This is a genomic window from Pseudomonas sp. Irchel 3E13 (genome assembly GCF_900187455.1).
GTDB lineage: Bacteria > Pseudomonadota > Gammaproteobacteria > Pseudomonadales > Pseudomonadaceae > Aquipseudomonas.
The window spans coordinates 451,828-509,498 of the sequence record NZ_FYDX01000002.1; the positions used below are offsets into that span (position 1 = coordinate 451,828).

At 63.3% G+C, this 57,671-nt stretch carries 51 protein-coding genes and 2 pseudogenes (2 of these 53 only partly in view); 34 read left to right on the forward strand and 19 right to left on the reverse strand.

Annotated elements, in window-relative coordinates; genetic code table 11:
- A protein-coding gene (locus CKW37_RS04545; RefSeq protein WP_095154250.1) for a hypothetical protein crosses the window boundary here: on the forward strand, positions 1-228 show its end. 1,104 nt of this gene lie to the left of the window's left edge; the window shows 228 of its 1,332 coding nt (coding positions 1,105-1,332); the start codon falls outside the window, past its left edge; the stop codon is at positions 226-228.
- A gap of 93 nt (positions 229-321) precedes the next feature.
- Positions 322-681 carry a DUF6384 family protein gene (locus CKW37_RS04550; protein WP_095154251.1) on the forward strand — a complete coding sequence of 120 codons (360 nt, stop codon included), beginning with the start codon at positions 322-324 and terminating at the stop codon, positions 679-681.
- Between the two features lie 83 nt (positions 682-764).
- On the opposite strand, the gene CKW37_RS04555 is transcribed toward CKW37_RS04550, so the two are convergent.
- Genes CKW37_RS04555 through zwf form a run of 3 tightly spaced genes read right to left on the reverse strand, consistent with a single transcriptional unit; the run spans position 765 to position 3,628 of the window.
- Positions 765-1,442 (reverse strand): bifunctional 4-hydroxy-2-oxoglutarate aldolase/2-dehydro-3-deoxy-phosphogluconate aldolase, encoded by a 678-nt coding sequence (locus tag CKW37_RS04555; protein ID WP_095154252.1) that lies wholly within the window; start codon positions 1,440-1,442, stop codon positions 765-767.
- 16 nt (positions 1,443-1,458) lie between these two features.
- Complete coding sequence (gene pgl, locus CKW37_RS04560; RefSeq protein WP_095154253.1) at positions 1,459-2,172, reverse strand: 6-phosphogluconolactonase; 714 nt, start codon at positions 2,170-2,172, stop codon at positions 1,459-1,461.
- The gene (gene zwf / locus CKW37_RS04565; RefSeq protein WP_095154254.1) at positions 2,159-3,628 is read right to left on the reverse strand and encodes a glucose-6-phosphate dehydrogenase; all 1,470 of its coding nucleotides are present in this window, start codon (positions 3,626-3,628) and stop codon (positions 2,159-2,161) included. Before zwf ends, pgl begins: the two co-directional genes overlap by 14 nt.
- A gap of 209 nt (positions 3,629-3,837) precedes the next feature.
- Between zwf and CKW37_RS04570 the strand changes: the two genes are divergently transcribed.
- The gene (locus CKW37_RS04570) at positions 3,838-4,698 is read left to right on the forward strand and encodes a MurR/RpiR family transcriptional regulator (RefSeq protein ID WP_218241215.1); all 861 of its coding nucleotides are present in this window, start codon (positions 3,838-3,840) and stop codon (positions 4,696-4,698) included.
- 64 nt (positions 4,699-4,762) lie between these two features.
- On the opposite strand, the gene CKW37_RS04575 is transcribed toward CKW37_RS04570, so the two are convergent.
- The 11 genes from CKW37_RS04575 to edd all read right to left on the reverse strand — a co-directional run bounded on the left by CKW37_RS04575 (position 4,763) and on the right by edd (position 16,917).
- Positions 4,763-6,106, reverse strand: a complete 1,344-nt coding sequence (locus tag CKW37_RS04575) for a carbohydrate porin (protein ID WP_095154256.1) — start codon at positions 6,104-6,106, stop codon at positions 4,763-4,765.
- A gap of 54 nt (positions 6,107-6,160) precedes the next feature.
- A complete protein-coding gene (locus tag CKW37_RS04580; RefSeq protein WP_095154257.1) occupies positions 6,161-7,312 on the reverse strand; it encodes an ABC transporter ATP-binding protein in 1,152 nt (383 codons plus the stop codon).
- A gap of 3 nt (positions 7,313-7,315) precedes the next feature.
- A complete protein-coding gene (locus tag CKW37_RS04585; protein ID WP_095154258.1) occupies positions 7,316-8,146 on the reverse strand; it encodes a carbohydrate ABC transporter permease in 831 nt (276 codons plus the stop codon).
- Complete coding sequence (locus CKW37_RS04590) at positions 8,139-9,047, reverse strand: carbohydrate ABC transporter permease (RefSeq protein ID WP_095154259.1); 909 nt, start codon at positions 9,045-9,047, stop codon at positions 8,139-8,141. The genes CKW37_RS04585 and CKW37_RS04590 overlap by 8 nt, the downstream gene beginning before the upstream one ends.
- A gap of 95 nt (positions 9,048-9,142) precedes the next feature.
- Positions 9,143-10,405, reverse strand: a complete 1,263-nt coding sequence (locus CKW37_RS04595) for an ABC transporter substrate-binding protein (RefSeq protein WP_095154260.1) — start codon at positions 10,403-10,405, stop codon at positions 9,143-9,145.
- A gap of 121 nt (positions 10,406-10,526) precedes the next feature.
- Complete coding sequence (locus CKW37_RS04600) at positions 10,527-10,949, reverse strand: MarR family winged helix-turn-helix transcriptional regulator (RefSeq protein ID WP_095154261.1); 423 nt, start codon at positions 10,947-10,949, stop codon at positions 10,527-10,529.
- A complete protein-coding gene (locus CKW37_RS04605; RefSeq protein ID WP_095154262.1) occupies positions 10,949-11,815 on the reverse strand; it encodes an alpha/beta fold hydrolase in 867 nt (288 codons plus the stop codon). The genes CKW37_RS04600 and CKW37_RS04605 overlap by 1 nt, the downstream gene beginning before the upstream one ends.
- A 138-nt stretch (positions 11,816-11,953) precedes the next feature.
- On the reverse strand, positions 11,954-13,372 hold the full coding sequence (locus CKW37_RS04610) for an ATP-binding protein (RefSeq protein WP_177454400.1): 1,419 nt from the start codon (positions 13,370-13,372) through the stop codon (positions 11,954-11,956).
- Positions 13,373-13,391: 19 nt separating this feature from the next.
- On the reverse strand, positions 13,392-14,102 hold the full coding sequence (locus CKW37_RS04615) for a response regulator (protein ID WP_177454398.1): 711 nt from the start codon (positions 14,100-14,102) through the stop codon (positions 13,392-13,394).
- A 35-nt stretch (positions 14,103-14,137) separates the two neighbouring features.
- Positions 14,138-15,094, reverse strand: a complete 957-nt coding sequence (locus CKW37_RS04620; RefSeq protein WP_095154264.1) for a glucokinase — start codon at positions 15,092-15,094, stop codon at positions 14,138-14,140.
- Entirely contained in the window at positions 15,091-16,917 is a 1,827-nt protein-coding gene (edd, locus tag CKW37_RS04625; protein ID WP_095154265.1) for a phosphogluconate dehydratase, read from the reverse strand. Before edd ends, CKW37_RS04620 begins: the two co-directional genes overlap by 4 nt.
- A gap of 220 nt (positions 16,918-17,137) precedes the next feature.
- On the opposite strand from edd, the gene gap reads away from it, so the two are divergent.
- From gap to CKW37_RS04650, 5 genes and pseudogenes are all read left to right on the forward strand, one after another.
- A complete protein-coding gene (gap, locus tag CKW37_RS04630) occupies positions 17,138-18,139 on the forward strand; it encodes a type I glyceraldehyde-3-phosphate dehydrogenase (RefSeq protein ID WP_095154266.1) in 1,002 nt (333 codons plus the stop codon).
- Positions 18,140-18,265: 126 nt separating this feature from the next.
- Entirely contained in the window at positions 18,266-18,784 is a 519-nt protein-coding gene (locus CKW37_RS04635; protein WP_095154366.1) for an RNA polymerase sigma factor, read from the forward strand.
- Between the two features lie 74 nt (positions 18,785-18,858).
- A complete protein-coding gene (locus CKW37_RS04640) occupies positions 18,859-19,821 on the forward strand; it encodes a FecR domain-containing protein (RefSeq protein ID WP_095154267.1) in 963 nt (320 codons plus the stop codon).
- Between the two features lie 260 nt (positions 19,822-20,081).
- Positions 20,082-22,658 (forward strand): TonB-dependent receptor, encoded by a 2,577-nt coding sequence (locus tag CKW37_RS04645; RefSeq protein ID WP_095154268.1) that lies wholly within the window; start codon positions 20,082-20,084, stop codon positions 22,656-22,658.
- A gap of 155 nt (positions 22,659-22,813) precedes the next feature.
- A pseudogene (locus CKW37_RS04650) lies at positions 22,814-23,961 on the forward strand (IS3 family transposase).
- 192 nt (positions 23,962-24,153) lie between these two features.
- On the opposite strand, the gene CKW37_RS32315 reads toward CKW37_RS04650, so the two are convergent.
- Positions 24,154-24,555, reverse strand: a complete 402-nt coding sequence (locus CKW37_RS32315) for a hypothetical protein (RefSeq protein WP_143501883.1) — start codon at positions 24,553-24,555, stop codon at positions 24,154-24,156.
- A 748-nt stretch (positions 24,556-25,303) separates the two neighbouring features.
- On the opposite strand from CKW37_RS32315, the gene CKW37_RS32320 reads away from it, so the two are divergent.
- From CKW37_RS32320 to CKW37_RS04675, 8 genes and pseudogenes are all read left to right on the forward strand, one after another.
- The gene (locus CKW37_RS32320) at positions 25,304-25,390 is read left to right on the forward strand and encodes a hypothetical protein (protein ID WP_256587685.1); all 87 of its coding nucleotides are present in this window, start codon (positions 25,304-25,306) and stop codon (positions 25,388-25,390) included.
- A gap of 205 nt (positions 25,391-25,595) precedes the next feature.
- Positions 25,596-25,877: a hypothetical protein gene (locus tag CKW37_RS04655; RefSeq protein ID WP_095154269.1), complete on the forward strand. Its 282-nt coding sequence runs from the start codon at positions 25,596-25,598 to the stop codon at positions 25,875-25,877.
- Positions 25,878-25,885: 8 nt separating this feature from the next.
- Positions 25,886-26,014, forward strand: coding sequence for a hypothetical protein (locus tag CKW37_RS33140; protein ID WP_256587682.1), 129 nt, complete (start codon positions 25,886-25,888; stop codon positions 26,012-26,014).
- Positions 26,015-26,241: 227 nt separating this feature from the next.
- Complete coding sequence (locus CKW37_RS04660; RefSeq protein ID WP_095154270.1) at positions 26,242-26,850, forward strand: biliverdin-producing heme oxygenase; 609 nt, start codon at positions 26,242-26,244, stop codon at positions 26,848-26,850.
- A 58-nt stretch (positions 26,851-26,908) separates the two neighbouring features.
- Positions 26,909-27,334 (forward strand): YbaN family protein, encoded by a 426-nt coding sequence (locus tag CKW37_RS04665; RefSeq protein ID WP_095154271.1) that lies wholly within the window; start codon positions 26,909-26,911, stop codon positions 27,332-27,334.
- A gap of 236 nt (positions 27,335-27,570) precedes the next feature.
- A pseudogene (locus tag CKW37_RS33505) lies at positions 27,571-28,710 on the forward strand (HAMP domain-containing protein); the annotation flags it as partial.
- A gap of 102 nt (positions 28,711-28,812) precedes the next feature.
- Entirely contained in the window at positions 28,813-29,568 is a 756-nt protein-coding gene (locus CKW37_RS33510) for a methyl-accepting chemotaxis protein (protein ID WP_371864268.1), read from the forward strand.
- Positions 29,569-29,621: 53 nt separating this feature from the next.
- Complete coding sequence (locus CKW37_RS04675) at positions 29,622-30,992, forward strand: CoA transferase (RefSeq protein ID WP_095154273.1); 1,371 nt, start codon at positions 29,622-29,624, stop codon at positions 30,990-30,992.
- 115 nt (positions 30,993-31,107) lie between these two features.
- On the opposite strand, the gene arcD (CKW37_RS04680) is transcribed toward CKW37_RS04675, so the two are convergent.
- Entirely contained in the window at positions 31,108-32,535 is a 1,428-nt protein-coding gene (gene arcD / locus CKW37_RS04680; protein WP_095154274.1) for an arginine-ornithine antiporter, read from the reverse strand.
- Positions 32,536-32,948: 413 nt separating this feature from the next.
- Between arcD (CKW37_RS04680) and arcD (CKW37_RS04685) the strand changes: the two genes are divergently transcribed.
- The 12 genes from arcD (CKW37_RS04685) to CKW37_RS04740 all read left to right on the forward strand — a co-directional run bounded on the left by arcD (CKW37_RS04685) (position 32,949) and on the right by CKW37_RS04740 (position 47,077).
- The gene (gene arcD, locus CKW37_RS04685; RefSeq protein WP_095154275.1) at positions 32,949-34,376 is read left to right on the forward strand and encodes an arginine-ornithine antiporter; all 1,428 of its coding nucleotides are present in this window, start codon (positions 32,949-32,951) and stop codon (positions 34,374-34,376) included.
- A 32-nt stretch (positions 34,377-34,408) separates the two neighbouring features.
- Complete coding sequence (arcA, locus tag CKW37_RS04690; RefSeq protein WP_095154277.1) at positions 34,409-35,665, forward strand: arginine deiminase; 1,257 nt, start codon at positions 34,409-34,411, stop codon at positions 35,663-35,665.
- Between the two features lie 69 nt (positions 35,666-35,734).
- Complete coding sequence (locus tag CKW37_RS04695; protein ID WP_095154279.1) at positions 35,735-36,745, forward strand: ornithine carbamoyltransferase; 1,011 nt, start codon at positions 35,735-35,737, stop codon at positions 36,743-36,745.
- A gap of 103 nt (positions 36,746-36,848) precedes the next feature.
- On the forward strand, positions 36,849-37,778 hold the full coding sequence (gene arcC / locus CKW37_RS04700; protein ID WP_095154281.1) for a carbamate kinase: 930 nt from the start codon (positions 36,849-36,851) through the stop codon (positions 37,776-37,778).
- A 57-nt stretch (positions 37,779-37,835) separates the two neighbouring features.
- Positions 37,836-38,198, forward strand: coding sequence for a DUF5064 family protein (locus CKW37_RS04705; RefSeq protein WP_095154283.1), 363 nt, complete (start codon positions 37,836-37,838; stop codon positions 38,196-38,198).
- A gap of 101 nt (positions 38,199-38,299) precedes the next feature.
- Positions 38,300-39,808 carry a sigma-54-dependent transcriptional regulator gene (locus tag CKW37_RS04710; RefSeq protein ID WP_095154285.1) on the forward strand — a complete coding sequence of 503 codons (1,509 nt, stop codon included), beginning with the start codon at positions 38,300-38,302 and terminating at the stop codon, positions 39,806-39,808.
- A 277-nt stretch (positions 39,809-40,085) separates the two neighbouring features.
- Positions 40,086-40,469 (forward strand): glycine cleavage system protein GcvH, encoded by a 384-nt coding sequence (gcvH, locus tag CKW37_RS04715; RefSeq protein ID WP_095154287.1) that lies wholly within the window; start codon positions 40,086-40,088, stop codon positions 40,467-40,469.
- Positions 40,470-40,480: 11 nt separating this feature from the next.
- Entirely contained in the window at positions 40,481-43,336 is a 2,856-nt protein-coding gene (gene gcvP, locus CKW37_RS04720) for an aminomethyl-transferring glycine dehydrogenase (protein WP_095154289.1), read from the forward strand.
- A 70-nt stretch (positions 43,337-43,406) separates the two neighbouring features.
- Positions 43,407-44,783: an L-serine ammonia-lyase gene (locus tag CKW37_RS04725; RefSeq protein ID WP_095154291.1), complete on the forward strand. Its 1,377-nt coding sequence runs from the start codon at positions 43,407-43,409 to the stop codon at positions 44,781-44,783.
- A gap of 27 nt (positions 44,784-44,810) precedes the next feature.
- Positions 44,811-45,935 (forward strand): glycine cleavage system aminomethyltransferase GcvT, encoded by a 1,125-nt coding sequence (gene gcvT / locus CKW37_RS04730; protein ID WP_095154293.1) that lies wholly within the window; start codon positions 44,811-44,813, stop codon positions 45,933-45,935.
- Between the two features lie 348 nt (positions 45,936-46,283).
- A complete protein-coding gene (locus CKW37_RS04735) occupies positions 46,284-46,496 on the forward strand; it encodes a cold-shock protein (RefSeq protein ID WP_095154295.1) in 213 nt (70 codons plus the stop codon).
- Positions 46,497-46,588: 92 nt separating this feature from the next.
- Positions 46,589-47,077: an RDD family protein gene (locus CKW37_RS04740; RefSeq protein ID WP_095154297.1), complete on the forward strand. Its 489-nt coding sequence runs from the start codon at positions 46,589-46,591 to the stop codon at positions 47,075-47,077.
- Between the two features lie 139 nt (positions 47,078-47,216).
- On the opposite strand, the gene lptG is transcribed toward CKW37_RS04740, so the two are convergent.
- Together lptG and lptF are read right to left on the reverse strand one after the other, a co-directional pair.
- Positions 47,217-48,278, reverse strand: a complete 1,062-nt coding sequence (lptG, locus tag CKW37_RS04745) for an LPS export ABC transporter permease LptG (RefSeq protein ID WP_095154299.1) — start codon at positions 48,276-48,278, stop codon at positions 47,217-47,219.
- Positions 48,271-49,386, reverse strand: a complete 1,116-nt coding sequence (gene lptF, locus CKW37_RS04750) for an LPS export ABC transporter permease LptF (RefSeq protein WP_095154301.1) — start codon at positions 49,384-49,386, stop codon at positions 48,271-48,273. Before lptF ends, lptG begins: the two co-directional genes overlap by 8 nt.
- A 289-nt stretch (positions 49,387-49,675) precedes the next feature.
- On the opposite strand from lptF, the gene CKW37_RS04755 reads away from it, so the two are divergent.
- The 5 genes from CKW37_RS04755 to rlmF all read left to right on the forward strand — a co-directional run bounded on the left by CKW37_RS04755 (position 49,676) and on the right by rlmF (position 56,073).
- On the forward strand, positions 49,676-51,169 hold the full coding sequence (locus tag CKW37_RS04755) for a leucyl aminopeptidase (protein ID WP_095154303.1): 1,494 nt from the start codon (positions 49,676-49,678) through the stop codon (positions 51,167-51,169).
- A 51-nt stretch (positions 51,170-51,220) separates the two neighbouring features.
- Entirely contained in the window at positions 51,221-51,649 is a 429-nt protein-coding gene (locus CKW37_RS04760; RefSeq protein ID WP_095154305.1) for a DNA polymerase III subunit chi, read from the forward strand.
- 5 nt (positions 51,650-51,654) lie between these two features.
- Positions 51,655-52,020: a DNA polymerase III subunit chi gene (locus tag CKW37_RS04765; RefSeq protein WP_095154307.1), complete on the forward strand. Its 366-nt coding sequence runs from the start codon at positions 51,655-51,657 to the stop codon at positions 52,018-52,020.
- 135 nt (positions 52,021-52,155) lie between these two features.
- Complete coding sequence (locus tag CKW37_RS04770) at positions 52,156-55,002, forward strand: valine--tRNA ligase (RefSeq protein WP_095154309.1); 2,847 nt, start codon at positions 52,156-52,158, stop codon at positions 55,000-55,002.
- Between the two features lie 114 nt (positions 55,003-55,116).
- Positions 55,117-56,073: a 23S rRNA (adenine(1618)-N(6))-methyltransferase RlmF gene (gene rlmF / locus CKW37_RS04775; protein WP_095154311.1), complete on the forward strand. Its 957-nt coding sequence runs from the start codon at positions 55,117-55,119 to the stop codon at positions 56,071-56,073.
- A 71-nt stretch (positions 56,074-56,144) separates the two neighbouring features.
- Here rlmF and CKW37_RS04780 read toward each other — a convergent pair whose 3' ends face one another.
- Positions 56,145-56,426, reverse strand: coding sequence for an HU family DNA-binding protein (locus tag CKW37_RS04780; RefSeq protein ID WP_095154313.1), 282 nt, complete (start codon positions 56,424-56,426; stop codon positions 56,145-56,147).
- Positions 56,427-56,835: 409 nt separating this feature from the next.
- On the opposite strand from CKW37_RS04780, the gene yejK reads away from it, so the two are divergent.
- Positions 56,836-57,671, forward strand: the 5' portion of a protein-coding gene (gene yejK, locus CKW37_RS04785) for a nucleoid-associated protein YejK (RefSeq protein ID WP_095154315.1). 172 nt of this gene lie beyond the right edge of the window; the window shows 836 of its 1,008 coding nt (coding positions 1-836); the start codon lies at positions 56,836-56,838; its stop codon lies off the right edge, out of view.

Sequence of the window (57,671 nt, forward strand, 5' to 3'; positions counted from 1 at the left end):
GCCTGCCACACGATGACCCCGACCGCAGGTCCCTGCGCCTGCCTGTATAGCGACGAACGCTTCGAGGACTACCCGCCGTCGCTGGACATTCCACAACTGATCTCAAGCTACATGAAACGCAATCTGGAACAGCATGACCTGATCGATCTGTTCAAGAATCGAAGCCAGCCTTTCGACGATGCCCACACATCAACCTCAGCAGGGATACGCCATGAGCCAATGCCTTGAACATGCCGTCACCGGCTTGCACACCATCGGCCTCAACATGCCCAAGTCCGTCCAGAAAGCGCCGGTGCGGACGCTGCTGACCAAGGCCGGGCAATGAGCGGCGGGCGGCTTGCCGAACAGATGGGGGCCATGGCGCTCGTCGATGACTTGCGCCACCGCCGCATGGAAATCGAGGAGCACCTCGACCTGGCCAAGCGCGAGGCGGAAGTCGCGGAGCGGATTCGGACGTATTACAAGAGCCAAGGCGTCGAATGCAATGACGAGTTGATCGAACAGGGCGTGTCGGAATACTTCAAGCAACGACTGACCTTCGAGTCGCCAACGCTGACTGCGCCCGCGAAGAAACTGGCCTTCATGATCACCAGCTCAACCTTGCACAGATGCCTGGACTGGCTAGCCCTGCTCTTTTTCATAATGTGGATGTACCACTCGCTCAAGAGCTTTTTCCGCTAAGGCGATTGCTGTGCTCCAGCCCCATAAAAAAAAGGGGCGCCGACCAAGCGCCCCAAAAAGCCGTAAAACACACAACGTAATGGTTATTCGTTCAGCAGCGCCATCGCCTCGGCGCTGCACTTCTCCACTGCGGCCCAGTCGCCGTTCTTGATCCAACCGCTGTCGAGCATCCAGGTCCCGCCCACGCACATCACGTTGGACAGGCTCATGTAGCTTTTCAGGTTGTCCGGCTTGACCCCGCCCGTCGGGCAGAAGCGCACGTCGGCGAAGGGGCCGGCATAAGCCTTGATCGCCGCAATGCCGCCGCTGATTTCCGCCGGGAACAGCTTGAAGCGGCGGTAGCCGAGGGCGTAGCCCATCATGATCTCCGAAGGCGTGCTGATGCCCGGCAGCAGCGGGATATCGCTGTCGACGCCGGCCTGGAGAATCTCCGGGGTGATGCCGGGAGTGACCACGAATTGCGCACCCGCCTCTTCGACTGCGGCGAACAGATTGCGGTCCAGCACCGTACCCGCGCCGATGCACAGTTCCGGGCGCTGCTCGCGCAGCAGCTTGATGGCCTTGAGGCCATGCTCGGAGCGCAAGGTCACTTCAAGGGTGCGGATACCACCGGCGGCCAAGGCGTCGGCCAGCGGCAGGATGTCTGCCTCGCGGGCGATGGTGATCACCGGCAGGATGCGCGCCTGGCCGCAGATCGCGTCGATCCGGGCGATTTTCTCGGCCATCGTGAGCAATGGCGTATGGCGTTCGAGCGTGGTCATGACAGGGATCCTTGGCTCATGGGCACCAGTAGATGTCCAGGGGGTCGTGAAGAAAGGCGCGAATCGGCATCTGCACCAGGTCGTCGTCAGCCAGCGCGGCGCGCAGCGTAGCGAGTTTGCCCTCGCCTTGCACGGACAAGGCGGTGAAACCGGCTGTGGCCAATAGTCGCCGGGTCAGGCTCAGGCGCTGGTGCGGCACACTCGGCGCGAGCATCGGCAGGACCCGGCGCTCGCCGTCAACACGCAACCCCTCGGCCAGGTTCGGGCTGTCGGGGAACAGCGACGCGGTGTGGCCGTCATCGCCCATACCGAGCACCAGCACGTCGATCGGCGGCAGCTCGGCCAGGGCCTGGTCGGCTTCCAGCGCGGCGGCGTCGAGGTTGGCGGCGGCGCGGTAGAGCCCAAGGAAACGCGCCTTGGCTACCTCACCCTGAAGCAGATGACGGCGCAGCAGGCCAGCGTTGCTGTCGGCATGTTCCACCGGCACCCAGCGTTCATCGGCGAGGCTGATCAGCACGTTCGACCAGTCCAGCTTCTCGTGCCTCAGCGCTTCGAAGAACGCCACCGGGCTGCGCCCACCGGACACCACCAGGGTCGCCCTGCCCTGCCCGGCGATGGCTGCGCGCAAGCGCTCGGCGACATCCGCCGCCAGCCGTTGCGCAAGCTGCGCCGGACTCTTGAATTCACGGGCGGTGACCGACGCCGGCCACTGCAATTCAGATATCGCCATACCACGACCTCCCATCACGGGTAATCAGCGCGACCGCCGCCATCGGCCCCCAGGTGCCCGCCGCATAAGGCTTGGGCGCATCGCCGGACTGTTTCCAGCCAGCGATCAACTGGTCGCACCATTTCCACGCATATTCGATTTCATCCTTGCGAACAAACAGGTTCTGATTGCCGCGCATCACCTCCAGCAACAGGCGCTCGTAGGCATCGGGGATGCGTGCCGTGCGCCAGGTGTCGGAGAAATTCAGTTGCAGCGGGCCGCTGCGTAATTGCATGCCCTTGTCCAGGCCCTGCTCCTTGGTCATCACCCGCAGCGAGATACCCTCGTCCGGCTGCAGGCGGATGATCAGCTTGTTGCCGATCTGCAAACGCTGTTCCGCGGCGAAGATGTAGTGCTGCGGTTCCTTGAAATGGATGACGATCTGCGACAGCTTCTGCGGCATGCGCTTGCCAGTGCGCAGGTAGAAGGGCACCCCGGCCCAACGCCAGTTGCGGATATCGGCGCGCAGGGCGACGAAGGTCTCGGTGTCGCTGTGGGTGTTGGCGTTGTCTTCTTCCAGATAGCCGGGCACCGCTTTGTCGCCGCTGTGGCCGGCGATGTACTGGCCGCGCACCACGCAGGTGCCGAGGCCCTGGCCGCCGATCGGCGCCAGTGCCTTGAGCACCTTGACCTTCTCGTCGCGGATGCTATCGGCCGACAGGTCGCTGGGCGGGTCCATGGCGATCAGGCAGAGCAGTTGCAGCAAGTGGTTCTGGATCATGTCGCGCAACTGGCCGGCCTTGTCGAAGTAGCCCCAGCGGCCTTCGATGCCGACCTTCTCGGCGACGGTGATCTCCACATGGGAGATGGAATTCTGGTTCCACTGGGTTTCGAACAGGCTGTTGGCAAAGCGCAGGGCGATCAGGTTCTGCACCGTTTCCTTGCCCAGGTAGTGGTCGATCCGGTAGACGCGGTTTTCCGGGAAGAACTGCGCCACGGCATCGTTGACCCGCCGCGACGACTCCAGGTCGTGGCCGATGGGTTTTTCCAGCACCACCCGGGTGCGCTCGCTGAGACCGGCCTTGGCGAGGTTCTCGCAAATACCGCCGTAGACCGCCGCAGGCGTGGCGAAGTAGGCGATCAGCGGCGCGGCGGGATCGACCTGCTCGACCAGCGCCGGGTAGTCCTGGGCCTGCAGAAAGTCCATGTGCAGGTAGCGCAGCCGCCCCAGAAAACGCTGCAGGGCGGCGCTGTCGAGGTCGGCAGGCGCGAGGAATTCATGCAGGTGCGCTTCGATGGCCGCCAGGTGCTGCTGCGCAGTGCCGGCTTCGCGGGCCAGGGCGAGCACGCGAGTCTGGGGATGCAGCAGCTCGGCCCGGTCCAGTTGATAGAGCGCCGGGAACAGCTTGCGCAACGCCAGGTCGCCAAGGGCGCCGAACAGGGCAAAGGTGCAGGGCTCAACGCTGATCGAAGACATAATGTCGGTTCTTTTACCAAGTGGACGTAGAAATACCGTTTTCAGACGTAGGAATCAACAATCAATGTAGTAAAAACAACAACATTTGACCTGTAGGACAGATTGAAGTGGTGCAGTAACGGTGCCATCAGTACGATAAGCCATCGTTACAACAGCCTGGCTCCGACCAATGGCTGTCTCCCTGACCCAAGGAAACCCTCATGGACCGCGTGCGAAACCTGCTGGAGCAGATCCAGGGCCGTCTCGACGATTTGAACAAGGCCGAGCGTAAAGTCGCCGAAGTCATCCTGCAAAGCCCTCAGCAAGCCACCCGTTTCAGCATCGCGGCGCTGGCCCAGGCGTCCAAGGTCAGCGAGCCGACGGTCAACCGTTTCTGCCGCTCGTTCGGTGTCAGTGGCTACCCGGAACTCAAGCTGCAACTGGCGCAGAGCCTGGCCAGCGGCGCCGCCTACGTCAGCCGCGCGGTGGAGCCGAACGACGATCCGGCGTCCTACACCCAGAAGATCTTCGGCAGCGCCATCGCCTCGTTGGACACGGCCTGCCAGCAACTTGATCCAAACATCATCAGCCGCGCCGTCGACATGCTGATCCAGGCCCGCCAGATTCACTTCTTCGGCCTTGGCGCCTCGGCGCCGGTGGCGCTGGATGCGCAGCACAAATTCTTCCGTTTCAACCTCGCCGTCTCGGCCCACGCCGACGTGCTGATGCAGCGCATGCTGGCGTCGGTGGCGCACACCGGCGACGTATTCGTGATCATTTCCTACACCGGACGCACCCGCGAGCTGGTGGAAGTCGCCCGCCTGGCACGCGACAACGGCGCCTCGGTACTGGCCCTGACCGCCGCCAACTCGCCGCTGGCCGCGGCCAGCAGCCTGAGCCTGAACATCCCGCTGCCGGAAGACACCGACATCTATATGCCGATGACCTCACGGATCATTCAGCTCACGGTGCTGGATGTGCTGGCGACCGGCATGACCTTGCGCCGCGGTGTGGATTTCCAGCCGCACCTGCGCAAGATCAAGGAAAGCCTGAATGCGAGCCGGTATCCGCTGGATGATGAGCTGGGTTGATCCTCAAGGGCCTCATTGCCGGCGATGAGGCCCCCAAGGTTTGTAGAATTACTACAACCCGACATCAGAACGACGACTGCACCTTCACCCCCGCCACCAGCGCATTGTCCACTTCGTCCACCGCCCCCGGGCTCTTGATGTACTGCAGGTTAGGCCGCACGGTCAGCCAGTTGGTGACGTGGAAGCCGTAATACAGCTCGGCGTTGTACTCGGTGCGTTGCAGCGGCACGAACCCCGCGTTGTCGTAGTCTTGAATACCGCTCGCCGCATTCAGCAACTCCGCCCTCTTCTTCACGTCGTCATTGACGTGGATCCGCGCCACGCCAAAGCCGATATCGTCCTTGGGCCGCGCATCGAAAGCACCTTTGTAGACAAGGCCCACCTGCTGGTAGTTGTCCACCACGTTGGTGGCCTTGTCGTGCACGGTGAGGTTGGCGAACAGGCTCAGGCCACGATCGGCGTCGCCGTTGTGGGTGGTGACCTGCTGCTGCGCCACGACCCACGCGCCATGCTTGCTGGAGTGTTGTCGGCTGGCGGCGCGGGTCAGCACTTGGGGCTGGCCGTTGATGTCTTCGAAGATGTCATCGGCCTTGGCGGTGCTGTAGTAGTAGCCCAGCCGGTATTCCCCCGGCAGGCCGTTGACCCGCGGCGACCAGACCAGCTCAACCGGCAGGATCATACCCTTGGTGCCGCTGCCGCTGAGCTTGAAACCGTTGCCGGTATCGAGGTTGGAGGGGTTCTGTTCGAACACGCCGACCTGGGCGAAGAATTCCTCGGTGATGTTGTATTTGACCCGCAGCGCCCACTGGCTGACAGGCCAGTTGTACCAGATGCCGCCGACCCAGTTGCCCACCTGCGAGCCGCAGAACGCCAGGTTCTGGAAGTCGCAGGGGAAGCTGTTGAAATCCTCGCCTTCGCCAAAGCGGCCGACTTTCACATCCAGCGCGCCGTCGAAGTACTTCTGCTTGACCCACATCTGCGTCAGCCGCCAGGTCTGGCCGCGGCCCCAGACTTCCTGCACCGAGCTGTACTGCCCGGCACGCGGGTCGCTGATGCGGTCGTTGGACAGGTTGCGCCCACTGCGCTCGGTGATCGCCAGCTTGAACTCGGCGTCGTGCCAACCAAGGATCTTCTGCAAATCCAGTTTCACCCCGAGGGCGAACTGGTCGCTGTAGCGGGCGGTGCGGTCGTGGTTGTAGCCGCCGTGCAGATTGCCGGCGACCTCGCCGACGTAGTCGAGGCTGAAGTCGTAACCCTGCTCCAGCAACGCGGTGCGGCTGCCGTCCCAGTCGCCGCTCATCCATTTCGATGACGGGTCGAAGGCCGCGGCGGCCTGCGCCCCGCTACTGGCGAGGGCCACCAGTAACGCCAGCGGACTCAAAGACAGACTGCGCTTGAAGTACTCCATCCGTTATTTCCTCGTTTCTTGTTATCGATGGTGATCACGCGTTGTTGCCAACGTTCAACGGCCCTTGAACTGCGCCACGTTGCCAGTGGCATTGCGCGAGCTGCCGACCGTCCCGAGGCGTTCGCCGCTGACTGCGTCGAACAGCAGCACCCGGGCCGGATCGAATTGCAGGTTCAGGCTGTCGCCCACCTGCGCCGGCATGTCCGGTGACAGTCGGCAGCAGACCTTGGTCTGGTTGAGGGTGACGAACACCAGCAGGTCCGGCCCGGTGGGCTCGGTGATCCGCACCTCGGCGCGAATGGTCGGCAGGCCGTTGGCTGTGGTGGGCGCGAGACTGATCTGTTCCGGGCGGATACCGAGGATCACATCGCGCTCTTCCAGCCCCGCCTCGCTGATACCCAATGGCAGCTCGCAGCGGGCCTGGCCGCTGTCGAGCAGCGCCAGCAGGCGACCTTCCCGACGTTGCAGGCGCAACGGAATGAAGTTCATCGGCGGCGAGCCGATGAAGCTGGCGACGAACAGGTTGGCCGGATCGTTGTAGATCTGCTGCGGCGTGCCGAACTGCTGGATCACCCCGTCCTTCATCACCGCCACTTTATCGCCCAGGGTCATGGCCTCGATCTGGTCGTGGGTGACGTAGACCGTTGTGGTTTTCAGGCGTTGGTGCATCAGCTTGATTTCGGTGCGCATCTCCACCCGCAGTTTGGCGTCGAGGTTGGACAGCGGCTCATCGAACAGGTAGATCCGCGGCCGCCGCGCCAGCGCCCGGCCCATCGCCACGCGCTGCTGGCCGCCGGACAACTGGCCCGGCTTGCGCGCCAGCAGGTGCTCGATCTGCAACAGCCGCGACACCCGCGCCACCTCTTCGTCGATGGCCGCCGCCGGCAGTTTGCGGATCTTCAAACCGAAGGCGATGTTGTCGCGCACGCTCATGGTCGGGTACAGCGCGTAGGACTGAAACACCATGGCGATATCGCGGTCCTTGGGGCTCATGCCGCTGATGTCGGCGTCGTCCACCAGGATCGCCCCGCCGCTGATCTGTTCCAGCCCGGCGATGCAGTTCATCAGGGTCGATTTGCCGCAGCCGGACGGGCCGACGAGGATCAGGAACTCACCGGAGTCGATCTTCAGTTCGATGTCTTTCAAGGTATCCGGCAGACCGCTGCCGTAGGTCTTGTTGACGTTGCGCAGTTCAAGCGTTGCCATGTTTCACCCCTTGACCGCGCCGGCGGTGAGCCCGCGCAGAAAGTATTTGCCCGCCAGCACATAGACCAGCAGGGTCGGTAGTCCGGCGATCATCGCCGCCGCCATGTCGACGTTGTATTCCTTCACCCCGGTGCTGGTGTTCACCAGGTTGTTCAGGGCCACGGTGATGGGCTGGGCGTCGCCGCTGGCGAACACCACGCCGAAGAGAAAGTCGTTCCAGATCTGGGTGAACTGCCAGATCAGGCAGACCATGATGATCGGCACCGACATCGGCAGCAGGATCCTCCCGAAAATCGTGAAGAAGCCCGCGCCATCCAGCCGCGCGGCGCTCACCAGAGCGCTGGGGATGCTGCAGTAGTAATTGCGGAAAAACAGCGTGGTGAAGGCCAGGCCGTAGACGATGTGCACCAGCACCAGGCCGGTGGTGGTGCTGGCCAGGCCCAGCTTGCCGAGGGTGAACGAGGCCGGCAGCAGCACGGTCTGGAATGGCAGGAAGCAGCCAAACAGCAGTAGGCCGAAGAACAGTTGCGAACCACGGAAGCGCCACATCGACAGCACATAGCCGTTGAGCGCGCCGACCAGGGTCGAGATCAGCACGGCCGGCACGGTGATCTTCACCGAGTTCCAGAAGTAGCCGCCCACCGTGTCCCAGGCCTTGATCCAGCCGATGCCGGTGATCACTTCGGGCCAACTGAGCAGGTTGCCGGTGCGGATATCATCCGGGGTCTTGAAGCTGGTCAGTAGCATCACCAACAGCGGGATCAGGTACACCGCGCAGGCCAGCAACAGGGTGGCGTAGATGGCCAGGCGACTCAGGCGCAACGAGCTAGTCATGGCGTTTGCCCCGCAGTTCCGAATACAGGTACGGCACCAGGATCGAGAGGATCGCGCCCAGCATCAGGATCGCGCTGGCCGAGCCCATGCCCATCTGCCCGCGGCTGAAGGTGAAGGCGTACATGAACATCGCCGGCAGGTCCGAGGCATAGCCGGGCCCGCCCGCCGTCATCGCCGCGACCAGGTCGAAGCTCTTGATCGCGATGTGGGAGAGGATCATCAGCGCACTGAAAAACACCGGGCGCAGGCTCGGCAGGACGATGCGCAGGTAGATGCGCGGCAGGCTCGCGCCGTCGACCTGGGCGGCGCGGATGATCGACGGATCGACGCCGCGCAGCCCGGCGAGAAACAGCGCCATGACAAAGCCCGACGCCTGCCAGACGGCCGCGATCACCAGGCAGTAAACGACCCGGTCGGGGTCCACCAGCCAGTCGAGGCGAAAGCCCTCCCAGCCCCAATCGCGCAGCAGTTTGTCGAGGCCCAGGCCGGGATTGAGCAGCCATTTCCATGCGGTGCCGGTGACAATCATCGACAGTGCCATGGGGTACAAATAGACCGTGCGGATAAAGCCTTCGCGGCGGATGCGCTGATCCAGCAGCACCGCCAGCAGCACCCCGACCACCAGGCTGATGCTGATGAACAGGCCGCCGAACAGCAGCAGGTTCTTGCTCGCCACCCACCAGCGGTCGTTGTCCATCAGCCGCGCGTACTGGGCCAGGCCGACCCACTTGTAGCTGGGCATGAAGCTGGAGTTGGTGAAGGACAGGATGAAGGTCCAGAGGATGTAGCCGTAGAAGCCCACTAGGACGATCAGCATGCTGGGAGCCAGGACCAGTTTCGGCAGCCAGCGCTGGAGGGCGTCCAGCGGGGAGGCTCGCCGCAGGGCGATTGCAGTGTTCATGATTAAGTCCCGATGACGGGGTCGTGTTACGACCCATCGCGAGCAAGCTCGCTCCTACAGGGTTTGTAGGAGCGAGCTTGCTCGCGATGGGCCACCTAACGGGCCGCTTTGATCGCCGCGCTCAGTTGCTTCACCGCCGTCGCCGGCTCGGCAGCGGGGTCATTGAGGAAGTTGGTGACGACATCGAAGATCGCCCCCTGCACCGCCAGGCTGGTGGCCATGTTGTGCGCCATGCTCGGTTGCAGCCCGTCGCCCTGCGCCGCTTGCTTGAAGTCCGCCGCGGACTTCTGGGTGCAGGCGTCGAACTGGCTGATGTCCATGTCCTGGCGCACCGGCAGCGAGCCTTTGTTCTGGTTGAACACGGTCTGGAATTCAGGCTCCAGGGCGACCTTGGCCAGGTCGTTCTGGGCCTTGATGTCGTTGGCGTTCTTCAGCTTGAACATCGCCAGCGAATCGATGTTGTAGGCGAAGCTGCCCTGGGTGCCGGGGAACGGCACGCACTGGTAATCCTTGCCCGCAACCTTGCCGGCGGCGGTCCATTCGCTCTTGGCCCAGTCGCCCATGATCTGCATGCCGGCCTTGCCGCTGATCACTTCGGCAGCAGCGATATTCCAGTCGCGCCCGGCGCGGTTCGGGTCCATGTAGGTGCCGAGCCGCTTGAGGGTGGCGAAGACCTCGACCATCTGCGCGCCGGTCAGGGTCTTCTCATCCAGATCAACGAAGGCCGCGTGATACGTCTTCGGACCGAGGATGCTCAGCGCCACATCCTCGAACACCGTGCTGTCCTGCCACGGCTGGCCACCGTGGGCCAGGGGGATGAAGCCGGCGGCCTTGAGTTTGTCGGCGGCGGCGAACAGTTCGTCGAGGGTGGTCGGCACCTTGGCCCCGGCCTTGTCGAACACCTGCGGGTTGATCCACAGCCAGTTGACCCGGTGGATGTTCACCGGCACCGCCACGTAGTGACCGTCGTACTTCATGATCTCGGCGACTTTCGGCGGCAGCAGGCTGTCCCATTTGTTGGCCACGGCCACGTCGTCCAGCTCGGTGAGCAGGCCCAGCGCGCCCCATTCCTGGATATCCGGGCCCTTGATCTGCGCGGCGGCGGGTGGGTTGCCGGAGATGGCGCGGGTCTTGAGCACAGTCATGGCCGCGGCACCGCCGCCGCCAGCAACAGCGTTGTCCTTCCAGATGAAACCGTCTTTCTTCACCTGTTCCTTCAGGGTTTCCACCGCCTTGGCTTCGCCGCCCGAGGTCCACCAATGCAGCACTTCCACCGTGCCGGGATCATCGGCCAGGGCGCTGAGCGGGAACAGGGAAGCGAGGGACACGACGGCGGCGAGGCGGGTAAGCGCATTCATCGGCAAAGACCTTTTCTTGTTGTTATGGCCGGCACAGTGGCGGGCGTTTGTCTGGAGTCTAATCAGCCTGCCGCGCCGCGACGTAACGAAGGGACGCGCAAATGTCACCAGCCGGTGACATTCAGCCGAAACGCTCGCTCACCGCCGCCAGCCAGCGCGACACCACTTGCATTTCCGCGTCGCTGAAACCCTCGGTCAGATTGTGGTTCAGCGGCGCCAGCTCGCCCTGGGCGGTCAGCGCCACGTCACGACCATGCGCCGTCAGCCAGAGCCGGTTGATGCGTTTGTCCTGCTCATCGACCCGGCGTTCCAGCAGGCCCGCGCGCAGCATGCGATCGGCCAGCCCGGTCATCGCCGACGGCGCGATATCCAGTTGGCTCGCCAGCTCCGTGCTCAAGGCACCGTCCTGGCGCAACAGGGCGAACAGCGCGCCGGCCTGCACCACGCTGATCCCGGCGCGGCTTTCCGCGCGCTGCTCAAGATGCCGGCGCAAGCGCTTCTGCGCGGTGTTGAGCAGGTACATGTAACGACGATCGAATGTCATCAGCCGCGCACCTCGAGGCGTTGCGCCAACCACTGGCTGACCACCGGCCACAGCGTGCTGGCGTGACGGTCGCGGAAAAACCCGAGGTGACCGATGGCCTGGCCGTTGCTGTCCGCCGGACCGTACTGGCGGCGCTCGACGGTGCAATCGGTGAGGTGGCTGCTCATCAGGTCGATGGCTTCGGCCGGCGCCCACGGATCGTCCTCGAACCCGATCGACAGCACCGGCATCCGAGGCCGGCGGAAACGCGCGACGGCGTTCATCGCCGGGTCATCGAAAAAGTAATTGGGCAGCGAGGTCCAGCGGCTCCACTCCAGCATCACCTTGGCCGGCAGGTCTTCGCCGATGCCCAGTTTGCGACCCGGCACATAACCGAGGACTCGCGCACAGAACGGACCGATCAGCTTGAGCAAGGCGGTCACCCGCAGGCGCTCGGCGGTGGGCCGGATGAAGCGCAGGCAACCGGCCTGCGAGGTGATCATCACCGCGCCGCTGAGCAGCCGGCTGCTCTCGCACAAGCCGAACGCGTGACCGCCGAAACTGTGCCCGACGGCCAGCAGCGGCAGGTCGGGAAATTCCCGCGCCGCCCAGTGGGTCACGGCCTCGACGTCGAGGTCGGCCCAGGTGCTGAACCCGGCATCGACCGCCTTGGCCGGCGTGCCGCCTTGCACACCGCGGTAGTTGTAGGTCAGGGCCAGGAAGCCCTGTTCGGCGAGGTAGCTAGCGAACGCCGCGTACATGCGCTCGGTGACGCCGGTGGCGGGATTGAGCAGCACCAGCGCCTTGGCGGTATTGGGATCGCCGAACAGCGTGGCGCGGAGGATAAGGCCGTCGGAACAGGTGATCGCGTGGGAGGTTTTGGTCATGGCGGGGCCTGGAGGGGATGAGTGCAAAGCTATTATTTAACATGCGAAATAATGACTGGCGAGTCGCTGATATTTCTCGGGTCACTTGCTGGTTTTCAGGGCCTCATCGCTGGCAAGCCAGCGATGAGGCCCTAAAGATCACCCCAAATACCGGGGCAAACTCAACGTCACCCGCAACCCACCCTCCCGCAAATTACGCAGACTCACCTCGCCCCCATGGCTATGGGCGATATTCCGCGCAATCCCCAATCCCAACCCATACCCCTGCTGCTGCCCGGCCAGGCGGAAATGCGGTTCGAACACCTGCTCCAGCCGCTGCGCCGGTACGCCCGGTCCTTCGTCATCGACCTGAAGCACGAAGCTGTGGGCGCTGTCGATGATCCGCAGGTGAGCGCGCTCGCCATACTTCAGCGCGTTGTCGATCAGGTTGCCGATACAGCGCCGCAACGCCAGCGGTTTGCCGGGGTACGGCGCCTCCACCCGGCCCTGCACCGTGACCCGCCCACTGGCCAGGTACGGTTCGACCAGGCATTCCAGCATCAGGTCGAGGTCAATCGGCTCGATGTTCTCGTGGATGTCGGTGTCTTTCACGCATTGCAGGGCACCCTTGACCAGCATCTCCAGCTCGTCGAGGTCCCGCCCGAACTTGGCCTGCACCGCCTCGTCCTCCAGCAGCTCGACACGCAGGCGCAAGCGGGTGATGGGCGTGCGCAGGTCATGGGAAATCGCGCTGAACAACTGGCTGCGCTCGGTGAGGTAGCGGCTGATGCGCTCGCGCATGGCATTGAAGGCCCGCGCCACTTCCACTACTTCGCTGCCGCCGCCCTCCACCACCGGCTCGACCTCGGCGCCCAGTGACATCTCCCGCGCGGCCAGCGCCAGGCGTTTGAGCGGGCGGCTCTGCCAGTGCACCAGCAGGCCGATGAACAGCAGCAGGAAGAAGCTGGTCAAGGCGATGAACCACACCTGCTGGCGCGGCAGGCCTTCGTCTTCGAGGCTGGTGTAGGGCTCGGGCAGCAGCGAGGCGATGTACAACCACTCGCCCTCTGCCAGGCGAATCTGGGTCACCAGCACGGGCGGATCGACCGGCTCCAGGGTCAGCGCGTAATGCGCCCAGGAACGCGGCAATTCGTCCAGCTTCAAGCCGCTGTTGAAGATGCGCAGGTCCTGCGGGCTGACGAACTCGACGGAGATCTGCATCGCCTCGCCCAGGCGCTGGCGCAGCACCTCGTCCACCGCCGACACCACCGCTTGCTTGCGCGGGGTCGAGGGCAGCACGCGCATGTCCAGCGGCCGGTCATTGAGGGAAACGAAGAAGCGTGTGCCGCCCATGCTGCGCAACTGGTCGAGCACCAGCGGGCGGTACGCCAGGGGCAGCGAGCGGAAGTAGCTGACGCTGGCGCTCATCGAATGGGCCAGACTGCGGGCACTGGCCACCAGGCCTTCGCGCTGGCTGGCGCGCAATTGCGAGAGCCAGATGAAACTCGACAGCCCTTGGGCCACCAGCACCACCAGCAGGGTCAGCAGCAGCATCCGCCCCAGCAGCGAACGCGGCAGCGACAACCGCCCGCGACCCTCAGTGCGAGGGCGCAACGCTGGCCGCCAGCAGGTAGCCGCTGCCGCGCACGGTGCGGATCAGCCGCGGCGGTTTGTCGGTGTCGCGCAGGCGCTGGCGCAGACGGCTGACCGCCATGTCGATGATCCGGTCCAGCGGCATCGGCTCGCGGCCTCGAGTGGCGTTGCCGATGGTGTCGCGGTCGAGGATCTGCTGCGGGTGATCGAGAAACAGTTTGAGCAAGGCGAAGTCGGCGCCGGACAGAATCACTTCCTCGCCGTCGCGGTGGAACAGGCGGTGGCTGACCGTATCCAGACGCCACTCATCGAAGACCAGCACCTCGCCTCCCGGCGCCTGGAAGCCGGCGCGGCGCAACAACGCCTTGATCCGCGCCAGCAACTCACGCGGGCTGAACGGTTTGCCGAGGTAGTCGTCGGCACCCAGTTCCAGGCCGATGATCCGGTCGGCTTCGTCGGAGCTGGCGGTCAGCATGATGATCGGCACCTGGGCCTGACGCGGGTGCTGGCGCACCCAGCGGCACAGGCTGAAACCGTCTTCGTCGGGCAACATCACGTCGAGGATCAGCAGGTCGCTGGTGCCGGCATCCAGCGCCTGGCGAAAGCCTTTTCCATCGGCGACGGCCTGTACCTGGAAGCCGCTGCGGCTCAGGTAGGTCTGCAGCAATTCACGGATTTCCTGGTCGTCGTCGACCAGCAGAATCGACTTGCTCACAACGGCGGGTCCTTGTCTGTCGATGCGCAATGACCCTAGCCCAGCGCCTGCTGCAAAGCCACCCCGGCGCCCAGCAGCCCGGAAAACTCCGCGGTCACCAGCCACACCGGCACGCCCTTGAAGTAGCCGCTCATGCAGCCTTTGTCAGCGAAGCTTTCGGCAAAACCGCTGCGCAGGAACAGCCCGGCGAAACGCGGGATCACACCGCCGACGATGTACACGCCAGCGCGACCGCCGAGGGTCAGCACGTTGTTGCCGGCAACCCGGCCGAGGAAGCGGCTGAACTGTTCGATCACCGCCAGTGCCAGCGGCTCGCCCGCCAGCGCGGCGTCGGTGATGGCGGCGGGTGTGGTCAGCGTCGGCGTGTGGCCGTCGAGGGTGCAGATGGCCTGGTACAAACGCAGCAAGCCGCCGCCGCTGAGCACGGTTTCGGCGCTGACATGGCCGGTCTGTTCGGCAATGACTTCGCGGATCGCCGCCTCCCGTGCGTTGCCCACCGGCAGGTCGACATGCCCGCCCTCGCCCGGCATCGCCAGCCAGCGCCCCTCTTCGAGGCGCAGCAGGCTGCCGACACCGAGGCCGGTGCCCGGACCGATGATCAGCGCCGGGCGGGTCAGATCGGCCTCGCCTTCACAGACCGTGGTGCGCTCGTTGTCGCGCAGCCGGGTCATGCCAAGGGCCATGGCCGAGAAGTCATTGATCAGCAGCAGATGCGGCACCTGCAACGTCGCGCAAAACGCCTCGCGGCTCAGACGCCAGTGGCTGTTGGTGAAACGGAATTCGTCGCCGGACACCGGCCCGGCCACCGCAAGACACACGGCATCCAGCTCGCCACGGGCAATGCCCTGTTCGGCCAGGTACACGCCGATGGCCTGTTCGGGGCTGGTGTAGTCCGCCGTCGCAAAGACCCGCACGGCGTGCAGGGCATCGTCGCGCCACAGGGCGAAACGGGCATTGGTACCGCCGATATCACCGACCAGCGCGACCTTCATTTGCAACCCTCCAGTGCCGAGGTGAAGGCGCTGGCGCCCTTCTCTGCGGGGCTCAGTGCCTGACGCAGGAAACCGAACAATTCGCGGCCACAACCCAGGTCATTGCCCAGCGGCGCCGTCGGCAGTTCGCGGCTGGCCAGTTCTTCTTCCGAGACCCGCACGAGCAACGTGCCGCTGTTGCCATCGACGCGCACGATATCGCCGTCGCGCACTCGCGCCAGCGGCCCGCCGTCATAGGCCTCGGGACAGACGTGAATCGCTGCGGGGATCTTGCCCGAGGCGCCGGACATGCGCCCGTCGGTGACCAGCGCGACCTTGAAACCACGGTCCTGGAGCACCCCGAGGAACGGCGTCATCTTGTGCAGTTCGGGCATGCCGTTGCAGCGCGGGCCCTGGAAACGCACCACGGCGACAAAGTCCCGCTCCAGCTCACCGGCCTTGAAGGCGTCGGCCAATTCCTGCTGGTCGTGGAACACCCGCGCCGGCGCTTCCACCACCTGGTGCTCGGCGGCCACTGCGGAAACCTTCATCACCCCGCGACCGATATTGCCTTCCATCACCCGCAAACCGCCTTCCGGCGAGAATGGCCGCTCGACCGGGCGCAGGATCGATTCGTCGAGGCTTTGCGCCGGCCCCTCGCGCCAGACCAGGCGCTCGCCGTCGAGAAACGGCTCCTGGGTGTAGCGGCGCAGGCCGTGGCCGGCGATGGTGTTGACGTCTTCGTGGAGCAGCCCGGCGTCGAGCAGTTCGCGGATCAGGAAGGACATGCCGCCCGCGGCCTGGAAGTGATTGATATCGGCCTTGCCGTTGGGATAGACGTGGCACAGGGTCGGCACCACCTCGGACAGCTCGGCCATGTCCTGCCAGGTCAACTGGATGCCGGCGGCCTGGGCAATGGCCGGGATGTGCAGGGTGTGGTTGGTGGAACCGCCGGTGGCGTGCAGCGCGACCACCGAGTTGACCAGCACCTTCTCATCGACGATCTCGCCCAGCGGCGTGAACGCGCCGTTGGCCTTGGTCAGGCGGGTGACCTGCTGCGCGGCCTCGACGGTCAGGGCATCGCGCAGCGGCGTGTAAGGATTGACGAACGACGCGCCCGGCAAGTGCAGGCCCATGACTTCCATCAGCAACTGGTTGGTGTTGGCGGTGCCGTAGAAGGTGCAGGTGCCGGGGCTGTGGTAGGACTTCATCTCCGATTCGAGCAACTGTTCGCGGGTGGCCTTGCCCTCGGCGTAGCGCTGGCGCACCTCGGCTTTTTCCTTGTTGGAAATCCCCGAAGGCATTGGCCCGCCGGGCACGAACAGCATCGGCAGATGACCGAAGCGCAGCGCGCCCATCAGCAGGCCGGGGACGATCTTGTCGCAGATCCCCAACAGCAGCGCCGCATCGAACAGGTTGTGCGACAGCGCGATGGCGGTGGACATGGCGATCACTTCGCGGCTGGCGATGCCCAGTTCCATGCCGGGCTCGCCCTGAGTGACGCCGTCACACATCGCCGGCACGCCACCGGCGAACTGGCCCACCGAGCCGACGTCGCGCAGGGCGCGCTTGATCTGCTCGGGGTAGTGCTCGTAGGGCTGGTGCGCGGACAACAGGTCGTTGTAGGCGGAAATGATCGCCACGTTGGCGGCATTGGTCAGGCGCAGGCTCTGCTTGTCCTCGGTGCCGCAGCCGGCCACGCCGTGGGCGAAGTTGGCGCATTGCAGGCGGGCACGCATCGGGCCTTCGCTGGCCGCGCCACGAATCAGTTGCAGGTAGCGTTCTCGGGTGGGACGACTACGGGCGATCAACCGTTCGGTGACCTCAAGGATGCGCGGATGCATGAACTGGACTCCAGGCTAAACGGTGGTTGCAAACACTGCGGCGGTTTCCCTTCCAAACGATTGCGGCCTAGGCTCAAGAAGAGGGGGCAATCAAGGTATCCACCGATCATAGGTAGTATTTAAAACAAAATATTGCCGACACTGCAGCTTGTTTTCTGGCTGCTACTGAATAATCTAGTTATTCAAACAACAAAAATCAGCGCGACGCATGAGGTGTCCCATGACCATCCGGATCGCAATCAATGGCTTTGGCCGTATCGGCCGCAACCTGCTCCGCGCACTCTATACCCAAGGCTACCGCCAGGGCCTGCAAGTCGTCGCCATCAACGACCTCGGCGACAGCGCCATCAACGCCCACCTGCTCCAGTACGACAGCGTCCACGGCCACTTTGCTGGCACCGTGGAATTCGATCAGGAGAGCCTCACGGTCAATGGCGACCGGATCGCCGTCAGCGCCATCCGCAACCCGGCGGAGTTGCCGTGGAAAGCCGAGGCCGTCGATGTGGTGTTCGAATGCACCGGGCTGTTCACCGACCGCGCCAAGGCGGCCGGCCATCTTGCCGCCGGGGCGCGCAAGGTGATCATCTCGGCGCCGGCCAAGGGCGCGGATGCCACTGTAGTCTATGGCGTCAACCACGACATCCTGCGCGCCTCGCACCAGATCATCTCCAACGCCTCGTGCACCACCAACTGCCTGGCCCCGGTGGCCCAGGTGCTGCACCGCGAACTGGGCATCGAGCAAGGGCTGATGACCACCATCCACGCCTACACCAACGACCAGAGCCTGACCGACGGCTACCACAGCGACCCGTTCCGCGCCCGCGCCGCGACCCAGTCGATGATCCCCAGCAAGACCGGCGCCGCCGAAGCGGTGGGCCTGGTGCTGCCGGAACTGGCCGGCAAGCTGACCGGCATGGCGGTGCGGGTGCCGGTGATCAACGTGTCGCTGGTGGACCTGACCGTCACCCTCGCCCGCGAGACCACCGCCGAGGAGGTCAACGCGCTGTTCAAGGAAGCCAGCCGCAACTCACCGATCCTCGGCTACAACGACCTGCCGCTGGTGTCGTGCGACTTCAACCACAACCCGCTGTCGTCGATCTTCGACGCCAACCACACCAAAGCCAGCGGCAAGCTGCTCAAAGTGATGGCGTGGTACGACAACGAGTGGGGCTTTTCCAACCGGATGCTGGATAACTGCCTGGCGCTGTGGAGCGCGCGGTAGACGGGGCTTTGCGGGTGTCAGCCGGGGAATTTTCATACGACGACTGACACCCTTGTCGTACTTCGTGCTTGACCAACGGGGTTGATGATAAGCATTATCATTAGCAAATTCCGCTCGGGTATCGCCGTGAGCCAGTCCCACTTCAACTCCGTTTTCCTCGCCCAGCGCGTCACCCTGCTGCGCACGTTGCAGCGCATGGTGGACAACCCCAGCACCGCCGAAGACCTGCTTCAGGAAACCTACCTGCGGGTCACCCGCGCCCTTGGCGAGCGGCCTATCGAACACCTGGAGCCCTTCGTGTTCCAGACCGCGCGCAACCTTGCCCTCGATCACCTGCGCGCGCGCCGGGTGCAGTCGCGCACCGTGGTCGATGACGTGCCCGAACAAATCCTGCACAACGTCGCCGCTCCCGTGGGCAGCGCCGAAGACGCCGCCCATGCCGCGCAACTGCTCAAGCGCCTGAGCAGTTCGCTGTCGCAACTCACCCCGCGCCAGCAGCGCATCTTCATCCTCAGCCGCCTGCACGGCGCCAGTTACCTGGAGATCGCCGAGCAACTGGACGTCTCGGCCAGCACCGTACAGAAGGAACTGAAACTGATTATGGCGATCTGCATGGGTGTGGCCGATCGACTCAACGGTAACTGATGGCCGCTTGCCTGATCCGTCGTTAGCCCCGATCATGACGTCCATCTACGCCCGCCTCGCCGCAAGGATCACCCGTGACAGACCACCCCTCTCATAGCCCTTCGCCGCCGGACCCGGCTGCCTGCGACAGAGCCATGGGCGAGGCCCTGGACTGGCTGATCCGCCTGCAATGCGCCAGCGCCGAAGACACCCAGGCCTTCGAAGCCTGGCTCGAAGCCGACCCCGCCAACGCCCCCGCCTACGTCGAAGCCGAAGCATTGTGGAACGGCAACACCCTGCGCCAGGCTGCGGGCCAGTTGCATGAAAAACGCAAACCTTCGCCTCTCGCCCGCCTGCGTCCACACTGGAAACCGCTGGCGACGGCGGCGGTGTTGTTGGTCGGCGTGTTTACCGTCGGCAACCTGCCCGTGCGTTTGCAAGCCGATCACCTCACCGTGGTCGGCGAGCGCCAGCGCGTGCAACTGGACGATGGTTCGCGGGTGCTGCTCAACACCAACTCGGCGTTCTCCAGCAACATCGACACCCGCCAGCGCGTTGCCCGCCTGTATCAGGGCGAAGCCTTCTTCGAAGTGACTGCCGGGCGTACCCAGCCGCTTGAACTGCAGGCCGGGCCGTTGCGTGCCAGCGTGCGCGACAGCGATTTCGCCGTGCGCTATCTCAATGGCGAAGCCCAGGTGCGGGTCCAGCGCGGCGATGTCGACCTGCTCGCCAGCAGCGACCAGCGCATTCGCCTGAGCAGCGGCGACAGCATCCGCGTCGGCCCCAACGGTTTCAGCCAGCGCGAACGCGCCGACCTGCAGAAAGACCTGGCCTGGGTCGAAGGCCGGCTGATCTTCGAGAACTGCCCGCTGAGCCAGGTGCTCGCCGAACTGCGCCGCTACTACCCCGGCTGGATCATCAGCACCAACGGCGCGCTCGATCAGGTCGCGGTGACCGGCAACTATCGCCTCGACCAGCCGCTCGAAGCCGTGCGTTCCCTGGCCCATATCACCTCGGCGCAGGTCCGGGAATTTCCTGCCGTTGTGATCCTCAACTGATCCGCTGATTTTTTAGGGTTGGGCTTTGGGGTGTCTAGGTGGCCACGCTGCCGGCCCCTTCCACCTCCACGGCAGGTTCAACCACCCACCGTGTGGGGTGGCCTTCGCGAGCAAGCTCGCTCCTACAGCGTCATCAGAGAACAGAAACCTTTTTTTACGCGATCCCCTGCCGTCACACGTCTCGTTATAGCCAATGCAACTGATTCTTATTTTTGAGTCGGACGCATCCTATAACAACGCGCGACAGGGAGCGCTTTTCGATGTCTACCGGATCCACCCGTCGAGTCACCCCACGTACACCAGGCCTGCAGCGTTGCACGCTGTCCCTGTTGACCCTGGCCATGCTCGCCAGCGGCGCCTGCAGCCTGCCGGCCCTGGCCGCCGAACCGGCGCAAGCCCCGGCCCAGCGCATGGGTGACTACCGCTTCGCCATCGCCCAGCAACCACTGGTTTCGGCACTGAACGCCTTCACCGCGGTCACCGGCTGGCAGATCGGCCTGTCCGCCGAACTGGCCGAAGGCGTCGCCTCGCCGGGCGTGCAAGGCTCCCTGTCGCCCGAGCAAGCCCTGCAGCGCCTGCTGACCGGCACCGGCCTGAACTACCGCAAGCTCAGCAACAACAACGTGGTGATCGAGCGCACCCGATCCCAGGCCATCGCCCTGCAACAGGTGACCGTCAGCGCCACCCGCAGCGCCCAGGACGTCAGCCAGGTGCCCAGCACCGTCACCGTGCAGACCCGCGAACAGCTCGACCGGCAGAACGTCAACAGCATCAAGGATCTGGTGCGCTACGAACCGGGCGTGTCGGTCAGCGGCACCGGCCAGCGCAGCGGCCTGAACGGCTACAACATCCGCGGCATCGACGGCGAGCGAATCCTCACCCAGATCGACGGCGTGGCCATTCCCGACAGCTACTTCTTCGGCCCGTACGCGCAAACCCAGCGCAATTACGTCGACCCGGAAATCGTCAAGCGCGTGGAAATCCTCCGCGGCCCGGCCTCGGTGCTCTACGGCAGCAACGCCATCGGCGGCGCGGTGAGCTATTTCACCCTCGACCCGGACGACATCATCAAGCCCGGCCAGGACGTCGGCGCCCGCCTGAAAACCGGCTACAGCTCGGCCGACAACAGCTGGCTCAAATCCGGCACCGTGGCCGCCCGCCAGGGTGACTTCGACGGCCTGCTGCACCTGAGCCGTCGCGACGGCCACGAGACCGAGTCCTACGCCGACCACGGCGGTACCGGCCTGAACCGCACCGCCGCCAACCCCGAGGACGTGCAAACCACCAACGTGCTCGCCAAGCTGGGCTGGAACTACGCCGACGACGCACGCCTGGCGCTGACCTACGAGCACTACAAGGACGACCGCGACCTCAACCAGAAAAGCGCCGTCGGCGGCCCGTTCACCCCGAGCCCGCTGAACTTCTACCAGAACCGCACCGGCAGTGACGTGGTCACCCGCGAGCGCATCGGCATCGCCAACGAGTTCGGCCTCGACAGCCTGCTGGCCGACCACGTGAAGTGGAGCCTGAACTACCAGATCGGCAAGACTGACCAGCGCACCGAAGAAATCTACCGGCCGATGGTCTACACCCTGTACCGCGATCGCAAGACCACCTACAAGGACCGTCAGTGGATCCTCGACGCCCAGTTGGACAAGGCCTTCAGCCTTGGTGAAACCGAACATCTGCTGACCTATGGCGCGACCTTCAAGCAGAACAAGGTCACCGGCTCGCGCAGCGGCACCGCCACCTGCCTGACCACCGGTTTCGGCTGCGTCGCCGGGCGCCCACTGGCGTCCAGCGCGCTGGTCGAAGTCAGCGACTTCCCGGACCCGACCGTCAACACCTACAGCGCCTTCGCCCAGGATGAAATCCGCTGGAACCAGTGGACCTTCCTGCCGGGCGTGCGCTACGACCAGACCCGCCTCAAGCCTCGCGCCACCGACGAGTTCCTGCGCGGCATCGCGTCCACCAACGAGCCGGTCAACCTGGAAGAGAAGAAGTGGCACCGCGTCTCGCCCAAGTTCGGCGTGACCTACGCCTTCAACGACAACTACACGTGGTACGGCCAGTACGCCGAGGGCTTCCGCACCCCGACCGCCAAGGCGCTCTATGGTCGCTTCGAAAACCCGGGCCAGGGCTACAGCGTGCAGGGCAACCCGAACCTGGAACCGGAGAAGAGCAAGAGCTACGAAACCGGTCTGCGCGGCAACTTCGACGCGGGCAACTTCGATGTGGCGGTGTTCTATAACAAGTACCGCGATTTCATCAACGAAGACGCGGTGCAGGGCTCTGACATCAACAAGGACTTCGAAGCCAACAACATCAAGAACGCCACCATCAAGGGCGCGGAGTTCAAAGGCCGTCTGAACCTCGATCACTTCGGCGCACCTGCCGGCCTGTACACCCAGGCCTCGCTGGCCTACGCCTGGGGCAAGAACGAAGACACCGGCCAGCCGATCAACAGCGTGAACCCGCTGACCGGCGTGTTCGGCCTGGGCTACGAGCAGGAGCAGTACGGTGCACTGGTCAGTTGGACACTGGTCAAGCGCAAGAACCGGGTCGACGACCAGAGCTTCTTCGCCCCGGACGGCACCAGCAAACAGTTCCGCAGCCCGGGCTACGGCGTGCTCGACCTGACCGGGTTCTACAAGGTCACCGACGACGTCACCGTCAACGCCGGCCTGTACAACCTGACCGACAAGAAATACTGGCAGTGGGATGACGTCCGCGGCTACGACGGCCTGGGCGAAGCTGCCGCCACCGCGCCGGCCAACATGGATCGCCTGACCATGCCGGGTCGCAACTTTGCGATCAATCTGGTGTGGGATATCTGATCTGAAGCCATGCAGGGCCCCATCGCCGGCAAGCCGGCTCCCACAGTATCCGTGCGACACGGCCCCCTGTAGGAGTTGGCTTGCCAGCGATTTGCGCTGGTCTAATGACCCCGGACACCTCAATGGGTGAAAATTCCCCCACTGAGGAGCATCCGATGGGCCGTAAGTACAGAAAGTTCGACACCGAGTTTAAGCTTGAGGTCTGCAAAATGATTGTTGACCAAGGCCTGAGCGTGAACTCGGTTTGCCTTGACCTGAGTCTGAACAATACCGCCGTGCGCCGCTGGGTTGCCCAGTACAAGGCCGAGCAGTTGGACGGCTCCGGAATAGGAAAACCGTTGACCAGCGAGCAGCAGCGAATCCGCCAGCTTGAGCAGCAGATCCGTGAGCTGAAGATGGACAACGACATCCTAAAAAAAGCTACGGCCTTCTTTGCCCGCGAATTGAAGTGATCCATAAACTGATTCGCCAATTACAACGCAAGGCCTAGCCCGGTGACACGTGTTTGCCGGGTGCTGCGGATCAGCCGTTCGGGCTTCTATGAGGCACGACAGCGGCAAAGCAAACCTAAGCCAGCCTGTCCGCTGGGCGTCAGACTCAAAGCTGCATTCGTATCTTCGGGGAACTGCTACGGCAGCCGTCGATTGGTGAGCGCGTTGCGCCAGGAAGGTGTGCTCATAGGCAGGTTCAAGGTGCGCAGCTTAATGAAACGGTACGATTTGCACTCGGCCTGGAAGCGCAAGTTTGTCCATACCACCACCAGCAACTATGACCTGCCGGTGGCGGAAACTTGATCAACCGTGAGTTCATGCCCAAGGGGGCCAACCAATCTTGGGTTGCGGATATCACCTACATTCGCACCCGCAGTGGATGGGTTTACCTGGCAGCCGTCATGGATCTGTTCTCACGCAAGATCATAGGTTGGTCCATGGCGCCACACATGCGTGCGGAACTGGTGTGTAGCGCGATGCAACTGGCGATCGCCCAACGACAGCCAGCGCCGGGCCTGATTGCTCACGCGGGTCGCGGCAGTCAGTACGCTGGGGCTGATTACCAAGACTTGCTGAGGCGCCATGGCATGCGCTGCAGCATGAGCAGGAAGGGTAACTGCTGGGATAACGCGGCAATGGAACGCTTCTTCCTGAACCTGAAAACCGAGAGAACCTGGAGGAAGGACTACGCCAACCATGGCGAAGCAATCAGAGACGTCACGGACTACATCGTGAAGTTCTACAACCATGATCGACTGCACTCGACCCTGGGCTATCTACCGCCCAACCAATACGAGCGGCAGATGGCCTGACCTCACACATTGAAGTGTCCGGGAAAAGTTGACCGCCACACACAGGCCAAGATCTGTACCGATTTGATCAAGACCAACTTATCCGCCAACCTCATATTGTTTAATATTAGACATATATTTATACGCCCCCTGAACTCCTGAGCAGTCACTTCAGACTCAGCATGAAAAAAACCAGTCCTATCCTACTTCGAATCAATAGCTTCGGTGGATAGAATCGACAAAACCACTCCGCAGATCAAGAGTACCAGCTACTTCCTTCCAGCGCCCATTATCCAGATATCCAATTACAGCCCTAATGGAGCTACCTACCTCCTCAACTGCTCCAAACTGAGACTCCTCACCTAACTGAGGTGCAGTATATGACTGCAAAAACACTCCATCAAGAGAGTACAAGTTCAGATTTCCTGAGGAGAACTCCTCATAACTTCCTACAATCGCAACAACCAAAGCATCATTCACATGGATAACTCCCACCGATATTGGTGGAAACGTCATCTTGACAGATGCCCTTCCACCAGACCACTCCCAGCACACGATAGGATTATTATCCCAAACCGTCCACTTTACATTTATACCAAAGATATTGTTACTCACTTATTGGTCCACTATCGATTGAGGGGAATTGGGGAACCTACAGGCTTAAAATACTCAAGCCTAGGATTCCACTTTATTCCCAAATCCAACAGCCACACTGCCTGACTACCTTCAAGCAGCCTCCCATTGACGTGGTCAACTTGAGGCCCGATTGGTCCTTCAAGCGCCTCAAATGGTTTAATCACTTCATAACGTTACATATAGGAAACATCACTTTTAAACTCCTCAGTAATTACCAGAATCTCACGCGCAAATTTATGACCTGGGATCTCTGAGAAATTTTTGCAAAACCACTTGGGCCGCTTGAACTTGGGTTGCATCTACTACCATATTGAATTGCTCTCCAATCGTCATTTGACGAGGAGAAGCAGTATAACCCAGCGGCCATGGAGATTGGTTTGCTAACAAAGCCTCCTGTACCAAGCGCTAAGCTGGATTGCCGCGTAACGAAACTCTGGAAAAGATACCATTTTCATACACATAACAATCAAGTGAACAACACTCCTTTTTCTGGCCGTGACAGATTAGGTTTGGACGGCACCCCAACGCCAACCAGCGATAACAATGGAACATCACCATTATCTACAGTGGCAGAAGAGTAATTGCGGAACCCGTCATAGATCTGCGCATCCTTCCCCATCACCGCCAGAGGGCTGTGGTTCAGGTTCAGACGCGTAAGCAAAAATATGCGTCTCGCCAAGGCTGAGCACCGGCCTATCCGTCGACTGATATCCCTGCCCCCATCACCATCTCCCTGCCGCTGAAAATCATGCTGTTCCTGCTGATCGACGGTTGGGGGCTGATTACCCAGCCCTTGGTCCGCAGCGTCGTCTGAGCACAGGCATGGATCCGACCCAAGCCGCAACGACGAAGAACAGGCACTCTGGCACGAGTGGCTCGCGCTCCGCTCCGCTGACACCCGCGCGCGTCTGTTCTTCCACCACAGTCCTTGGGCACGGACCTTTGCGGGATACTGCTACAACCGCTACCCGCACCCGCTGGCGGAATGGGCTGACTACCTCAACCTCACGTCCCAGGGGTTGCTGCAGGCCATCGACGGTTTTGATCCCTTACGCCAGGTGCGGTTTCGCACCTACGCCGAACCGTTTCTCAAGGGTGCGGTGCTCAAGGGGCTGGCTTGCTACATCAAGGATTCGCGCCCGGTCAGCCGGGACCGGCTGGCGGGCATCAGTAGTGAAGAGCGCTTCAGCGACAGTGACGCTGATTTCGAGTTGGTGGTGAGCAGTGCGGTGGACTTGGCGTTTGGGTATTTTCTGGCGTTGGGGTCATTGCGGAAACACTGCCGGGCAATAGCCCGCTGAGTGCTTATGTGCAGGAGAGCAAGGACCACAGCCTGGGAGTGCTGATACAGCAACTGCAGGAGCGGGGACGGCAGATCATCGTTGGGCACTACTACCAGCAGATGAGCTTTGTGCAACTGGCGGAATTGTGGGGTTGACCATCAGTAACACCGCTAACTGTTGGCCTATCGAACCCCATCGCCGGCAAGCCGGCTCCCACACTATCCGTGGCGACACGCCCCCTGTGGGAGCTGGCTTGCCAGCGATGGGGCCAATACAGTCCCCACCCAAAAAACCTCACCCCGCAAAGGTGAGGTTTTTTTACTGTCGCGCGTCTCCTTGCACGTCTAGTTACAAGGCCCGCCCCATTCGCAAGGAATTCTCAATGACAGCCAACACCGAACGCGCCGCCCTGCGCTCGCAACGCCTGAACCAGGTCACCCACGCACCGCACGCCGAACTGGACGCTCTGGTCAAATCCCACGCACCGTTCGAAACCCGCGAGAACTTCGCCCGCTTCGTGGTCGCCCAGTACCTGTTCCAGAACGAACTGAAAGCGCTGTACACCGATCCGAAACTGATCGCCATTTTCCCTGACCTGGCCGATCGCTGCCGCGCCGACGCCGCGCGCCTGGACCTGGCCGACCTCGACACCGCCGTGCCCGCCGATTTCCCGGGCGCCCTGCAGAACCCGAGCCTGGGTGAAGCCCTGGCCTGGCTATTCGTCTCCGAAGGCTCCAAGCTCGGCGCCGCCTTCCTGATCAAGCGCGCCGCCGCCCTTGAGCTGTCCGACAGCTTCGGCGCCCGTCACCTCGGCGAACCTGCTGGCGGCCGTGCCGAAGGCTGGAAGAGCTTCACCCGCACCCTCGACAGCCTGGAACTGAGCCCGGAAGAAGACGCCGCCGCCGAACAAGGCGCGGTCGCCGCCTTCGAGCGTTTCACCCAGTTGCTGAAACACGCTTACGCAACTGCGCCTAAAGCCGAACTGGCCTAAGTGTGCGCCGGCCATCATCATGATGGCCGGATCACCCAACCGTGCCGTCGACGAGCCCATGACCCAGCCACTCCGCTCCAAACTGTCCCGTCTGCTCTATGGCCTGCTGGCCTACGTCAGCCTGGGCATCGGCCTGATCGCCATCGTCGTGCCCGGCCTGCCCACCACCGAATTCATCCTCCTCGCCGCCTGGGCCGCCACCCGCAGCTCGCCGCGCTTGAGTGCCTGGCTGGAAAACCACCGGCTGTTCGGGCCGATCCTGCATAACTGGCGCAACGGCAAGGTGATCCAGCGCCGCGCCAAAGTCAGCGCCACCCTCAGCATGCTGCTCTGCGCCACCGTGATGCTGGTGTTCCTCGAGCACCGCTGGCCGGTGTTTCTCGCCATCGGCGGCATGAGCCTGGGCAACCTGTGGATCTGGTCGCGCCCGGAATCGGTACCCATTGACCTGAAAAACCGCTCGTCGGCGCGCGCTCACGGCTAAAGTTTCCGGGCCGATGGCCTGATACCGCTAAGAGGGACCTGGCGAATCGAACCGTCAGGCTTAAAAAAATAATTGCCCATTTAGCGAGTACGTCCATGTTCGACACGCTCTCCATCCGCCTGAAAATCATCCTGCTGTCCGGGATAAGCCTGTTGGGCGTGGTCGCCCTGATCGTTGGTATCAACCTCTACCAGTCACGCCAGAACGATGCTCTGGTGGGCGAGGCCAGCAGCGCCATGCTCACCCGCAACGTCCAGGCCCTGCTGCTGGCCCGCGCCAGCGAAAAAGCCGAGTTGCTGCAACGCACCTTCAGCGACAGCCAGACGGTGGCCACCGCGCTCGCCGACCAGGTTCTCGACCTGCGGCGCCTGGGTCAGCGCCAGTCGATCCCGGCCGGTGACCTGCGCCAGGCGATCAACCAGGCATTGCGCACCACCTTCGAACGCAACCCCGAGCTGCTCGGCGTCTGGATGGCCTTCGAGCCCGATACCCTCGACGGTCGCGACAGCGAATTCGCCAACGACGAGGCCCGCCTGAGCGGCGCCAGCGGCCGCTTCGGCAGCTACTGGAGCCGGGCTCAGGGCAGCGCCCTGAACACGGTCATCGGCAACACCGAACTGAACAACACCGAGCTCACCCTCAGCGGCTCGCCGTTCAACGTCTGGTACACCTGCTCCCGCGACAGCGGCAAACCCTGCCTGCTGGAGCCCTATGCCGATACGGTCGGCGGCAAACGGGTGCTGATGACCAGCATCACCCTGCCGTTGCTGGAAAACGGCAAGGTCATCGGCGTGACCGGCGTCGATATCGCTCTCGACTCGCTGCAAAGCGCTGCGGTGAAAGCCCAGCAATCGCTGTTCAACGGCGCCGGGCACCTGACCATCGCCTCGTCCAGCGGTGTGCTGGCAGCCAACAGCAACGATCCCGCGCTGGTCAGCAAGAAAATCGAAGACGCCTTCGGTGAACACGGCAAGCAACTGCTGCAGGCGTTCGCCAGCGGCCAGCCGCAAGTGTTCGAACGCGACGCGAATGTGCGCGCCCTGTTCCCGGTGCAGCCGATCAGCGACAACAAGCCCTGGGGCATCGTGATCGACCTGCCGCGTAACGTGCTGCTGGCCGACGCCATCAGCCTGCAGAAAACCCTTGATGACGCCCGCACCGCCGGCACCCTGAAGGTGCTGCTGTTCGCCACCCTCGCCGGCCTCGGCGGGCTGTTGCTGATGTGGCTGACCGCTACCGGTGTGACCCGCCCGATCAATAGCGTGGCGCACATGCTCGAAGATATCGCCAGCGGCGAAGGCGACCTGACCCAGCGCCTGAACTACAGCCGTCGCGATGAGCTGGGCCGCCTGACCCAGGGCTTCAACCGCTTCCTCGACAAGCTGCAACCGACCATCGCGCAGATCAAGCAGAGCATCACCCAGGCCCGCGCCACCGCCGACCAGTCTTCGGACATCGCCCGCCGTACCAGCGAAGGCATGCATGTGCAGTTCCGCGAAATCGATCAGGTAGCCACCGCCTCCAACGAGATGAGCGCCACCGCCCACGACGTTGCCAACAGTGCCTCCAGCGCCGCTGAAGCCGCCCGTGGCGCTGACCGTTCGGCCCGCGAAGGCATGGCGATCATCGAGCGCAGCACCCGCGATATCGCTCACCTGGCCGACACCGTCAGCCTGGCGGTGGGCGAAGTGGAAACCCTGGCCAGCACCAGCGAGCAGATCGGTTCGGTACTGGAAGTGATCCGCAGCATCGCCGAGCAGACCAACCTGCTGGCCCTCAACGCCGCCATTGAAGCGGCCCGCGCCGGCGAGAGCGGTCGCGGCTTCGCGGTGGTCGCCGACGAGGTGCGCAACCTGGCCAAGCGCACGCAAGACTCAGTGGAAGAAATCCGCCATGTGATCGAGCGCCTGCAAACCCACACCCGCGACGTCGTCGCGACCATGCACGCCAGCCACGAGAAAGCCCAGGAAAACGCCGGCCAGATCACCCACGCAGTTAAGGCGCTGGACCGCATCAGCGAAGCGGTGACGGTGATCAGCGACATGAACCTGCAGATCGCCAGCGCCGCCGAAGAACAGAGCGCGGTGGCCGAGGAGGTCAACCGCAACGTCTCGGCAATCCGCAGCGTGACCGAGACCCTGACCCATCAGGCCGACCAGTCGGCGCAGGTCAGCAGCCAGCTCAACAGCCTGTCGTCGCAGCAGATGAAGCTGATGGATCAGTTCAAGGTTTGACCGACTGGCCCGGATGTACTGCACTTGTCCCTTCGACTCAAGGAGGGACAACGATGCTGAACAGGCTCGGCACCATCGCCCATGACCTCGCCCTGGCGCCTCCCACGGAGGACGCCGTGCGCTTTTGCGCTGCGGGCGCCCTGCCCTCGGCCTTCGCCGTGACCGAAATAGCCGCCGTGAGCATCGCCGCAGCAGGGATCGCTATCGCCGATCTCCTGGAACAGCAGACCGGCGAATACCCCAGCGTCCAGGTAGACCGCCGCCTGAGCGCCTTCTGGTTCGCCAGCAGCCTGCGCCCGCGCGGCTGGCAGGTGCCACCGTTGTGGGACCCGATCGCCGGCGACTATCAGACCCGCGACGGCTGGATCCGCCTGCACACCAACGCCCCGCACCATCGCGCCGTGGCGGAACGGGTGCTGGGCCCTGCCAGCGACCGCGAAGCCATGGCGCGGCAGGTGCTGGGCTGGTCGGCGGGGGAACTGGAAGACGCCATCGTCGAGTCTGGCGGCTGCGCGGCGCAGATGCGCGGTTGCCAGGACTGGTCGAACCATCCGCAAGGGCTGGCGGTAAACGCCGAGCCGCTGATCCACCGCCAGACCTTTGCCGGCGACGGCCGCCGCGTCTGGACCGGCAACCGCGAACGGCCGCTGGCCGGGGTGCGGGTGCTGGACCTGACGCGTATCCTCGCCGGCCCCACCGCCACCCGCCTGCTGGCCGGCTTCGGCGCCGATGTGCTGCGTATCGACCCGCCCGGCTGGGACGAACCCGGCGTCGCCGCCGAAGTCACCCTGGGCAAACGCTGCGCGCGGCTGGACCTGCACTCGACTGCCGACCGAGCCGTGTTCGAACGGCTGCTGAGTGAGGCCGACATCCTGATCCACGGCTATCGCGCCGATGCGCTGGAGCGCCTGGGTTACGGCGACGAACAGCGGCGCCGGTTGAACCCCGGCCTGATCGACGTCAGCCTCAACGCCTACGGCTGGACCGGGCCCTGGCGGTTGCGGCGGGGTTTCGACAGCCTGGTGCAGATGAGCACCGGCATTGCCCGCGAAGGCATGCGCTGGCAGCAGGCAAGTCGCCCGGTGCCGCTACCGGTGCAGGCGCTGGATCATGCCACCGGCTACCTGATGGCGGCTGCGGCGATCCGCGGCCTGAGCGAGCGCCTGGCCAGCGGAGCGGGCAGCCAGGCGCGGCTATCGCTGGCGCGGACGGCAAAATGGCTGGTAGTACAGGGGACGGTGTCGGCGGATTTGCCGTTGGCGGCGGAGACGGTGGATGACCTCGATGCCTGGCCAGAGCAAACCGCCTGGGGGCCGGCGCGGCGGCTCAAGCCGCCGTTGTTGGTAACCGGTGCACCGCTGAAGTGGGATCGGCCGGCTTCGGGGTTGGGGTCGGTTGAAGCCGGATGGTCCGACAGTTGCTGATCGCGAGCAAGCTCGCTCCTACACGCTCAGAGGTCCTGTGGAGGCTATGCCCCAACTACTTCCGGTGTAGGAGCGAACGTGTCGGGGCGCCTAACCGTCGCGATAAGGCCAAACCTCACAGACTCAACACCCCGCTATACAACCCAAACGCCGCCAACCCCGCCCCCGCCAGCACCGCCGCGAAGATCAGTTTTTCCCAGCCGGTGAACAGCGGCTGGCCCTGTTCTCTCTTGGCCCTGGCGAACAGGATCACCCCCGGCGCATACAGCAGCGCCGAGAGCAGCAGGTATTTCAGCCCGCCGGCATACAGCAGCCAGACCGCATACAGCAGCGCCACCAGGCCCACCGCCAGATCCTTGCGCCGCGCGCCGGCGAATCCCTCGTACGTTTCGCCCCGCAGCGCCAGCAACACGGCATAGGCCGCCGACCACAGGTACGGCACCAGGATCATCGACGAGGCGAGGTAGATCAGGCTGGTGTAGGTCCCGGCGGAGAACAGGGTGATCAACAAGAACACCTGGATCATGCAGTTGGTCAGCCACAACGCATTGGCCGGCACCTGGTTGGCGTTCTCCTTGGTGAGGAAGCGCGGCATGGTCTTGTCCCGCGCCGTGGCAAAGAGGATCTCGGCACAGAGCAAGGCCCACGACAGCAACGCTCCCAGTAGCGACACCGCCAGCCCCAGGCTGATCAGCAAGGCGCCCCAGGGCCCGACGATATGCTCCAGCACCGAAGCCAACGACGGGTTGTGCAGCGCCGCCAGTTCCGGCTGGGTCATCACCCCCAGCGACAGCACGTTGACCAGCACCAGCAAGGCCAGCACGCCGAGAAAGCCGATCACCGTGGCCTTGCCGACGTCCGAGCGCTTCTGCGCCCGGCCTGAATAGATACTCGCGCCCTCGATGCCGATGAACACGAACACCGTCACCAGCATCATGTTGCGCACCTGGTCCAGCACGCCGCCAAAGCTCGGGTTGCTCAGGCCCCAGATGTCGCGGGTGAAGATGTCCATGCGAAACGCCACGGCGGCAATGATGATGAACAGGATCAGCGGCACGACCTTGGCCACCGTGGTGACCTGGTTGATGAACGCCGCCTCCTTGATCCCGCGCAGCACCAGGAAATGCACCGACCACAGCAGCAGCGAGGCGCAGCCGATGGCCAGCGGTGTGTTGCCTTCGCCGGAGGCCGGGAAGTACAGGCCGAGGGTGCTGAACAGCAGCACGAAATAACCGACGTTGCCCAGCCAGGCGCTGATCCAGTACCCCCACGCCGACGAGAACCCCATGTAGTCGCCGAAGCCGGCCTTGGCGTAGGCATACACGCCGGAGTCGAGTTCAGGCTTGCGGTTGGCCAGGCTCTGGAACACGAAGGCCAGCGCCAGCATGCCGATGGCGGTAATGCCCCAGCCGATCAGCACCGCGCCAACATCGGCACGTGCAGCCATGTTCTGCGGCAGGGAAAAGATCCCGCCGCCGATCATCGACCCCACCACCAATGCCACAAGTGCACCCAAGCGCAACTTTTGTCCCGGTTCGGACATTTAAATCCCCTATTTTTTCGTAGTTTTCCAGCAAATAAGCCTGTACAGATTTTTTTACTAACTTGTGGTTATAAGCAAACTAATTTAATAACCCTTGCCTCTAAAGAACGCACACTTATCGGAGAGTTTTGTGCACTAATTCCGCTTCATCAAGTAAATAAGATTTTTTCTCGCTAAAAGGTTGCGAATTCATGGAAAGGGGCTAGTTTCAACTCTCGCGAGCCGACCGAGCGATCACTCTATATTCGCAGAGGCGGCGTAGCACAAGGCTTCCGGAAAGATGACGGCATCTATCGGTGGCTCTTTCAGTCATTCACCAACAATGGAATGTACCAATGAACTGACCTGAGTCAGCATCCGATTCGAACAATCGTTTTATTGTTGAGCCTCTCTCTTCTGAAATGGAGCAAACCATGTCAGACACTCCCGGAAAACTTCGACTGGGTGCGCTGGTCGCACTTGTAGTCGGCTCCATGATTGGTGGCGGGATCTTCTCATTACCGCAAAACATGGCTGCCAGTGCCGATGTCGGCGCCGTTCTGATTGGCTGGGCGATTACCGCCGTCGGCATGCTGACCCTGGCCTTCGTGTTCCAGACCCTGGCCAACCGCAAACCCAACCTGGATGGCGGGGTGTATGCCTATGCGAAGGCCGGTTTCGGCGACTACATGGGCTTCTCGTCAGCCTGGGGTTACTGGATCAGCGCCTGGCTGGGTAACGTCGGTTACTTCGTGCTGCTGTTCAGCACCCTCGGCTACTTCTTCCCGATCTTCGGCGAGGGCAACACCCCGGCGGCCATCGTCGGCGCCTCCGTGCTGCTCTGGGCCGTGCACTTCCTGGTGCTGCGCGGGATCAAGGAGGCTGCGTTCATCAACCTGGTGACCACCATCGCCAAGGTCGTGCCGCTGGCGCTGTTCATCCTCATCGCGCTGTTCGCCTTCAAGCTGGACATTTTCACCGCTGACATCTGGGGCAGCATGAACCCGGACCTGGGCAGCGTGATGAATCAGGTGCGCAACATGATGCTGGTCACCGTGTGGGTGTTCATCGGCATCGAAGGCGCGAGCATCTTCTCGGCCCGGGCGGAAAAACGCTCCGACGTGGGCAAGGCCACCGTCATCGGTTTCATCACCGTGCTGCTGTTCCTGGTGCTGGTGAACGTGCTGTCGCTGGGCATCATGACTCAGCCCGAACTGGCCAAACTGCAGAACCCGTCGATGGCCGCCGTGCTTGAGCACGTGGTCGGTCACTGGGGCGCGGTGCTGATCAGCGTCGGCTTGATCATCTCGCTGCTCGGGGCCCTGCTGTCGTGGGTGCTGCTGTGCGCGGAGATCATGTTCGCCGCCGCCAAGGACCACACCATGCCGGAGTTCCTGCGCCGCGAAAACGCCAACCACGTGCCGGCCAACGCCCTGTGGCTGACCAACGCGATGGTGCAGATCTTCCTGGTCATCACCCTGTTCTCGGCCAGTACTTACCTGTCGCTGATCTACCTCGCCACCTCGATGATCCTGGTGCCTTACCTGTGGTCGGCGGCGTATGCGGTACTGCTGGCGGTGCGTAGCGAGACTTACGAGAACGCCCTGGCCGAACGCAAGAAAGACCTGATCATCGGCGGCATCGCACTGATCTACGCGATCTGGCTGCTGTACGCCGGTGGCGTCAAATACCTGCTGCTCTCGGCCCTGCTCTATGCCCCTGGCGTGATCCTGTTCGCCAAGGCCAAGCGCGAGATCGGCCAACCGATTTTTACCAACGTGGAGAAATTGATCTTCGCCGCTGTGATCGCTGGCGCCCTGGTGGCGGCCTACGGTCTGTATGACGGCTTCCTGACTCTGTAACCCCCGTATTCGCAATTTGGAGGAAAGAAACCATGTCCACGGAAAAAGTTAAGTACGGTGTCCATTCCGAAGCCGGCAAACTACGCAAAGTGATGGTTTGCTCCCCAGGCCTGGCGCATCAGCGCCTGACGCCGAGCAACTGCGACGACCTGTTGTTCGACGACGTCATCTGGGTCAACCAGGCCAAGCGCGACCACTTCGATTTCGTCACCAAGATGCGTGAGCGCGGTGTCGAAGTGCTGGAAATGCACAACCTGCTGACTGAAACCATTCAGAACCCCGAAGCACTGAAGTGGATTCTGGACCGCAAGATCACCCCTGACACCGTCGGTGTCGGCCTGACCAACGAAGTGCGTAGCTGGCTGGAAGGCCTGGAACCACGCCGTCTTGCCGAGTTCCTGATCGGCGGCGTCGCCGGTGAAGACCTGCCGGAAAGCGAAGGCGCCAGCGTCATCAAGATGTACCGCGACTACCTGGGCCACTCCAGCTTCCTGCTGCCGCCGCTGCCCAACACCCAGTTCACTCGCGACACCACCTGCTGGATCTACGGCGGCGTGACGCTCAACCCGATGTACTGGCCAGCGCGACGTCAGGAAACCCTGCTGACCAGCGCCATCTACAAATTCCACCCCGAGTTCGTCAACGCCGACTTCGAAATCTGGTACGGCGACCCGGATAAAGACCACGGTCAGGCCACCCTGGAAGGCGGCGACGTCATGCCGATCGGCAATGGCGTGGTGTTGATCGGCATGGGCGAGCGCACCTCGCGCCAAGCCATCGGCCAGCTCGCACAGTCCCTGTTCGCCAAGGGCGCAGTAGAGAAAGTCGTGGTCGCCGGCCTGCCGAAATCCCGCGCAGCAATGCACCTGGACACCGTGTTCAGCTTCTGCGACCGCGACCTGGTCACGGTCTTCCCGGAAGTGGTCAAGGAAATCGTGCCGTTCGTCATTCGCCAGGACGCCAGCAAGCCTTACGGCCTGGACGTTCGTCGCGAGCACAAGTCGTTCATCGAAGTGGTTGCCGAGTCCCTCAACCTGAAAGAGCTGCGCGTCGTCGAAACCGGCGGCAACAGCTTTGCCGCCGAACGCGAGCAATGGGATGACGGCAACAACGTGGTGGCGCTGGAGCCCGGCGTGGTCATCGGCTACGACCGCAACACCTACACCAACACTCTGCTGCGCAAGGCCGGCATCGAAGTCATCACCATCAGCGCCGGCGAACTGGGCCGGGGCCGTGGCGGCGGCCACTGCATGACCTGCCCGATCGTCCGCGACCCTATCGATTACTAAACGTCCATCACCCTGGCCGCGCTTATCCGGCGCGGTCGGGGCCGATCACCGAATCCAAGGAGAATCACCATGGCGTTCAACATTCACAACCGCAACCTGCTCAGCCTTGAACATCACACCGAGCGCGAGTTGCGTTACCTGCTGGACCTGTCCCGCGACCTGAAACGGGCGAAATACACCGGCACCGAACAGCAGCACCTGAAGGGCAACAACATCGCCCTGATCTTCGAGAAAACCTCGACCCGTACCCGCTGCGCCTTCGAAGTGGCCGCCTATGACCAGGGCGCCAACGTCACCTACATCGACCCGAATTCCTCGCAGATCGGCCACAAGGAAAGCATGAAGGACACCGCGCGGGTGCTCGGGCGCATGTACGACGCCATCGAGTACCGCGGCTTCAAGCAGGAAGTGGTCGAAGAACTGGCCAAGTTCGCCGGCGTACCGGTGTTCAACGGCCTGACCGACGAATACCACCCGACCCAGATGATCGCCGACGTGCTGACCATGCGTGAGCATGCCGACAAGCCGATCCACGACATCAGCTACGCCTACCTGGGCGACGCCCGCAACAACATGGGCAACTCGCTGCTGCTGATCGGCGCCAAGCTCGGCATGGACGTGCGCATCGCCGCGCCGAAGGCCCTGTGGCCGCATGACGACCTCGTCGCCCGCTGCAAGAAATACGCGGAAGACAGCGGCGCCCGCATCACCCTGACCGAAGACCCGAAAGCCGCGGTCAAGGGCGTGGACTTCGTGCACACCGACGTCTGGGTGTCGATGGGCGAGCCGGTTGAAGCCTGGGGCGAACGCATCCAGCAACTGCTGCCGTACCAGGTCAACGCCGAGCTGATGAAAGCCACCGGCAACCCGCGGGCCAAGTTCATGCACTGCCTGCCGGCGTTCCACAACTCCGACACCAAGGTCGGCAAACAGATCGCCGAGCAGTACCCGCACCTGTCCAACGGCATCGAAGTCACCGACGACGTGTTCGAATCGCCGGCCTGCATCGCCTTCGAGCAAGCGGAAAACCGCATGCACACGATCAAGGCGATCCTGGTTTCGACGCTGGCTGACCTGTAAACAGCAATCGCGAGCAAGCTCGCTCCTACAGGGATCGACACACACAGCCCCCGGTAGGAGCGAGATTGCTCGCGAAAGGCTCCAGAGAAAAAGGACACACATCATGCGCATCGTTGTTGCACTAGGCGGAAACGCGCTGCTGCGTCGTGGCGAACCCATGACGGCCGACAATCAGCGCGCCAATATCCGCATCGCCACCGAACAGATCGCCAAGATCCATCCCGGCAACCAACTGGTCATCGCCCACGGCAACGGCCCGCAAGTGGGCCTGCTGTCGTTGCAGGCGGCGGCCTACACCTCGGTCACGCCCTACCCGCTGGACGTGCTCGGCGCTGAAACCGAAGGCATGATCGGCTACATGATCGAACAGGAACTGGGCAACCTGCTGGACTTCGAAGTGCCCTTCGCCACCCTGCTCACCCAGGTCGAGGTGGACGCCAAGGACCCGGCCTTCCAGAACCCCACCAAACCCATCGGCCCGGTCTACAGCAAGGAAGACGCCGAGCGCCTGGCCAAGGAAAAAGGCTGGGCCATCGCCCCCGACGGCGACAAGTACCGTCGCGTGGTCGCCAGCCCGAAACCCAAGCGCATCTTCGAGATCCGCCCGATCAAATGGCTGCTGGAAAAGAGCAGTATCGTGATCTGTGCCGGTGGCGGCGGCATTCCGACCATGTATGGTGCGGACGGCAAGCTGCAGGGCATCGAAGCGGTGATCGACAAGGACTTGTGCTCGGCGCTGCTGGCCGAGCAACTGGAAGCCGATCTGCTGGTGATCGCCACCGACGTCAACGCGGCCTACATCGACTTCAACAAGCCGACGCAGAAAGCCATCGCCCAGGCGCACCCAGATGAACTGGAACGCCTGGGCTTCGCCGCCGGGTCCATGGGCCCGAAAGTCCAGGCCGCTTGCGATTTCGCCCGTCACACAGGCAAAGTCGCGGTGATCGGCTCGCTGAGCGATATCGAAGATATCGTCAAAGGCAAAGCCGGTACCCGGGTCAGTACGGCCTCGCCAGGCATCAGCTATCGTTGAAGCTCCGGGCGGGCCTGCTGGCGGGCCCGCCTGTTTCAACTGTTCAAGGAGCCTGTCATGGCACAATTCGAACCTGGTCATCTGCACATCGAACGAAAAGCGCTGACCAAGGATGACTACAGCTACAACTACTGCGTCGATTACGAAGCGGTTCAGGACCCCAAGGAAGGCAAGAGCATCGCTTTTCGGCTGCACGGCATCATCCAGGACAAGACGGTGGACGAGACCTTCTCCGTCAACAAGAACAACTGGTACAACTTCGCCGGCATCATCGAAGACGTTGCCCATAAACACGGCATTCCGGTGAAAGGCATCGTCACCTCGGTACATAAAACCCATTACGATGCGATGTTCGAAGACATCCGCGACAAGCTCGGCGTAAGGTCCGGCGACCCGATCAACCCCGATTCCCTCGCCTGATTCTCCCTGTGGGGCTGGCTGGCCAGTTCCCACCCTGCCCGTGCCAGCCGGTTGAATAACAGGGCATAATCGCCGCTTTCCAGCCGAACCTCTCCCACCTCATGCGCATCCACGTCAGCTTCATCGACCGCGTCGGCATCACCCAGGAAGTCCTCGCCCTGCTCGGTGCCCGCCATCTCAACCTGGATGCCGTGGAGATGGTGCCGCCGAACGTCTACATCGACGCGCCGACCCTGAGCCCCGCCGTTCTCGAAGAACTCCACGATGCCCTGCTCAACGTCCATGGCGTGCAGACCGTACGCGTGGTCGACATCCTGCCGGGCCAGCGCCGTCACCTGCAGCTCGATGCGCTGCTGGCGGCCATGAGTGATCCGGTGCTGACGCTGGACAGCGCCGGCCACATCCTGCTCGCCAACCCGGCGCTGATCGCGCTGTGCGGCCAGGAACCGGCCGGACGCTCCATCGCCGAACTGTTCGACGCCCCGGGGCTGCTCGACACCCTGATCGAGCAGGGCTTCCATCTGCCCATGCGCGAAGTGACGCTCAACGGCCAGACCCTGCTGCTGGACGCCACACCGATCACCGATGCCGGCGCGCTGGTCACCCTGTACCCGCCCAACCGCATCGGCGAACGCCTGTCGGCCCTGCACCACGATCACGCCGAAGGCTTCGACGCCCTGCTCGGTGACTCGCCACCCATCCGCACCCTCAAGACCCGCGCCCTGCGTGTCGCGGCCCTCGATGCGCCATTGCTGATTCACGGTGAAACCGGCACCGGCAAGGAACTGGTGGCCCGCGCCTGTCACGCTATCAGCAGCCGTCATGCGGCGCCGTTTCTCGCCCTGAACTGCGCGGCCCTGCCGGAGAACCTCGCCGAAAGCGAGCTGTTCGGCTACGCCCCCGGCGCCTTCACCGGCGCCCAGCGCGGCGGCAAGCCGGGGCTGATGGAACTGGCCAACCAGGGCACGGTATTTCTCGACGAAATCGGCGAGATGTCGCCGTACCTACAGGCCAAGCTGCTGCGCTTTCTCAGCGACGGCAGTTTTCGCCGGGTCGGCGGCGACCGCGAGGTCCGCGTCAACGTGCGCATCCTCAGCGCCACCCACCGCAACCTGGAAAAGATGGTCGGCGAAGGCACCTTCCGCGAAGACCTGTTCTACCGCCTCAACGTGCTCAACCTCGAAGTCCCGCCGCTGCGCGAACGCGGCCAGGACATCCTGCTGCTGGCCCGCTACTTCATGCAGCAGGCCTGCACGCAGATCCAGCGCCCGCTTTGCCGGCTGGCCCCGACCACCTACCCGGCGCTGCTGGGCAACCGCTGGCCGGGTAACGTGCGGCAACTGCAGAACGTGATCTTCCGCGCCGCCGCCATCAGCGAAAACAGCCTGGTGGACATCGGCGACCTGGATATCGCCGGCACTGCAGTGGCCCGCGAACACGACGGCGAAGTCGCCAGCCTGGAGCAGGCGGTGGAAGACTTCGAACGCAACCTGCTGGAAAAGCTCTACGCCAGCTACCCCTCGACGCGCCAACTGGCCAGCCGCCTGCAAACCTCCCACACCGCCATCGCCCACCGCCTGCGCAAGTACGGAATCTCCGGCAAAGCCTGAGTTCGTATCGAAAACGCTACAGCGGAACGAATTCGCTACACAGGGTAATAACCACGCCTCCGCAAGGGTTTGATCCCGTTCAGCTTTTATCCGGCAAAAGCCCCGTAGCGATTTCGTTACATGTCACGTTGAAAACGGTCAATTAAATCCAGTCAAACTGTTGATTTTATTGGACTTTTTAATAATGGCCGCAAACTTGCTAAGGAAACTCCAGCCAGAGCCCGCACAGCGGGCCATCACCGCATCCGGCCGCGGCAGCGGCCTCCGAGGAGTTTCCATGAGCGAGTTGCGTTTTACCGAAGATCACGAATGGCTGCGTGCCGAAGCCGACGGCAGCGTCACCGTGGGCATCACCGCCTTCGCCCAGAACGCGCTGGGTGACGTGGTCTATGTGCAACTGCCGGAACTGCAGCACTACGCCAAGGGCGCCGAAGCCTCCACCGTGGAATCGGTGAAAGCCGCCAGCGGCGTGTACATGCCACTGGACGGCGAAGTGGTCGCGGTCAACGACCAGCTCGACGCCAGCCCTGAACTGGTCAACGAAGACCCGCTGGGCGAAGGCTGGTTCTTCCGCTTCATCCCGGCCGACGCCGGCGCCATCGCGCAACTGCTCGACCAGGACGCCTACGACCGCCTGCTCAACGCCAACGCCGACGCCTGAGGAAATCCGCCATGACCATCAACCTCGGCACCGCCAACGAATTCATTGCCCGCCACATCGGCCCGCGCCAGGCCGATGAGCAGCACATGCTCGCCACCCTCGGCTTCGACTCGCTGGACGCCATGAGCGCCGCGGTCATCCCCGACAGCATCAAGGGCACCAGCGTGCTGGAACTGGGCGAAGGGCAAAGCGAGGCCGACGCCCTCGCCGCACTGAAAGCCATCGCCGGCCAGAACCAACTGTTCAAAAGCTACATCGGCCAGGGCTACTACAACTGCCACACCCCGGCCCCGATCTTGCGCAACCTCCTGGAAAACCCAGCCTGGTACACCGCCTACACCCCGTACCAGCCTGAAATTTCCCAAGGCCGCCTGGAAGCGCTGCTGAACTTCCAGACCCTGATCAGCGACCTCACCGGCCTGCCGATCGCCAACGCCTCGCTGCTCGACGAAGCCACCGCCGCCGCCGAAGCCATGACCTTCTGCAAGCGCCTGAGCAAGAACAAGAGCAGCCACGCCTTCTTCGCCTCCGTGCATTGCCATCCGCAGACCCTCGACGTCCTGCGCACCCGCGCCGAGCCATTGGGTATCGAAGTGGTGGTGGGCGACGAACGCGAACTGACCGACGTCAGCCGCTTCTTCGGCGCCGTGCTGCAATACCCGGCGAGCAACGGTGAAGTCTTCGATTACCGCGAGCTGGTGGAACGCTTCCACGCCGCCAACGCCCTGGTCGCGGTCGCCGCCGACCTGCTGGCCCTGACCCTGCTGACCCCGCCGGGTGAATTCGGCGCCGACGTCGCCATCGGCAGCGCCCAGCGCTTCGGTGTTCCGCTGGGCTTCGGTGGCCCGCACGCCGCCTACTTCTCCACCCGCGATGCGTTCAAGCGCGACATGCCGGGCCGCCTGGTCGGCGTGTCCATCGACCGCTTCGGCAAGACCGCCCTGCGCCTGGCCATGCAGACCCGCGAGCAACATATCCGCCGCGAGAAAGCCACCAGCAACATCTGCACCGCCCAGGTGCTGCTGGCCAACATCGCCAGCATGTACGCCGTCTACCACGGTCCGCAGGGCCTGAAGCAGATCGCCGCGCGCACCCACCACCTGACCGCGATCCTCAAGGCCGGCCTGTCCGCCCTGGGCGTCGCCGTCGAGACCGGCAGCTTCTTCGACACCCTGACCCTGGCCACCGGCAGCGCCACCGCCGACCTGCACCAGCAGGCCAGCGCACAAGGCATCAACCTGCGCCAGATCGACAGCGCCCGCCTCGGCCTGTCGCTGGACGAAACCAGCGGTCAGGCTGACGTCGAAGCCCTGTGGGCACTGTTCGCCAACGGCCAGGCCGTTCCGGACTTCGCCGCCCTCGCCGCCAGCACCGGCGCGCAACTGCCGGCCGGCCTGCTGCGCCAGTCGGCGATCCTCGAACACCCGGTGTTCAACCGCTATCACAGCGAAACCGAGCTGATGCGCTACCTGCGCAAACTGGCCGACAAGGACCTGGCGCTGGACCGCACCATGATCCCGCTGGGCTCCTGCACCATGAAGCTCAACGCCGCCAGCGAAATGATCCCGGTGACCTGGGCCGAATTCGGCAACCTGCACCCGTTCGCCCCCGCCGCGCAAAGCCAGGGCTATCTGCAACTGACCTCGGAACTGGAAGCGATGCTCTGCGCCGCCACCGGCTACGACGCCGTGTCGCTGCAACCGAACGCCGGTTCCCAGGGTGAATACGCCGGCCTGCTGGCCATCCGCGCCTACCACCAGAGCCGTGGCGATGACCGCCGCGACATCTGCCTGATCCCGTCCTCGGCCCACGGCACCAACCCGGCCACCGCCCACATGGCCGGTATGCGCGTGGTGGTGACCGCCTGCGACGCCCGCGGCAACGTCGACATCGACGACCTGCGCGCCAAGGCCCTGGAGCACCGCGAAAACCTCGCCGCACTGATGATCACCTACCCGTCGACCCACGGCGTGTTCGAAGAAGCCATCGGCGAGATCTGCGCGATCATTCACGACAACGGCGGCCAGGTGTACATCGACGGCGCCAACATGAACGCCATGGTCGGCCTCTGTGCACCAGGCAAGTTCGGCGGCGACGTCTCGCACCTGAACCTGCACAAGACCTTCTGCATCCCGCACGGCGGTGGCGGCCCGGGCGTCGGCCCGATCGGCGTCAAGTCGCACCTGGCGCCGTTCCTGCCGGGTCACGCACACATGGAAAACAAGCAGGGCGCGGTCTGCGCGGCGCCGTTCGGCAGCGCCAGCATCCTGCCGATCACCTGGATGTACATCCGCATGATGGGCGGCGCCGGCCTCAAGCGCGCTTCGCAGATGGCGATCCTCAACGCCAACTACATCGCCCGTCGCCTGGAAGAGCACTATCCTGTGTTGTACACCGGCAGCAACGGACTGGTAGCGCACGAATGCATTCTCGACCTGCGCCCGCTGAAGGAAACCAGCGGCATCAGCGTCGATGACGTGGCCAAGCGCCTGATCGACTTCGGTTTCCACGCCCCGACCATGTCCTTCCCGGTCGCCGGCACGCTGATGATCGAACCGACCGAAAGCGAGTCCAAAGAAGAACTGGATCGCTTCTGTGAAGCGATGATCCGCATCCGCGAAGAAATCCGCGCGGTGGAAAACGGCAGCCTGGACAAGGACGACAACCCGCTGAAAAACGCCCCGCACACCGCCGCCGAACTGGCGGGTGAATGGCCACACGGCTACAGCCGCGAACAGGCGGTGTACCCGCTGCCGTCGCTGGTGGAAGGCAAGTACTGGCCGCCGGTGGGTCGTGTGGACAACGTCTTCGGCGACCGCAACCTGATTTGCGCCTGTCCGTCGATCGAGAGCTATCAGGACGCCTGAGTCCACTCGCAGGTCTTGTCGCCGCGGTTTGGCGATAAGACCCCACATCACTCCCCTGGAGGATCCTGCCATGTCACTCAGCGTCTTCGACCTGTTCAAGATCGGCATCGGCCCCTCCAGTTCCCACACCGTCGGACCGATGCGCGCTGCCGCGCGCTTCGCCGAAGGATTGCGGCGTGACGGCCTGCTGGCCGACACCCACAGCGTCAAGGTCGAGCTCTACGGCTCGCTCGGCGCCACCGGCAAAGGCCACGGCAGCGACAAAGCCGTGCTCCTCGGCCTGGAAGGCGAACACCCCGACACGGTCGATACCGAGAGCATCCCCGCCCGCCTGCAGGCCATCCGCAGCAGCGGCCAACTCAGCCTGCTCGGCGAGCACCGCATCGAATTCCACGAAAAACAGCACCTGGCGATGATCCGCAAACCGCTGGATTTCCACCCCAACGGCATGATCTTCCGCGCCTTCGATGGCGCCGGGCTACAGATCCGCAGCCGCGAGTACTACTCGGTGGGCGGTGGCTTCGTGGTCGATGAGGATGCCGCCGGCGCCGACCGTATCGTCGAGGACCAGACCCCGCTGCCCTACCCGTTCAAGACCGCCCGGGAATTGCTCGCCCATTGCACCGCGCAGCAGCTCTCGATCAGCCAGGTGATGCTGGCCAACGAGGCCGCCTGGCGCCCGGAAAGCGAAACCCGCGAAGGGCTGTTGAAGATCTGGCAGGTGATGCAGGACTGCGTCACCGCGGGCTGTCGCAACGAGGGCATCCTGCCCGGAGGCTTGAAGGTCAAGCGCCGTGCCGCCGCGCTGTACCGGCAGCTCTGCGCCAACCCCGAAGCCAGCCTGCGCGATGCCCTGTCGGTACTGGACTGGGTCAACCTCTACGCCCTCGCGGTGAACGAGGAAAACGCTTTCGGCGGGCGAGTCGTCACCGCGCCGACCAATGGCGCCGCGGGCATCGTCCCGGCGGTGCTGCATTACTACATGCGCTTCATCCCGGGCGCCAGCGACGACGGCGTGGTGCGCTTCCTGCTCACTGCCGCCGCCATCGGCATCCTCTACAAAGAAAACGCCTCGATCTCCGGCGCCGAAGTCGGCTGCCAGGGCGAAGTGGGCGTGGCCTGTTCGATGGCCGCCGGCGCCTTGTGCGAGGTCATGGGCGGCAGCGTGCAGCAGGTCGAGAACGCCGCCGAAATCGGCATGGAACACAACCTGGGCCTGACCTGCGACCCCATCGGCGGTCTGGTCCAGGTGCCCTGCATCGAGCGCAATGCCATGGGCTCGGTGAAGGCGATCAATGCGGTGCGCATGGCCTTGCGCGGTGACGGGCAGCACTTCGTGTCACTCGACAAGGTTATCCGCACCATGCGCCAGACCGGCGCCGACATGAAAAGCAAATACAAGGAGACCGCTCGCGGCGGTCTGGCCGTCAACATCATCGAATGCTGACATCCCTTTGAAACCCAGGAGTCCTACATGTCCACCGAAACACTGCTGAAAACCCCGCTGCACGCCCTGCACCTGGAACTGGGCGCGCGCATGGTGCCGTTCGCCGGCTATGACATGCCGGTTCAGTACCCGTTGGGCGTCATGAAGGAACACCTGCACACCCGCGAGCAGGCCGGCCTGTTCGACGTCTCGCACATGGGCCAGATCCGCCTGCTCGGCGCCAATGCCGCCAAGGCCCTGGAAAGCCTGGTGCCGGTAGACATCATCGACCTGCCGGTGGGCATGCAGCGCTACGCCATGTTCACCAACGAACAAGGCGGCATCCTCGACGACCTGATGGTCGCCAACCTCGGCAACGACGAGCTGTTCCTGGTGGTCAACGCCGCCTGCAAGGACCAGGACCTGGCCCACCTGCGCAAGCACATCGGCGCGCAGTGCGAGATCCTACCGCTGTTCGAAGAGCGCGCGCTGCTGGCCCTGCAAGGTCCGGCCGCGGTCAAGGTGCTGGAGCGCCTGGCGCCGCAGGTGGCAAGCATGACCTTCATGCAGTTCGCCCGCGTGCAGTTGCTGGGCGAAGACTGCTTCGTCAGCCGCTCCGGCTACACCGGTGAAGACGGCTTCGAGATTTCCGTACCGGCGGACAAGGCCGAAGCCCTGGCCCGCCGCCTGCTGAGCGAGCCGGAAGTGGCGGCTATCGGTTTGGGCGCGCGGGACTCGCTGCGCCTCGAAGCCGGCCTGTGCCTGTACGGCCACGACATGAACAGCGAAACCACGCCGGTCGAAGCCAGTCTGCTCTGGGCCGTGTCCAAGGTCCGCCGCGCCGAGGGTGCGCGGGCTGGTGGTTTCCCGGGTGCCGAATCGATCTTCGCCCAGCAGCAGTCGGGCGTCGCACGCAAGCGGGTTGGCCTGCTGCCACAGGAACGCACGCCAGTACGCGAAGACGCCGAAATCGTCGACGAAGCAGGCAACATCATCGGTCGTGTGTGCAGCGGCGGCTTCGGTCCGACCCTCGGCGCACCCGTCGCGATGGGCTATGTGGATAACGCGCATACGGCACTCGATACGCCCGTCTGGGCAATCGTGCGCGGCAAGCGTGTAGCGATGAAAGTCAGCAAGATGCCGTTCGTTGCACAGCGTTATTACCGCGGCTGATTGGCGAGGACAAAAAGTGTCATCGTGCGTTCGGGATATTCGATTTCGAACGCACTACCAAACTTTCGAACATGACGCTGGCAGTGCCCCGAAAAGAGGCCGTAAAAAACTGCCGAAAGTTGCCCAGAAGCCCTGAAAGCGGGGGGCTGCGGGGCTTGTTTTTTTCGAGAGAGTTAGCGTAGAGTCACTGCACTGTGTTTGCGTGGGTCGCCTAGTTCGTGACCTGGACAGTAGCCTGAGATTCGCTACAACCCGTTCGACGTCTCTTACTTTCCTGCAACCCAGCCCAGTACTCTTTCATTCTGAAAGAAGCTGTTATTAATTCTAAGTTTCAAAGGAAATAAGACAATGTCCCAACGTCAGAGCGGTACCGTCAAGTGGTTTAACGACGAGAAAGGTTTTGGTTTCATCACTCCTGAAAGCGGTCCGGATCTGTTCGTACACTTCCGCGCTATTCAAGGTAACGGCTTCAAGAGCCTGAAAGAAGGCCAGAAAGTCACCTTCATCGCCGTGCAGGGCCAAAAAGGTCTGCAGGCTGACGAAGTTATCGCGGAAGCCTGATTCCCGATAAAAGCCCCTGCTGGCAACAGCAGGGGCTTTTTTGTGCCCGCAATTCCGTAGAATGGGCGTTTTTGCGCAAGGAGCCTTACCGCATGCCCAAGCAAATGCTTCAGCCTCAGGGCGAGTTTCCCGTAGCCGGACTGGGCCGTCGGCTGGCTGCAATGTTCTATGACTTCCTGCTGTGCACCGCCTTGTTGATGGTCACCACCCTCGTCTACAAGATGATCCAGATGTCCATCATCGGCGAAACCCAAATGCGCACGATGACCGAAGCCGGCGCCCTGGACGGCGATCCGCTGCTGTCCACCGTGTTGCTGTTCGTGCTGTTCGGCTTCTTCGCCAAGTTCTGGACCCACGGCGGCCAGACCCTGGGCATGCAGGTCTGGGGCATACGGGTACAGAATGCCGACGGCTCGGCCATCGGGCTCTGGCAGGCGCTGCTGCGCTTCGTAGTGTCGATCGCGTCCTGGCTGTGCCTGGGCCTGGGTTTCTTCTGGGTGCTGATCGACAAGCGCAAGCGAAGCTGGCACGACATCTACTCGGAAACCCAGCTGGTACGGGTCCCGAAGCGCAAGAAGTGAGGCACAAAAAAGCCGACCCCACGGAGCAATGCCAGTCAGTTAACCCTATTCGCGAGCAAGCTCGCGATGGGCCTCAACTGATTTAACTGCCTGGCATTGCCCTACGGGGTCGGCTTTTTCTTGTCCGGGGGAAAGCTCGTCAGCCAGCCCGGCGCAACAGCCACACGCCAGCCAGCGCGCAAATCCCTGCCGGCAACAGCACCGCCAGCAGCGGCGGGAAGCCGAACACCTGGCTCGACGGCCCCAGCAGGTCCTGGGCAATGCGGAACACGAAGCCCACCAGCACGCCGGTGAACACTCGCTGGCCCAAAGTCACCGAGCGCAGCGGGCCGAAGATGAAGGAAATCGCCATCAACACCAGCGCCGCAGTCACCAGCGGTTGCAGCACCTTGGTCCAGAACGCCAGCCAGTAGCGGTCGTTGTTCAGGCCCTGGTCGGACAGGTAGTGGATGTAGTCCCACAGCCCGGTGATCGACAGCGATTCCGGCGCCAGCACCACGGTGCTCAGCAATTGTGGGGTCAGGGCAACATCCCAGCGTTCTTCAGCGCTCTTCACCACTTCGGTGTGGTCGCCGCGGAACAGGGTGCTGGTCACGTCGGTGAGCTGCCAATGGTCTTCCTGGTATTGCGCCTTGCGGGCAAAGCTGGAGGACAGCAGGTGGCGCTCATTGTCGAAGTGATAGCGGGTCACACCCAGCAGCAGGCCGTTGGGCTGCACAGTGTTGATGTGCACGAACTCCTCGCCCTGGCGGTGCCACAACCCGCGCTTGGAACTCTGCGCATCACCGCCGCCCTGTGCCAGCGAGCGCTCGGCCTGGGCCTTGTTCTCGGTGACAGGCGCCAGGTACTCGCCGATCAGCACGCCCGCCAGCATCAGTACCAGCATCGGCTTCATTACTGCCCAGACGATACGGCCAATGGAGACGCCCGCCGCACGCATGATGGTCAGTTCACTGTTGCTGGCCAGGCTGCCGAGGCCGATCAGGCAACCGATCAGGCCCGCCATCGGCAGCATGTCGTAGAGGCGGCGCGGCGCGGTCAGGACCACGAAACTGCTGGCATCCAGGAGGGTATAGGTATCGCTGATGTCGCCCATCTCGTCGATGAAGGCGAACAGCGACGCCAGGCCGAGAATGATCCCCAGCACGGCGAGGATCGCCATGAACACGCTTTTGCCGATGTAGCCGTCGAGCTTACGCACGGGCCACCTCCACACGACGCGAGCGCATCTTCAGGCGCAGCGGTTCCCAGTACATCAGCCCCAGGCCGATCAGCAGGAACAGCCCGTGCACCGGCCACAGGCCCAGGGCGATCGGCATCTTGCCTTTCTCCAGGGCGCCACGGGCGGCAATCAGAATCGTCAGGTAAGCCATATACAGAAGAATCGCCGGCAGCAGCTTGAGGAAACGGCCCTGCCGCGGGTTGGCCCGCGAAAGGGGTACCGCCATCAGGGTCACGATAAACACCAGCAGCGGCAGCGACAGGCGCCACTGCAACTCTGCCCGCTCGCGCAGGGCATCGCTCTTGAACAGTTCTGACGTCGGGATCGCCTCGCGCTCGGTGATGTCCGAGCTGACTTCCGGCTTGGGCAGCAGCACGCCATAAGTGTCGTACTTGATCGCGCGGTAGTCGGCCTGGCCCGGGTTACCGTCGTAACGGTAGCCATTTTCCAGAATCAGGTAGCGATTGCCGTCGGCCTGCACTTCCTGACGACCCTTCTCGGCCACCAGCACGCTGATGCCGCGGTCCTTGGTCTTGTCCTGAGAGAAGCGCTTCTCGGAAATGAACACACCGCCCAGTCGCACGCGGTCGTCGGAGAGTTGCTCGGTGTAGGTCACCCGCGTCCCGTCGCGCAGCGTCTGGAAACGCCCCGGCACCAGGGTGTCGAACTCGGTCAGGGCATCTTGCTGGTTGATGATCTGCGCCACCTGGGTAACGCCCTGCGGAGCAAGGCTCAGGCTCAGCCAGGCCACCAGCAGCGCAATCAGCGCGGCCGGTGCCATGGTCATGGCCAGCAGACGCTGCTGGCTCATGCCGGTGGCGGAAAGCACGGTCATCTCGCTTTCCAGGTACAGGCGCCCGTAGGCCAGCAGGATGCCAAGGAACAGCCCCAGCGGCAGGATCAACTGCAGGAAACCGGGAAGCCGGTAGCCCATGATCATGAACAGCACGCCCGGGTCGAGCATGCCCTGCGCGGCCTGGGCCAGGTATTTGATGAAGCGCCCGCTCATGATGATGACCAACAGCACAGCGCTGACGGCACTCAAGGTCACCAGGACCTCGCGGGACAGATAACGGAAGACGATCAAACCAGCCACTCCTGGGTTGTCAGGCTCGGACAGCCGAACAAGGAAAACGTTGCAACCAAGATAGTTGCCGGTCCGCAAGACGGACCCGGACAGTGAAGTCGGCGCATTATCCTGTGATTGACCGTGCCTGTCACTTCGCGCCGCGCGATGCTTGAAAACGGGGTTGTCACAGGCGCCGCGCCGGGCTCAAACTGGCGGCTTTATGTCTGGCCCGCCGCCGCGCCGCCAGGCTGCTTCGAGCGCTCGCAGAGAATTGCGCGCACTGACCGTTCATTCCGGGGACCCTGACATGGAATTGGTTGTAAAAAGCGTAGCCGCAACATCCTTGAAAACCGCCACCCTGGTACTGGGTGTAGGCGAAGGCCGCAAGCTGGGCGCCCACGCAAAGTCCGTCGATGAAGCCAGCAATGGCGCCCTGAGCACTCTGCTCAAGCGCGGCGACCTGGCCGGCAAGGTCGGCCAGACCCTGCTGCTGCAAAGCCTGCCCGGCGTGAAGGCCGAGCGCGTTCTGCTGGTCGGCACCGGCAAGGACGACGCGCTGAGCGATCGTAGCTGGCGCAAGCTGGTCAACAGCGTGCTGAACGTTCTCAAGGGCCTGGGCGGCAGCGATGCGGTACTGGCCCTGGACGAAGTCGCCGTCAACGGCCGCGACGCCCACTACGGCAAGGCCCGCCTGCTGGCCGAAACCCTGCTCGACGGCGAATACGTCTTCGACCGCTTCAAGAGCCAGAAAGCCGAACCCCGCGCCCTGAAGAAAATCACCCTGCTCATCGACAAGGCCGGCCTGGCCGACACCGAGCGCGCGGTCAAGCACGCCACCGCCATCGCCAGCGGCATGCGCCTGACCCGCGACCTGGGCAACCTGCCGCCGAACCTGTGCCACCCAAGCTACCTCGCTGAAGAAGCGAAGAACCTCGGCAAGGCCTTCAAGAGCCTCAAGGTCGAAGTCCTCGACGAGAAGAAGATCAAGGACCTCGGCATGGGCGCGTTCTACGCCGTCGGCCAGGGCAGCGACCAGCCGCCACGCCTGATCGTCCTCAACTACCAGGGCGCGAAGAAAAGCGAGAAGCCGTTCGTGCTGGTGGGCAAGGGCATCACCTTCGACACCGGCGGCATCAGCCTCAAGCCCGGTGCCGGCATGGACGAAATGAAGTACGACATGTGCGGTGCCGCCAGCGTCTTCGGCACCCTGCGTGCCGTCCTCGAGCTGCAACTGCCGATCAACCTGGTGTGCCTGCTGGCTTGCGCCGAGAACATGCCGAGCGGCGGCGCCACCCGTCCTGGCGACATCGTCACCACGATGAGCGGGCAGACCGTGGAAATCCTCAACACCGACGCCGAAGGCCGTCTGGTGCTGTGCGACACCCTGACCTACGCCGAGCGCTTCAAACCGCAGGCGGTGATCGACATCGCCACCCTGACCGGCGCCTGCATCGTCGCCCTGGGCAGCCACACTTCCGGCCTCATGGGCAACAACGACGAGCTGGTGGAGCAACTGCTCAGCGCCGGCAAGCGTGCCGATGACCGCGCCTGGCAACTGCCGCTGTTCGACGAGTACCAGGAGCAACTGGACAGCCCGTTCGCCGACATCGCCAACATTGGCGGCCCGAAGGCCGGCACCATCACCGCAGGCTGCTTCCTGTCGCGCTTCGCCAAGGCCTACAACTGGGCGCACCTGGACATCGCCGGCACCGCCTGGATCAGCGGCGGCAAGGACAAGGGCGCCACTGGCCGTCCGGTCCCGCTGCTGACCCAGTACCTGCTCGACCGCGCCAACGCCTGATGCGCAGCCAACCGGTCGCGCCCACGGGCGTGACCGGTTGGCAACACAGCCATGAGCCAAGTCGATTTCTACATCCTGCCCAGTCCCTCGCCTGCCGTGCGCCTGGATTTCGCCTGCAAACTCTGCGAAAAGGCCTGGCGCCTGGGGCACCGGGTCTATCTGAATTGCAGCGACGCCGCCCAGCGCGACGAACTCGACGCCCGCCTGTGGGCGTTCAAGGGTGAGGCGTTCGTGCCCCACAGCCTCGCCGAGGAAGATGCTGCGGCCGCGGTGGCGCTGGGAATCGGTGACGACCCCGGCGAGCACCAGGACCTACTGGTCAACCTTGACCTGAAAGTCCCGCCGTTCGCCTCGCGCTTTGCCCGGATCGCCGAGATCGTGGTCGAGGACCCGGCCATCCGCCAGGCGACCCGAGAGAGTTTCCGTTTCTACCGCGAACAGGGCTATGCTCTGCAAGACCACCGCTTACCGCGATTCTGACGACGATGGACAAACGCCCTCCCTTGCCCCAATCCGCCCACCTGCTGGATGACCTGGAATCGATCAGGCAACTGTTGGGTGATGACACCCTGCAACCGCCGCTGCTGACCGAAACCGTGGAAGAACAGATCCCGCTGTTGCTCGAACCGGCCGAAGAACTCGCGCCGCCAGCACCTGCTGCACCGGTGAACGAGCCCGATCCACAGGCCCGCCGCCAGGACACCCTGCTGCACCTGGATGCCGAGCTACGCGCTGCCGCCCAGTTGATCATGCAGGACGTGATTGACGACTTCGCCCCGCACATTGAAAACGAGATCAAGCGCCGCCTCGACGCCCGCCTCGAACGCCTGCTGAACCAGCAACCCTCCTGATCCCTGCGCAGTTGCGGACAGATACGACACCCGTCCGCAACCGCGCACGTCCTGCTTGTAGCTTGTCGCTTGAAGCCTGCAGCTTGGTTATACTTCCCGGCTTTCCCGAATAAATGCCATAGGGTCCCCCCGCGCATGGATAAGACCTACCAGCCGCACGCCATCGAAACTTCCTGGTACAACACCTGGGAGTCCGAGAACTACTTCGCCCCGCAAGGCGCGGGCGAGTCGTACACCATCATGATCCCGCCGCCGAACGTCACCGGCAGCCTGCACATGGGTCATGGCTTCAACAACGCGATCATGGACGCCCTGATCCGTTTCCGTCGCATGCAGGGCCGCAACACCCTCTGGCAGCCCGGGACCGACCACGCCGGCATCGCCACGCAGATGCTGGTCGAGCGCCAGCTCGAAGCCAAGGGCCAGAATCGCCACGACCTGGGCCGGGAAAAATTCCTCGACAAGGTCTGGGAATGGAAGGAGCAGTCCGGCGGCAACATCAGCCGGCAGATCCGCCGCCTGGGTTCTTCGGTGGACTGGAGCCGCGAGCGCTTCACCATGGATGACGGCCTGTCCGACGCGGTCAAGGAAGCCTTCGTGCGCCTGCATGAAGACGGCCTGATCTACCGCGGCAAGCGCCTCGTCAACTGGGACACCAAGCTGCACACCGCGATCTCCGACCTCGAAGTGGAAAACCACGACGAGAAAGGCCATCTGTGGAACCTGCGCTATCCGCTGGCCGACGGCGCCAAGACTGCCGAAGGCAACGACTACCTGATCGTCGCCACCACGCGTCCGGAAACCATGCTCGGCGACGCCGCCGTGGCGGTGAACCCGAACGACGAGCGCTACCAGGCACTGATCGGCAAGTTCGTCGAACTGCCACTGATCGGCCGCCGCATCCCGATCATCGCCGACGACTACTGCGACCCCGAGTTCGGTACCGGCTGCGTGAAGATCACCCCGGCCCACGACTTCAACGACTATGAAGTCGGCAAGCGCCACAACCTGCCGCTGCTGAACATCTTCGACAAGAACGCCGTGGTCCTGGCGGCCGCCCAGGTGTTCAACCTCGACGGCAGCGTCAACGAAACCGTCGACGCCACCCTGCCTGCCCAGTACGCCGGTCTCGACCGCTTCGTCGCGCGCAAGCAGATCGTCGCCGACTTTGACGCCCTGGGCCTGCTGGTCAGCGTCGATGACCACGCGCTGAAAGTGCCGAAGGGCGACCGCTCCGGCACCATCATCGAGCCGTGGCTGACCGACCAGTGGTACGTTTCCACCAAGCCGCTGGCCGAACCGGCCATCGCCGCCGTGGAAGACGGACGCATCCAGTTCGTGCCCAAGCAGTACGAAAACATGTACTTCTCGTGGATGCGTGACATCCAGGATTGGTGCATCAGCCGTCAACTGTGGTGGGGCCACCGCATCCCGGCCTGGTACGACGAGTCCGGCAAGGTCTACGTCGGCCGCAGCGAAGAAGAAGTGCGGGCGAAGAACAACCTCGGCGCCGACGTGGTCCTGAACCAGGACAACGACGTCCTCGACACCTGGTTCAGTTCCGGCCTGTGGACCTTCTCCACCCTGGGCTGGCCGCAGCAGACCGAATTCCTCAAGACCTTCCACTCCACCGACGTGCTGGTCACCGGCTTCGACATCATTTTCTTCTGGGTCGCCCGGATGATCATGCTGACCATGCACCTGGTGAAGAACGAGGACGGCACGCCGCAGGTTCCGTTCAAGACGGTCTACGTCCATGGCCTGGTCCGCGATGGCCAGGGCCAGAAGATGTCCAAGTCCAAGGGCAACGTCCTTGACCCGCTGGACATTGTCGACGGCATCACCCTCGACGCACTGCTGGAGAAACGCACCAGCGGCCTGATGCAACCCAAGCTGGCCGAGAAAATCGCCAAGCAGACCAAGGCCGAGTTCCCGGAAGGCATCGCCAGCTACGGCACCGACGCCCTGCGCTTCACCTTCTGCTCGCTGGCGTCCACCGGTCGCGACATCAAGTTCGACATGGGCCGCGTCGAGGGCTACCGCAACTTCTGCAACAAGATCTGGAACGCCGCCCGCTACGTGCTGGACAAGGGCGAGGACTGCGGCCAGAACGGCGAAGCCTACGAACTGTCGCTGGCAGACCGCTGGATCATCTCGCAACTGCAGCGCACCGAAGCTGAAGTGACCCGCCAACTGGAGCAGTTCCGCTTCGACCTGGCGGCCCAGGCGCTCTACGAGTTCATCTGGAACCAGTATTGCGACTGGTATCTGGAACTGTCCAAGCCGGTCCTGTGGGACGAAAACGCCCCGGTCGAACGTGCCCGCGGCACCCGTCGCACCCTGGTGCGGGTCCTGGAAGTGGCGCTGCGCCTGGCCCATCCGTTCATGCCGTTCATCACCGAAGAAATCTGGCAGCGCCTGGCGCCGCTGGCCGGCATCGACGGCAAGACCATCATGCTGCAGCCATGGCCTGAAGCGAACGAAAGCCGCATCGACGCCGCCGCCGAAAGCGACATCGAGTGGGTCAAGGAGTTGATGCTGGGTGTGCGTAACATCCGTGGCGAAATGAACATCGGCCCGGGCAAGCCACTGCAACTGTTCCTGAAAAACGCCAGCGCTGAAGACCAGCGTCGCCTGAGCGAAAACGAAGCGCTGCTGAGGAAGCTGGCGAAGATCGAATCGTTCACCGTGCTCGGCGAGCAGGACGAAGCACCGCTCAGCGCTACCGCGCTGGTGGGCGACCTGCAAGTGCTGGTGCCGATGGCTGGCCTGATCGACAAGGACGCCGAACTGGCGCGCCTGAGCAAGGAAATCCAGCGTCTGCAAGGCGAAGTCCAGCGCGTCGGCGGCAAGCTGTCCAACGCCGCCTTCGTTGACAAGGCTCCGCCTGCCGTCATCGACAAGGAGCGCGCCAAGCTGGCCGAAGCCGAACAGGCCCTGGCCAACTTCACCGAGCAGCACGCGCGGATTGCCGCCCTGTAACGACAGAGGAAACCTGTAGGAGCGGGCTTGCCCGCGATGCGTAGTCTCATGCACCTCATGTGTGCCTGATTAAACGACATCGCGGCCAAGCCCGCTTTTCTGCATTCAGCGACCATGAACAAACCCGACAAACCCACCCTGCACCCGCGCAACCGCCACCAGGGCCGCTACGACTTCCCCGCCCTGATCAAGGCGCACCCTGACCTCGCCCGCTTCACCATCACCAACCCTTACGGCAAGCCGAGCATCGACTTCGCCGATCCCGAGGCGGTGCGGGTGTTCAACCGGGCGCTGCTCAAGGCGCAATATGGCATCCAGTTCTGGGATATTCCTGCTGACTACCTGTGTCCGCCGATTCCGGGTCGTGCCGACTACCTGCACGCCCTGGCCGACCTGCTGGCCGAGGACAACGGCGGCGAGATTCCCCGTGGCACGCAGGTTCAGGCTCTGGATATCGGTGTCGGCGCCAACTGCATCTACCCGCTGCTGGGCAATGCGGATTACCGCTGGCGCTTCGTTGGCTCGGACATCGACCCGGTGGCGCTGGCCGCAGCCGGTGCCATCGTCCAGGCCAATGGCCTCGGCAAGTTCATCAGCCTGCGCCTGCAGGGCAATCGCAAGCACATCCTCACCGGCCTGCTGGCGGCGGATGAGCGCTTCGACCTGAGCCTGAGCAACCCGCCCTTCCACGCCTCCCGCGAAGAAGCCACCCGTGGCAGCCAACGCAAGTGGCGCGCCTTGGGCAAGGCTGATCCCAAGCGCAAGCTGCCGGTGTTGAACTTCGGCGGCCAGAACAATGAGCTGTGGTGCGAAGGCGGCGAGATCCGTTTCGTGACGCAACTGGTCAACGAGAGCAAGGCGCTCGGCCAACAGGTGCTGTGGTTCAGCAGCCTGGTGTCGAAAGCCTCGAATCTGCCCGGTATCGAGGCGGCGCTGAAAAAGGCCGGCGTGCAGGAGCAGAGAGTGCTGGAAATGGGCCAGGGGCAGAAACAGAGCCGTCTGGTGGCCTGGACCTTCCAGCACGCGCCAGCGCGCCAGCACTGGCGTCAGCAACGCTGGAACAGCAAGTAACGGCCTTTCTGCAGGCGTAAAAAAACCGCGTCAGGTTCGCACCCGGCGCGGTTTTTTTGTGCTGTTTACAATTACTTGTTTACAGCGTCGGTCAGCACTTTGGCTGGCACGAACTTGACGACTTTCTTGGCAGCGATTTCGATGGCAGCGCCAGTCGAAGGGTTGCGGCCGGTACGGGCAGGACGCTCGGAGATTTTCAGCTTGCCAATGCCTGGCAGAGTGATTTCGCTACCGTTTTCCAGTTGATCAGCAACGATCTGGCCCAGTTGCTCCAGTGCGTTACGCGCGGTGGTTTTCGGCGCGTCGATTGCTTCAGCGATATCGGCGATCAGTTGGTCTTTGGTCAATGCCATGGTGGTGTTCCTTCCCTAATCAAATTCAGTGGGTTTGCAGAGTGCTGCGTCAGCCATCGGGTCCGGCCCCGCGAATGGTCGGCGGGTCGGGTACTTCCATTTGCCAATCGCGTATGTAGATACACAAAAATGCGTTTGGTTCGACGGGACGCCAGCGAACTGCCAGCAATGCGCCGCACAGGGGGCGCAAGACCGGGCAAAACTACCACAGGAATAGATAAATATCCGCCTCGCACGGGCCAAATGTTCAGGTTTTTCGGGGGTTTACACAAAATATCGCAAAAAACAGAACAAAAACCGAACCCACCACCCCGTCACCCACTCGGCGACCCCGTCATCCGCCCCGGCTGAGTTACACTTGGCAACTTTGCCGAGCCCTGCGCCGGCCCTTCACCGAGCCGAGAATTCCATGCCGATCCGTCATTGCATCGTCCACTTGATCGACAAGAAGCCCGATGGCAGCCCCGCTGTGTTGCACGCCCGCGATTCCGAACTGGCCGAATCGACCGCCATCGAAAACCTGCTGGCCGACCTCAACGACAGCTACAACGCCAAACAGGGCAAGGCCTGGGGATTGTTCCACGCCGAATCCGGGGCCCATCCGTTCAGCGGCTGGCTGAAGGAATACCTCGACAGCGACAAGACCTTCACCGACTTCAGCCGCATCGCGGTGGAGCATCTGCAAAAGCTGATGGAAGAGTCCAACCTGTCGGTGGGCGGGCATGTGCTGTTCGCGCACTACCAGCAAGGCATGACCGACTATCTGGCAATCGCCCTGCTGCACCACAGCGAAGGCGTGGCGGTAAACGCCGAGTTGGATGTCACCCCGTCCCGCCACCTGGACCTGAGCCAATTGCACCTGGCGGCGCGCATCAACATCTCCGAGTGGCGCAACAACCAGAACTCGAAGCAGTACATCTCCTTCATCAAGGGCAAGAACGGCAAGAAGGTCTCGGACTACTTCCGCGACTTCATCGGCTGCCAAGAGGGCGTAGACGGCCCCGGTGAAACCCGCACCCTGCTCAAGGCCTTCAGCGACTTCGTCGAAAGCGAGGACCTGCCCGAGGAAGCCGCCCGGGAGAAAACCCAGACCCTGGTGGACTACGCCACCAGCCAGACCAAGGCCGGCGAGCCGGTGACCCTCACGGAACTCTCAGGGCTGATCGACGAAGAGCGCCCGCGCGCGTTCTACGACCATATCCGCAACAAGGACTACGGCCTGTCGCCGGAGATCCCCGCCGACAA

Coding starts and splice junctions, on each gene's coding strand:
- CKW37_RS04550 (WP_095154251.1), top strand. CDS start 322: ATGAGCGGCGGGCGGCTTGCCGAACAGATGGGGGCCATGGCGCTCGTC.
- CKW37_RS04555 (WP_095154252.1), bottom strand. CDS start 1,442: ATGACCACGCTCGAACGCCATACGCCATTGCTCACGATGGCCGAGAAA.
- pgl (WP_095154253.1), bottom strand. CDS start 2,172: ATGGCGATATCTGAATTGCAGTGGCCGGCGTCGGTCACCGCCCGTGAA.
- zwf (WP_095154254.1), bottom strand. CDS start 3,628: ATGTCTTCGATCAGCGTTGAGCCCTGCACCTTTGCCCTGTTCGGCGCC.
- CKW37_RS04575 (WP_095154256.1), bottom strand. CDS start 6,106: ATGGAGTACTTCAAGCGCAGTCTGTCTTTGAGTCCGCTGGCGTTACTG.
- CKW37_RS04580 (WP_095154257.1), bottom strand. CDS start 7,312: ATGGCAACGCTTGAACTGCGCAACGTCAACAAGACCTACGGCAGCGGT.
- CKW37_RS04585 (WP_095154258.1), bottom strand. CDS start 8,146: ATGACTAGCTCGTTGCGCCTGAGTCGCCTGGCCATCTACGCCACCCTG.
- CKW37_RS04590 (WP_095154259.1), bottom strand. CDS start 9,047: ATGAACACTGCAATCGCCCTGCGGCGAGCCTCCCCGCTGGACGCCCTC.
- CKW37_RS04595 (WP_095154260.1), bottom strand. CDS start 10,405: ATGAATGCGCTTACCCGCCTCGCCGCCGTCGTGTCCCTCGCTTCCCTG.
- CKW37_RS04600 (WP_095154261.1), bottom strand. CDS start 10,949: ATGACATTCGATCGTCGTTACATGTACCTGCTCAACACCGCGCAGAAG.
- CKW37_RS04605 (WP_095154262.1), bottom strand. CDS start 11,815: ATGACCAAAACCTCCCACGCGATCACCTGTTCCGACGGCCTTATCCTC.
- CKW37_RS04620 (WP_095154264.1), bottom strand. CDS start 15,094: ATGAAGGTCGCGCTGGTCGGTGATATCGGCGGTACCAATGCCCGTTTC.
- edd (WP_095154265.1), bottom strand. CDS start 16,917: ATGCATCCGCGCATCCTTGAGGTCACCGAACGGTTGATCGCCCGTAGT.
- gap (WP_095154266.1), top strand. CDS start 17,138: ATGACCATCCGGATCGCAATCAATGGCTTTGGCCGTATCGGCCGCAAC.
- CKW37_RS04645 (WP_095154268.1), top strand. CDS start 20,082: ATGTCTACCGGATCCACCCGTCGAGTCACCCCACGTACACCAGGCCTG.
- CKW37_RS04660 (WP_095154270.1), top strand. CDS start 26,242: ATGACAGCCAACACCGAACGCGCCGCCCTGCGCTCGCAACGCCTGAAC.
- CKW37_RS04665 (WP_095154271.1), top strand. CDS start 26,909: ATGACCCAGCCACTCCGCTCCAAACTGTCCCGTCTGCTCTATGGCCTG.
- CKW37_RS33510 (WP_371864268.1), top strand. CDS start 28,813: ATGCATGTGCAGTTCCGCGAAATCGATCAGGTAGCCACCGCCTCCAAC.
- CKW37_RS04675 (WP_095154273.1), top strand. CDS start 29,622: ATGCTGAACAGGCTCGGCACCATCGCCCATGACCTCGCCCTGGCGCCT.
- arcD (WP_095154274.1), bottom strand. CDS start 32,535: ATGTCCGAACCGGGACAAAAGTTGCGCTTGGGTGCACTTGTGGCATTG.
- arcD (WP_095154275.1), top strand. CDS start 32,949: ATGTCAGACACTCCCGGAAAACTTCGACTGGGTGCGCTGGTCGCACTT.
- arcA (WP_095154277.1), top strand. CDS start 34,409: ATGTCCACGGAAAAAGTTAAGTACGGTGTCCATTCCGAAGCCGGCAAA.
- CKW37_RS04695 (WP_095154279.1), top strand. CDS start 35,735: ATGGCGTTCAACATTCACAACCGCAACCTGCTCAGCCTTGAACATCAC.
- arcC (WP_095154281.1), top strand. CDS start 36,849: ATGCGCATCGTTGTTGCACTAGGCGGAAACGCGCTGCTGCGTCGTGGC.
- CKW37_RS04705 (WP_095154283.1), top strand. CDS start 37,836: ATGGCACAATTCGAACCTGGTCATCTGCACATCGAACGAAAAGCGCTG.
- CKW37_RS04710 (WP_095154285.1), top strand. CDS start 38,300: ATGCGCATCCACGTCAGCTTCATCGACCGCGTCGGCATCACCCAGGAA.
- gcvH (WP_095154287.1), top strand. CDS start 40,086: ATGAGCGAGTTGCGTTTTACCGAAGATCACGAATGGCTGCGTGCCGAA.
- gcvP (WP_095154289.1), top strand. CDS start 40,481: ATGACCATCAACCTCGGCACCGCCAACGAATTCATTGCCCGCCACATC.
- CKW37_RS04725 (WP_095154291.1), top strand. CDS start 43,407: ATGTCACTCAGCGTCTTCGACCTGTTCAAGATCGGCATCGGCCCCTCC.
- gcvT (WP_095154293.1), top strand. CDS start 44,811: ATGTCCACCGAAACACTGCTGAAAACCCCGCTGCACGCCCTGCACCTG.
- CKW37_RS04735 (WP_095154295.1), top strand. CDS start 46,284: ATGTCCCAACGTCAGAGCGGTACCGTCAAGTGGTTTAACGACGAGAAA.
- CKW37_RS04740 (WP_095154297.1), top strand. CDS start 46,589: ATGCCCAAGCAAATGCTTCAGCCTCAGGGCGAGTTTCCCGTAGCCGGA.
- CKW37_RS04755 (WP_095154303.1), top strand. CDS start 49,676: ATGGAATTGGTTGTAAAAAGCGTAGCCGCAACATCCTTGAAAACCGCC.
- CKW37_RS04760 (WP_095154305.1), top strand. CDS start 51,221: ATGAGCCAAGTCGATTTCTACATCCTGCCCAGTCCCTCGCCTGCCGTG.
- CKW37_RS04765 (WP_095154307.1), top strand. CDS start 51,655: ATGGACAAACGCCCTCCCTTGCCCCAATCCGCCCACCTGCTGGATGAC.
- CKW37_RS04770 (WP_095154309.1), top strand. CDS start 52,156: ATGGATAAGACCTACCAGCCGCACGCCATCGAAACTTCCTGGTACAAC.
- rlmF (WP_095154311.1), top strand. CDS start 55,117: ATGAACAAACCCGACAAACCCACCCTGCACCCGCGCAACCGCCACCAG.
- CKW37_RS04780 (WP_095154313.1), bottom strand. CDS start 56,426: ATGGCATTGACCAAAGACCAACTGATCGCCGATATCGCTGAAGCAATC.